The following is a 57671-nucleotide window of genomic DNA, read 5'->3' as shown; positions in this document are numbered from 1 at the left end:
AAAGCAATCCGAAAGGGTTGCTTTTTTTTTGGTGAATGGTGAGTAAGGTTATGGTAGAGAAAACTAAACAACAACGAGCAAATCGTAACGAAGTGAAAATTCATCGAACACCAAAACAAAATATAAACTAGGTGAGATAAAGAACAAAAAAAACCGTTCTCCAAGGTCATTAAACAATGTTTTTTTATCTTTACGACTATAACAACAGTAAAAATGAATAAAAAAACGATTCAATCATGGGTCTTGACGGCGGTTTTATCTGTTATATCGGCGTCAACGACATTCGCACAAGACAATCTTGTCAATGCATTAAAATTAAACGCAAGTGATAAAAGCAAGGAGCTGTATCAGTTTAAGCCAGTAGTAGATATTGAAAATACGTCGATTAAAAATCAGGGATCTTCAGGAACATGTTGGAGTTATTCTGCTAATTCGTTTATCGAATCAGAAATGATGCGTATGGGTAAACGTCCAGTTGAGATTTCGCAGATTTATTCGGCACGTAATGCCTATATCGAAAAAGGAAAAATGTATGTGCGTATGCAAGGTGCCGTGACGCTAGGTGATGGAGGTGCGTTTCACGATGTAATGAATATGTATCGTATGTATGGTGCTGTACCACAAGAGGTTTATACAGGATTAAACTACGGTACGAAGAAGAATCAATTTGCAGAAATGGCAGCGATCCAAGAAGGAGTGCTAAAAGCAGTAGTTTCAAATCCAAATGGAAAACTAACACCTAACTGGCAAAAAGCCTATACAGCAGTCATTGATGCTTATCTTGGTGAAGTGCCAGAAAAATTCAAATGGGAAGGAAAAGAATACACTCCTCAGACTTTTGCCAGCGAAGTAATCGGAATTAATCCAGATGACTATATCGAAATTGGTTCAGATATGAACTACCCTTACTATGATAAATTTGTTCTATTAGTGCCAGATAACTGGGCGTTTGATCAAGTGTACAACGTGAAAGTAAACGAGATGACCGATATCATAGACGAGGCAATCAACAATGGATTTACTGTTGCTTGGGGTGGAGATGTGAGCGAAAAATACTTTAGCTGGAAAAATGGAGTTGCCTATGTTCCTGAAAAAGATTGGGAAGATATGAGTGAAGACGAGCGCAAGGAAATTTTCAACGGACCAAAACCAGAGCGAAGCGTAACAGCTGAAATGCGTCAACAAGCATTTGACAATTATTCCACAACGGATGATCACGGTATGCATATTGTAGGAATTGCTAAGGACCAATCAGGACGTGAATTTTACATTGTAAAAAACTCTTGGGGAATTTCAAATGATCACCAAGGATATATGTATATGTCCAAAGAGTATGTCAAATACAAAACGACAGATTTTATGGTGCACAAAGATGCACTGTCGAAAGACATGAAAAAGAAATTGAAAATCTAAATTAAAAAAAGAAAGCTATGGAAATGTTATGGAATGGACTAGAACAGATGTTAGATTCAATGTGGCATGCAATACCTAAAATAATTTTAGGATTAGTCATCTTGGGAGTCGGCTCGTATCTAGTTAAACTTGTTTTAAAGGTGATTCGCAGACGTCTTGAGAAAAGAGACGTTGAGCTGTCATTACGCGGTTTTTTATTGAGTGTAGTCAAAGCGACGCTGTACATCATCTTGCTAATTGTGGTAGCTGCAACGATGGGATTCCAAGTAGCGGGAATTGCAACGATTTTTGCCTCGGCTGGTTTGGCGATTGGTTTGGCTCTACAAGGGAGCTTGTCGAATTTCGCTGGCGGAGTTCTCGTGTTGCTATTCAAACCCTTTAAGGTAGGAGATTATATCTCGAATCCAAGCGGTACAGAAGGAACCGTAGAACGCATTGATTTGCTGTATACCACATTAACCGGACCAACAGGATTGAAAATATTTAGCCCTAATGGACCTTTGGCAAATTCTGTAATTACCAATTACTCTGAAATTACCTCTAGACGACATGATTTTGTTGTAGGCATCGGCTATAATGAGAATATCAAAGAAGCCCAAAATGTTATTTTTGCCGCTTTAGCTAAACACAAAGCTGTATTGCAAAGTCCTGAACCTATTGTGTTTGTGAGTAATTTAGGAGATAGCTCTGTAGATTTAAACGTGCGTACTTGGATTGGAAAAGCAGATTACTGGAATACAGTATTCGAAATCCAACAGATTATCAAAGTAGCACTTGATGAAGCCAATATCGAAATTCCATTTCCACAACGCGATTTGCACATTGTCTCTGATAAAACGAAATAGTTTAGTGTAGAATGGAGATGTGAGAGGAGTAACTTGTTTTAAATAAGAACAAAGAACTAACAGCAACGAAATCTGCGCGGTTTTTACGGTTTGTTTTTTGCGCGGTTTTTACGGTTTGTTTTTTGCGCGGTTTATCTCACCTAGTTTATATTGGTTTTGGTGTTCGATGAATCTACGATTTGTTGTTTGCGCGGTTCGCGCGGTTTGTACGGTTTGTACGGTTTGTTTAGTTTCTTCGTTTGTAAGATAATTGCGGTTTACAACGAGCAACGAGCAACATAAGATTATTAAAAGAGCTGAGTTATTTCAGGCAATTTCTCTTCAATAAAAAAGGGATGAGTTTTAAATAAACTCATCCCTTTTTTTATTGCTCTTTGTTTGATTTTCTCTTCATAAGAATTCACCACTCACCACTCACCACTCACTACTCACCACTCACTATTCACCACTCACTATTCACCACTCACTATTCACCACTCACTATTCTCCAATCACATAATCTTTGTATTCTTCAGCAATTTGGTCAAATAAGTTCAGTAACTCCGTTACGTCATCTGTAGTAACTAATTTCAGGCGATGTGGTTTAAAACTGTGGATACCTTTGAAGTAATTGGTATAGTGGCGACGCATTTCTACAATACCCAAGCGCTCTCCTTTCCATTCCATCGACCAAATCAGATGGTTTTTAGCCGCTTCTAAGCGATCTTGAATCGTCGGTGGGGCTAGGAGTTCACCCGTTTGGAAATAGTGCTTTATTTCGTCAAAAATCCATGGGTATCCAATCGCAGCACGACCAATCATCATACCGTCTAAACCGAATTTTTCTTTGTATTCTAGGGCTTTTTGTGGGCTATCAATATCGCCATTGCCAAAAATTGGTATTTTGATGCGCGGATTGTTCTTAATGCGTTCAATATGGGTCCAATCGGAGTGTCCTTTGTACATTTGTGCGCGGGTTCTCGCGTGGATGGTCAAGGCTTGTACTCCCACATCTTGTAGTCGCTCAGCTACTTCGTCTATGTTAATCGACTCCTCATCCCACCCCAAACGCGTTTTGACCGTAACAGGCAAGGAGGTACTCGATACAACTGCTTTAGTTAGGCGGATCATCAAGTCAATGTCCTTCAATACACCTGCTCCAGCTCCTTTGGAAACGACCTTTTTTACCGGACACCCAAAATTAATATCCACTAAGTCAGGACGTACTGTTTCAACTATGCGCGCTGACATCGCCATCGCTTCTTCGTCTCCACCAAAAATCTGAATACCAACTGGTCGTTCGTAATCAAAAATATCTAATTTCATCTTGCTCTTTATCGCATCGCGAATTAATCCTTCAGAAGAGATAAATTCGGAATACATTAAATCCGCCCCGTGCTTTTTACACAAACGGCGAAAAGGAGGATCACTCACATCTTCCATGGGCGCCAAAAGAAGCGGATGATCAGGTAATTCTATATTGCCAATTTTAATCATAATCGTTTTCGATATTTCCTGCAAAAGTACAATATTTTATTTTTTCGTTTTTTAGAACTTTTGAAAGAAGATAAATCGGCGGAAACGGAATTAAAACTAAGGGATTCCGTATCTTTAAACCCTTATTGAAGTACATGACATGAGATTAAAAGCGTTTGAATTGACCCCGTTCCACATCGAATTCTCCTTTGACAAGCTAAAAGAAGAATTGAGGAAGTATATTGCGCTTGACTATGGAAATCCGTATAAGAAAGCGTATTACGAAGATCTTTTAGCTAGAGCTGATCAACAGCTGATCGTCGATGAAGAGGTGATTGATAACCCCCTGGCAGATACCTATGAAAGTTTGGTGAAAGAACTCTTTGATGTTATCTTTCCTTCGGCTTTGTCAGACAATGAGATTAAGGCGGTTTCTATGCCTTTTCAAAATATCATGTTCAACCACACCAGGCGTTTTAAGCAAATTATTATCGATGCAGGAGGACGCTATACAGGGGAAATACGCAACTTTAATCAAAACGAATACTATATTGCGTGTTGTTGTATAATTATGAATTTTTACTTCAACACGACCTTTGATCTCAGCCAACCACTATTTATTGATTTACCAGATAAGCGCGGCATTACGCGATATTATCGCGTGTTGTATAACGCGGATTTTGTCGAACTTTCCCCAAGGGAAAACGCCGTAATGCTCACCCAAGAAGACATCGAATTACTACAAGATAACTACGATAATTTCGAACTCTGGCAACGCTATTTTCCGCAGAAAAGCTGGAACCTCAAGGGATTCGGCTTGTTGAGTTTGGTCGATGTTACCTTTGAAAATGCCTTGTCACTGCTAAAAGAAAGCTTCTTGAAAACAGAACTACAACGCAAACCATTGGGTGATTTTATCAATCAATTGTTTAGTTCTATTTTTAAGTTGCCTAATCTCAAAGTCGGATTGACGGTGTTGCGCGGCGACTCTACTACACAAGCAGAGCTACAAAACGCCATGATTGTCAATAGCTATTTGCTCAATGAAGAACAAAGCAAAATCGTTATTTCTGCCCAAGCCTATCGCCAATTGATGGTTCAGAAGCAATACTTTAGTATTTCCAACGTTCAGGCAGAAACCCAAAATGAAGATCATCGTGAAATGTGTCAAAACCTCGAGAAAAAGGGGGTTCGAAGCTGTTTATTTAGCCCGATTATCACCTCGACAGGAATTGAGGGAATCTTGGAAATCGTGTCGAGCAATCCACGCGATTTGCACAGTGTGAGTGCACAAAAATTGAATGAACTCATGCCGATCATTTCCGAGACCATGGAGCGCGTGAGAACCGATGCTTTAAATCACATCGAAGCAATTATACAACGCGAATACACGACCATCCATCCAAGTGTGTATTGGAAATTTCTCGAAGAAGCACAGAAAAACTACCTAGATAGCGTGGCAGATAAAAACTATATGCTCAGACCTATTGTATTTCCTGACGTGTTTCCTCTATATGGTGAAATAGATATCAAAGGGTCTAGCCAATTGCGCAATAACGCCATTCAACAAGATTTGATGACGCAGTTAACTCAATTGTCAGATTTGCTAGAAGATTTTATGGATGCTAGCGATAATATCTTGTTGGAAAAGCATCGCTTGAAAATTCAAGCGTATTATAAGCAGGTAAAAAATCAATTTTATTCAGGATTAGAGCAACGCATTCAAAACTATATTCGAGAAGAAATACACCCTTTATTGCGAAAAGAGAGCTATCTGTTTCACGCAGAAAAGTTAAATGAATACTTTGCGTATGTCGATTATGAACTCGATGTGTACTACCGTTACCGCAAAGTATTTGACAAGCAGATTGGACGCATTAACAAGTGTTATTCCGATATTTTAGACAAGAGACAAAAACAGGCCCAAGAGGTCTATCCGCATTATTACGAGCGTTTTAAAACCGATGGAGTAGAACACAATATGTATATTGGCGATTCTATTTGCCCTGATCGTCCCTTTGATATTACGTATTTGCAAAACTTGCGCTTGTGGCAACTACAGGTGATGGCAGAGCTAATGTGTGTGCATTACCGCAACAACATACAGGATAAAATACCCATGGACGCTACCTCGTTGATTTTAGTGTATGACGCCTCGTTGAGTATTCAGTTTCGAATGGATGAAAAGCGTTTTGACATTGACGGTTCCTACAATACTCGATATGAAATTATCAAAAAACGCTTGGACAAAGCAATGATTCAAAACTCCGAAGAGCGCATCGTACAACCGAAGAGTATCGCCATTGTATTTGCCTCTTATGCCGATCGCGATGAATATATGGCATACGTCAAGTACTTACAGCATCTCGGGCTGTTAGAATCAACTATTCAAGCTTTTGAGGTTGAGGATTTGCAAGGCGTTTCTGGGTTAATTGGACTGCGGGTGCTGGTGAATGTAGACTTTAATCTAGAGCGACTGGATTATCCCCAACTCATGGTGAATTTCCTTAGAAACCAATACCTCTAAACGCGAGAACAAAGGCAACAACCGATGCGAGTATACCAACAGTAAAAATGGTATACGTCATGCGCAATAGGGTATACTTGCGGTGTAATACCTTACCTAAATAGTACAAATCGGTAGTCAGGGCTTCGTATATGTTTTCTTCTTTGCGAATTAAATTTCGCAGGGTTTTGTAGTATTCATCTAAAGGCATTTTGTGAAATGAACCAAAGAAAAGCAAGTTTACCGTGTGATTTTCAATTTCTTCTTGAGAAAAAGTGCCTGTGGTTACTTTAGGTCTAGTCGACATAATTGCAAATATAATGGTGGCTACACTGAAGAAGATTAACACAAAGGTTGGAACAATCAAATGGGCGTTTGACGGGCTATCCAGTTTGGGAATTAGCGTAGATAAGCAGATGGAAATGATGATTGCATTCACCGACAGTAGAATATTTGCTTTGCGATCTGCGATAGCACTCAGTTGAGTGTGATTGCGCAGCGTGGTGCGAAACAAAGTATCGATGGATCTAAAATGTTCTCTTTTCTCTGTTTTTTCTTTCTTTTTCTTGTCTTTTTCAATACGCGATTGAATGTCAAAAATATTCTGTTGTTTTTTGGGTTGCCAATTTTGTCGGGCGTAATCTGTGTAGTAACGGTGCTTATAAACGAGAAAATTTAGGTTCTGTTGGTTCCATTCCTCTTGTGTGAAAGCATAGTTACAAGTAGTGATTAATTCCTTTAATAGCAAATTGCTTACTTCGCTAAAGTCCTTGTCCGCCATATGTGCAAAATCGGCATCTTTGATAATACACTCTAACAGATTGGTTGGTACATGATCTAATTTTGTCGCTAAAATAAGCGCTTGTATACACTGAATGTCCGCTACATCAATGCCTTGGTTTTGCAGAAATTGTTCCGCAATAGCGGCACCGTGCTTCTCGTGTTCCTCACATGATATCGTGTAGCCAGTATCGTGAAACCACGCCGCAAGTCTTAAATTCATCGCCTCTTTTTCACTGACACTGATTTGTTCTAATAACTCGTCTAAACCATTTACTACGCGGATAGTATGGTTAAAATTATGATAGGTATATTGTTGTGATAATGTATCTTTGTATAGTTGAAAGATATACTCTTCAACTTTTTGTAAAATAGTCATAGCAACCCTCTTTATTAGGTTTAAAAATATGAAATTATTTAGTCAAAACCCCGAACTGTATATTAAAATTAAGCCAATAGCTTATTTTCTTCTTGTTGTGCTGTTGTATTCTTGTGCTACGCTACACCCACAAGGGCACATGGACAAGGAACAACTACTGCTACAACAACGCCCAACAGCAGATAAAATTGTACACACCTATTATTTTGTCGGAAATCTACTTGCAGCAAAAACGGAGCAGGAACAAGCCCATATTGCCGAGTTGAGTCGTGTTTTTCAACAAGCAGACAAACAGTCAACGCTAGTTTTACTTGGAGATAATATACAAAAAAAGCAACTAAAGCAACCCGATGACATCCGATTAAATACGGCGTTGACTTGGTCAAAGCACTTTAAAGGGGAAACGGTTTTTATCAACGGAGAGGCTGAATGGAAAAAAGGATATGAAGGAATTAAAGATATTTCTAAGTTTTTAGCGACAACCCTAGAAGATAAAAAAGCGCTTTTGCCGCGTAAAGTATGTGGTTTCGAACGACTGAAGATTAATGATGAAACGGTACTAATTACCGTAGACAGCCAATGGTATTTGGAAAATTGGGATAAACAACCCAATATGAATGAAGACTGTGATATTAAAACACGCGAAGATTTCTTCGATGAACTAAGAGGGGAAATCAACAAAAATCAAAATAAGATTGTTGTATTAGCACTGCACCACCCTGTGTACAGTACTGGAAATTACGGGGGGTACTTTTCCCTGCGCGACCATCTGTATCCGTTGGATGCGAAAATCCCAATGCCTGTTATAGGTTCTGTATGGAACTACACTAGAGCGGTTTCTGGTATACACGTACAAGATTTACAAGGAAAAAAATACAACACATTGAATAAACGCTTGCAAACGATGGCTCAGATGTACGACAACGTCGTTTTGGTATCAGGACACGAGCGCAACTTACAATATGTGGAAAAGAATGGAGTAAAACAAGTAATCAGTGGCGCATTGGGAGATTTATCTCCTGCTAGAGCGATTGAAGCCGGTAGTTTTTCTGCTGGTCAATTGGGGTATGCAACGCTGGAAATAGCAGCTGATAAAAGCAGTTATTTGACGTTTTATTCGTTTGCAGAAGGTAAACATCAGCCCTTGTGGAAAAGACAAATTTTTACGCCAGAACCAGAGCATACTACAGATTTTGGAGCACCTAAAAGTGATTCGATCTTAGCAAGTGTATATCCGACACCATGGACGAAAAAAGGCAGGCTGTATCGCTTCCTGTGGGGCGAACACTATCGTTCGACTTATGGACAACCTATTTTGGCCCCTGTGGCAAATTTAGATAGCTTAAAGGGAGGATTGACACCTTTGATCTCCGGTGGTGGAAATCAATCACTGTCGCTGCGATTGGCCGATAAAAATGGTACACAATACGTTATGCGTGGCGTGCGAAAAAGTGTATCCCGTTTCTTGCAAACGGCTGTCTTTACGGACCAATATGTCATGGAGTCATTTGACAATACTTGGGCGGAGGGTTTTATTTATGATTTCTATACAACTGCCCATCCCTATACACCTTTTATCATTGGCGAATTGTCGGATAAGGTTGGGATTTATCACACGAATCCTGAGCTGTACTACATCCCCAAACAACAAGCCTTGGGCGCATTCAATTCAAAGTATGGCGATGAGCTGTACATGATTGAAGAACGTCCCAGCGAAGGACATGAAGAAGCCACTAGTTTTGGAAATGCAGCCAAAATTATCAGTACTACAGATGTGATTGCCAATTTGAGAAAAAATGATAAATACGCCGTAGATGAACAGCTCTACTTGCGTTCGCGAATCTTTGATATGTTAATTGGCGACTGGGATAGACATGGTGATCAATGGAGGTGGTCTGAGTTTAAAGAAGAAGAACAAACAATCTACCGCCCAGTACCAAGAGATCGCGATCAGGCGTTTGCCAAGATAGATGGAGCTCTATTGTCACTAATTAAAAAATTGCCTATGCTGCGCCATATGCAAAATTACACCGCTGACTTTGCTGCCCCGCGCTGGATTAATCACACGGCATTTCCCCTTGATCAATACTTGCTCAAGTCGACGTCAGAAGCTGACTGGGTCAGAGAAGCTCAATCCGTTGTAGAGGCGCTAGACGATGAAAGTATTGATGCAATTTTTGCTCAGTTACCCAAAGAAGTACAAGGTGAAGACGTGGAACAAATCAAAGCCATACTCAAAGAACGCAAGAAAAAAATAGTAGCCTATATTCCTCTTTATTACAAGGAATTGCGCAAATACGTTGTGTTGTCAGGAACAGACAAAAAAGATACCTTCAAATTCAATCGTCAAGACGATGGTTCGATCCACTTGACCCAGTTCAGAGATAAGAAAGAAGGACAAGAATTTGTGTTTGAAAAAACATATGACCCTAAGGAAACTAAAGAAATTTGGGTATACGGATTGAATGACGAAGATACCTTTATCGTAGAGGGAAGTAAAAAGGCAACAATTAAGTTGCGTTTAATTGGAGGAAAAAACAAAGATACCTTCCAAGTGGAGCAGGGAAAAAATGTGGTTGTATACGATTACGCAGATAAGAATAACGAAATCGCTGAGACTGGTGTAGCAGCAAAACACCATTTTACAAATCGCTATGACTTGAACAACTTTAATTACAAAAAACTGCCTTTGACTGTCAACATGTTATTGCCTAATATTGGTTATAATCCTGAAGACGGAGTAAAATTGGGATTTTTGTATTCGTCAACACGCAAAACATTTGTGCAAGATCCCTATCGAGCAAAGCACGTGATTAAAGGGTTTTATTCCTTTAATACCAAGGGAGTAGAAGGGGAGTATACGGGGCATTTTCCCAATACAACTAACAACTGGGGTTTTACGCTAAACGCGAGAGCAACTAGTCCAAATTTTGCAATAAACTACTATGGAATTGGTAATGAGACGACGTATTTCGACAAGGAAATGGGCACTGAATACAAGCGCGTTCGAATGGAAAGTTACGCTATTGCGCCCGGCTATAAATATCAAGGGGAAAACGGAGGGGCTTTTGAAGTAAAAGCCGAATATAAAGCAATGAAAGTTCAAGATAAATCCAACCGTTTTGTGAGCAGTAGTTCAGCTGTAGTGGATCAAAAGGTGTTTGATTTTCAGCAATATGCAACATTGCAAGCAAGCTATGATTTTCAGCAGTATGACAAACAGGCGAATCCGACCAAGGGATTTGCCTTCCACACCACAGTGGGATGGAGAACTAACTTGGAGGACAGCAAGCAAAACTTTCCGTTCTTAGATGCAAAAGTAAGTTTTGCACATTATTTAGAGCGTAGTGAGCGACTGGTTTTAGCAACGAATTTTACATATCAAACCCGATTGAATTCCAATTACGATTTCTATCACGGGGCTACCATAGGAGGAAATACCAATTTAAGAGGATTTAGACCAGAGCGCTTTACCGGAAAAACCTCTTTTGTTCAAACAACAGACTTGCGTTTTAACGCTGGACAATTTACCGCAGGATTCATTCCAATGTCTTACGGTTTGTATACGGGGTTTGACTATGGACGCGTTTGGACACCAGGAGAAGACTCTTCCAAATGGCATAATGCCTATGGGGCAGGTTTATGGGTGAATGCCATAGAACAAGCCACCTTACACTGTTCGTATTTTTACAGTGAAGATGGCGGGCGATTTGTCTTTGGCTTAGGATTTGGGTTTTAATTGATTCAAGTTTACCTTGTAAATCTTACCTCCAGATTTCTTTTTTACTTCATCGGAAATATATAAAGTGCTGTCATCCCCAAAGGTGACAGCTTCTTTTTGTGTATCGTGGTAGAGCTTGTGTTCTTGGATTCGCCCATCTAAAATGGCATTGGGATTGAAGTTGTCTACAATCCATAGTTTCGTGTGAGAGAGCAAGACAAAGGTCTTTTGATCTGGGCTAATTGCGGCTCCAGTTATAGCGCAGTGTTTGTATACGTTACACCCTCTAAAGGTCTGTACGTATTCGGCTTGGTGATGTCCCGCTACATTGGGGATTTTATAGACCAAAGAAGTGCCATCAAAAGCTTTACTTCTATTTTTGGTGAACAGGTAAAAATGATCATCATAGTAGAAAAAAGCTTCTGCATCATAAAGCATTTCTGTCGCTTTAGGAGGAAATTCTTTCTGTTCTGGATAATCAAAAGTAATAACGTAGGCTGGTTCAGTTTCTGTAGCCGTTAAGTTGTTTTTGTCAATCTTGATGATCTGTAAATCGCGGCGACTGTTTTTGTTGTTTCCAAAGTCGCCAATGTATAGATTCCCATCTGTATCAGCCGTTAACTCTTCCCAATCTCGATTTTTTTGCTTGTCAATTTTGAGCGTATGTATCACCTGACCTAAGGAGTCAATTTGATATAATTCATTTTTGTTTCCGCTATCTTGTAGCATCCAAAACGTATGTGAATGGGCGTCGTATGACATGCCAGAGACCTCTTTTAAATAAGAGGGAAGTGTTGCGTAATCTTGGATAACATCACTCTTCTGACTACATCCAACTAAAGAGCTTAATGTGAAAGCAAATACAAGGATAATTTTTTTCATGACAGCGTAAATTTTGTACACTAAAATACGGAAAATCTTCGGAGAAAACGAATGAGCATGCGGGAATATTGTGAGGGGTGAAGGTTCTTTTTATTTGCAAAAGCAGAGGCACCTCCTCTCTTTGGCAGTGAAGTATAAATAAAAACGTTTTTTTTCTCGCGATTAAAAGTGAATATCTCCTCCAAAAATTCAAACTTTAAAGTATATTTGCAAAATATAGGCGTATTGTTTGTAATTAAAATAAAACGAAAGTCTTACAACTTAGATCACGGGGATAAGAAGTCCTATTTCTTCTGACTTTTTTACTTTACTGATCTTATAATAATGGATATAACCAAGATGAAGAACATTAGAAACTTTTGTATTATTGCTCACATTGACCATGGAAAGAGTACGTTAGCAGATCGTTTGTTAGATGCTACACAAACGGTAAGTGCACGTGAGCAACAAAATCAACTTTTGGATAGTATGGATTTGGAGCGTGAGCGCGGGATTACAATTAAATCTCATGCGATCCAAATGGAGTATGAATACAAAGGTGAAAAATATATATTAAACTTAATTGACACACCAGGACACGTAGATTTCTCTTACGAAGTTTCTAGATCTATTGCGGCTTGTGAAGGTGCGTTATTAATTGTAGATGCTGCTCAGAGTATTCAAGCGCAAACTATTTCAAACTTGTATTTAGCTTTAGAGAATGATTTGACCATTATTCCTGTTTTAAATAAGATTGATTTGCCAAGTGCTAATCCTGAAGAAGTAAGTGACGACATTGTCAACCTATTGGGTTGTGATTACGAAGAAATTATTCCTGCCTCTGGTAAAACAGGTTTAGGAGTAGAAGAAATATTATCAGCCATCATCGAGAGAGTTCCTGCTCCAAAAGGTGATGTTGAGGAGCCATTACAAGCGCTTATTTTTGACTCAGTGTACAATCCATTTCGTGGAATCGAAGTAATTTTCCGTGTTATCAATGGAAAAATTACAAAGGGTCAGAAGATCAAATTTATGGCGACAGGCAAAGAGTACTTTGCCGATGAGATTGGTACTTTAAAATTAAATCAAGTTCCCAAACAAGTGATCTCTAGTGGAGACGTAGGGTATTTGATTTCGGGTATTAAGGAAGCAAAAGAAGTAAAGGTTGGAGATACCATTACAGATGCGAAGATACCGACTCAAAATATGATTGAAGGATTCGAAAACGTAAAACCGATGGTATTCGCGGGTATTTATCCTGTAGATACTGAAGATTACGAAGAATTGCGTAACTCGATGGAGAAATTGCAATTGAATGATGCTTCTTTGGTTTTTGCGGCAGAGAGTTCAGCTGCTCTAGGATTTGGTTTCCGTTGTGGATTCTTGGGAATGCTACATATGGAGATTATTCAGGAGCGCCTTGAAAGAGAGTTCAACATGACGGTTATTACAACGGTTCCCAACGTGTCGTATTTGGCGTACACCAAGAAAAACCCAGAAACGCCAATCGTGGTAAACAACCCTTCTGACTTGCCTGAACCTTCAAAATTAGAACGCGTAGAAGAACCCTATATCAAAGCAACAATCATTACTAAAGCCGATTTCGTTGGACCTGTAATGAGCTTGTGTATCGAAAAGCGCGGAATCATCACCAACCAAACGTATTTGACAGAAGACCGTGTTGAGTTGATGTTTGATATGCCTTTAGCGGAGATTGTATTCGATTTTTACGATCGCTTAAAAACAGTTTCTAAAGGATATGCTTCTTTTGACTACTCACCTATCGGTATGCGTACGTCAAACTTAGTGAAAGTAGATGTCATGTTGAATGCCAACGTAGTCGATGCTCTATCTGCTTTAATGCACGCGGATAACGCCTATCACATTGGAAAGAAAATGTGTGAGAAATTGAAAGAATTGATCCCACGTCAACAATTCGACATTCCAATTCAGGCAGCAATTGGAGTAAAAGTAATTGCTCGTGAAACTGTAAAAGCATTGCGTAAAGACGTTACAGCAAAATGTTATGGGGGGGATATTTCTCGTAAGCGTAAATTACTAGAAAAACAAAAAGCAGGAAAGAAACGTATGCGCCAAGTAGGTAACGTTGAAATTCCACAAGAGGCTTTTATGGCTGTATTAAAATTAAATGATTAAAACGATTATTCGTTCGATATAAAGACTATCTCCTCTTGGGATAGTCTTTTTTTTTGTGAAAAATAAGTGAGCCATCGATAAAAACTGCGATAAAAGTAATCCTTATTTTAGCTCTATTCGCTTTATATGTATGTAAAGACACTGACCAAAAACCAGCTGTACAACCAATTGATGCATTAGAACGCGTCAATATTGCAGAAGGGGAAGTTCTTGTGTGGAAATCGATCAGTAATATTCTTATTCGCTTCCAGTACCACCCACTCCAATGATTTCTTGCTGCAACAAACGTTGATTGACGAATGGGTAACGTCTGAGGGTATAAGTAGATGGTTAAGGGTTAATAAGGGGTTAGTAAGGGGTTTGTAAGGGGTTTGTAAGGGGTTTGTAAGGGGTTTGTAAGGGAAAACATTGGTAAAAGGGCCTAAAACCCTTGTAAGTATTAACTTTCCCCTTACAAACCCTTTACAAGTACTTATCTCGTTCATTTCAAAATACTGAAATTTAGTTGGTTATTTTTTTTTCGGAAAATAATGGAAATGAACTCTTTTTTTTCCAAAAAGTGGAAGAGTATGGAAGGTGGTATTGTAGGTTTTTTTGAATTTGAAAAAATAGAATAGCACGAAATAGGGCCATAACAAGGGGTTGCCTGTTGAGCAAAACATCTGATTTCATCGTAACACAAACAGCGACAATCAAGGGAATATTCACAAAAAAACCTCACCTAAAAATTAGATGAGGTTCTATCTTGAAACGCTTATTAGACAGCTTCTTTTTTATGGATTTATTTCTTCGTAAAATCACCCACATAAATGGTTGTGAACTTTGAAGGTTGCAAGTATTTCTTAATTGCAGCATTCACTTGTTTTACGGTTAGCTTGTCAATATCGTCATTTAGCTTGTCAAACTCGCTGAAAGGAGTGTTGTACATCAAGTAAGTATTAGATAGAGACATTAAATAACCATCATTACCTAAATTCGTTTGTCTTGCGTTTTTCCAGCTCTTTTTGTTTGTTTGTAGCTCTTCTTCGGTAATTCCATTGGCAACTAATTTAGCGAACTCATCGTTGATGGCTGTTTCTACTTCTGTGCGTTTGGTCGGATTCAAGAAAGCGTAAATCATCCACGATGAATTGTTGTTATTCACATCAGTAGGAACGGATAGATAAGTACCAGCTCCGTAGCTAATGCCTTCTTTTTCGCGTAATCTTTGTGGAATACGAGCGGTCATAAAGCCACCTCCCATAACTTCATTAGCAAAAGTTAAGGCTGCAAAATCGGGGTTAGATTTGTTCATTTCAAAGTTTAACTTTCCAACAGCAGCGGCATTTTCTTTGTCTGCTGTCTGAATAATATCCTTACTTTGTTTGGTTGTAAAGAATTTAGGATAAGCTCTTTCAAATTTCACTTGGTTGTTCCAGTTTCCTAATACGCGCTCTAGCATCTCTTTGGTTTGTGCTTGATCAGACATACCCAGTACCGTAGCAACACCGTTGTTTGCGCCAAAGAATTTTGTGTAGAACTCTTTAATTTCTTCGATGGTAACCGCCTTGAATCCATCAATATCTTCTTGTATACTACCTGAATAGAAAATACTTCCCTTCTCTTCATTTGAGGTAGCTTGTGCTATTTTTTTGAAGGCAACCGCCTGAGGGTCATTTAAGTTTCCTTCCAAATATGTGGTGTATTCTAATTTTAACTTGGTCAATTCACTTGCTGGGAATACCGGGTTTTTCAGTACATCTTCTAGAATATCCATCGTTTCTTTGATGGTATTGCGGTAGGAAGAAACAGAAATCATAATGTTTTGACCACTGAAATTGATAGCTATACTCGATTTCAATTGGTCTAACTGATCTTTAATTTCCTGTTTAGACAAGGTCTTAGTTCCCGAAGTTAACATGGATGCTGTAAATGATCCGATGTATTGCTTGTTGTGAAGGTCCTTTTGATTTCCTACGGGAATTTGAATCGATATACTAACTTTTTCCCCTTTTAAATCCTTGTCAATACTACCAAATTTCATTCCATTACTCAATTGACCTGAGGTGTAGTTTTGTTGTAAATTGGCAATAGTAGGAGCAAAGTCTCGAATGTCATGCGCTGTTTCCTTTCCTTTGTAGTCTTTGACTAAAGCGTCGATATCCGTATTCAAGAATTCGGTTGGTTTTACGCGTACTTCATCTTTTGTTGGGATGAATAAACCTACAGTTCTGTTGTTGTCTGTAAAGTATTTTTTGGCCACGCGTTTGATATCTTCTACTGTTAGGTTTTCAATATTGTCGCGGTACAAATATCCCAAGCGATAATCGCCAGAACCGATGATTTCCGTTAAGTTGATAGCGGTGTAGATGGTATTGTTGTGCAAGGCTTCGATACCTTTTAAAAGATTGGTCTTTGCGCGATCAATATCTTCCTGTGTATAGGTAATATCGCCAATTTTTGCCATTTCAGCCTTAATTTCGGCTAATGTGTTCATTTGATCTTTATCATTGGGAACGTCGAAGTTGAATAGCATAAAACTCGCGTCTCTTACTGTAGGACTATATGCCCATAACGATGAAACTTTTTGTGTTTCCACTAAGGCTTGGTGTAAATATCCCGATGGATCATTGTTTAGAATGAGCTCTAATGCTGCCAATGCCGCGTAGTCCTTATCTGCATAAGAAGCTGTGTGGTACAACATTTGGATGTGTTTACTATCGCCATTGCGTTTTACTTCAATGTATTTTTCACCATCTTGTGCAGGTTCAACAGTTAGGATCTCGTCCAATACGCGTGTAGGCTTAGGAATAACAGAGAAGTATTGCTCAATATATCCGATGGCTTTCGCTTCGTCAAATTTACCTGCGATTACTAGAACCGCATTATCGGGTTGGTAGTATTTTTCGTAAAACCTTCTCAATTGAGGTGTTTTAACGCGTTCAATATCTTCTTTCGATCCGATAGTGCTTAATCCGTAGTTGTGCCATAGGTAGGCCGTATTGGCTGTGCGCTCCATTAATACGCCTGTTGGGCTGTTTTCTCCAATTTCAAACTCATTGCGCACCACAGAAAATTCTTTGTCTAAATCTTCTTGTAGTAGGGTTGCATTGATCATGCGATCCGCTTCCATTTCTATGGCCCAAGATAAGTTTTCATCTGTAGAAGGAAATATCTCATAGTAGTTCGTACGGTCGTAATAGGTCGTACCGTTGGCTGATCCTCCTTTATCCGAAAGCATCTTCTTGATGTCTCCCAAGTTTTTTGTGCTCTTAAAAAGCATGTGCTCTAATAAGTGAGCCATTCCTTTTTCGCCATAACCCTCGTGTTTTGACCCTACTTTATAAACAATGTTAACAACTAAATTGTTTTGTGAAGCGTCGGGAATGAGTAAAACTTGAAGGCCATTGCTTAGCTTGTATTCCTTAATATCTTCAACTTGAGTAACATAACTCGCTTTACTTGCTTGTTGTGCAGCTACAAAATTGGAAAAACCAATAGCACTTACAAAGACAAGAGTGTAAAATAATCTTTTCATTTTTGATGGTTTTAAATAGATTGGTTAGAATTCATTCAGCTTGTGCTTTTTGAGAATGAACCCTAGAAGAATAAGACGCAAGTTTAGGGAATATGTTACTCATTAACAAATAATTAAGTTTAACGGCAAGACAAAAGCAAAAAAAAGCACTTAGATCTAGACCTAAGTGCTTGAGTTGATTTATTCAGAAAAACAAGGGAATAAGGCTTCTAATACTTGTTTTTAAATTGGTTAAACTGATGTAATAGCGTTTGTTTATCCGTATATCCGGATTGTTTCCACAAGAGTTTACCTGCTCGAAACAGCATGAGGGTAGGAACACCTCTCATGTTGTATTGGGTGCTGTATTGAGCGGTAAGCGCCTGATTTTTATCCACGTCAATTTTGATGATGGTAATCTCATCTTTCAACAAGGCCTTTACTTCTTCGAGTACGGGAGCTTGCATCTGACATGGACCACACCAGGTTGCAAAAAAATCGACTAGTACAAATTGATCGGATTGGATTAACGCTTCAAATTTTGTCATAGTTATTACTTTACGTTAGACGAACAAGTAGACGTACAGCTATTGTCTGCCAAGGCAATTCCCGTATTTTTGATTGCGCCAAATCCGCCGATTACATCAATCATGTTGTGGTATCCTCGAGCTTTTAGTATAGAAGCAGCGATCAACGAGCGGTATCCACCAGCACAGTGAATATAGAAACTTCCTGTAGTTGGAAATTCAGCCAAATGATCGTTTAAGAAATCCAAAGGGGTGTGATTGAGGTTTTTGTAGTCGATATGTGCAGCGTTAAATTCACCTGGTTTGCGAACATCAAAAATAGAGATATCTCCTGTGTTGATTGCTGTTTCCAGTTCTGTAGCTGTGATCTGTTGTACGGTATCGTATTCTTTACCCGCGTTTTTCCAAGCGTCAAAACCACCAGCTAAATAGCCCAATGAATTGTCGTAACCCACGCGTGATAAACGAATGATACACTCTTGTTCACGTCCTTCCGGCGCAATAATCAATATCGGTTGTTTGATATCTGTGATTAAAGCACCCACCCACGGAGCGAATTGTCCGTCGAGTCCAATGAAAATGGCCCCAGGAATATGTCCTTGAGCAAAATCTGCAGCTGCTCTTACGTCGAGGAGCAATGCGCCAGACTCTTCAGCAACTGTTTCAAATTCACTAGGTGATAATGCGCGATTGTTGTCAATAATAGTCTCCACATTGGCATATCCTTCTTTGTTTAACTTTACGTTGAGGGGAAAATATGCAGGCGGAGGTAATAGTCCGTCAGTTACTTCTTGTACAAATTCTGCTTCGGTCATATCGACGCGCAAGGCATAGTTTGTTTGTTTTTGGTCGCCTAAAGTCCCTACAGTTTCCTTACTTAGGTTCTTTCCGCAGGCTGAGCCTGCGCCATGCGCTGGATAAACAATAACGTCATCAGCTAATGGCATGATTTTATCGCGTAAGCTGTGGTATAAAGTCGCTGCGAGTTGTTCTTGCGTTAGGTTAGCCGCTTTTTGCGCGAGATCCGGACGCCCTACATCCCCTAAAAACAAGGTGTCTCCTGTGAAAATTGCATGGTCTTTGCCCTGTTCATCTTTTAATAAATAGGTTGTACTTTCCATGGTGTGACCAGGCGTGTGTAGTGCTGTAATGGTGATATCTCCTAAGTGAAATACTTCTCCATCTGTAGCAATATGCGCTTTAAACGTTGGATTAGCATTGGGACCATATACAATTGGTGCACCTGTTTTTTCTGCTAAAGTAACGTGCCCACTCACGAAATCAGCATGGAAATGCGTTTCGAAAATGTATTTGATAGACGCACCAGCTTTGTTTGCTTTGTCTACATATTGCTGTACTTCTCTCAACGGGTCGATAATCGCAACTTCACCCTTGCTTTCTATATAGTAAGCACCTTGTGCTAAACATCCAGTATAAATTTGTTCTATCTTCATAAGTCTTGTTTATTTTTTTATTGATATAGTAAAAGTAAGAAGATGTTTTGAATTGTGCTGTAACCTAAGTTACAAACTAGAAAAACACTTCTTTGATAAAAATGTAGAGGGCCATGAGTAATACAAAATAGCCAAATCCTGTTTTGAGGTTTCGATCGGGAATAAAACGCGTGAGGAAAATGCCGATAAATATGCCGATGATCGATATCGCACTAAAATAAAGATGTAAGTGCCAATCAATTAGGGGGTTACCAGCATCACCTAAAAAGCCAATGAGCGATTGAATAGCTACGATAAACAAGGAGGTGCCCACAGCTTCTTTCATACTGATATTGGCAAATAAAATTAAGGCCGGAATAATCAGAAATCCTCCACCAGCTCCTACAGTCCCTGCGACTACTCCAACAAGAACGCCTTGCAGCATCAATTGAGTTTGTTGAGGTTGAGATTGCGTTTGTTGTATGGTTTTGGGGCGAATCATTTTCATAGCGGATGCGAACATCACGAGGGCAAAAAACACCATGAGCACTACATTCTTGGATAGATTCAGCGATCCAAAGGCGATCGTATCAGGCACTAAAATCAATACATAGGCACGCATCACATAAACGGCAAGTAGAGAGGGGAGACCAAAGAGCAAGACCAACTTGTAGTTTACCTTGCGATTAATAGCATTCTGTACACCCCCAACCAAAGCAGTTGATCCAACGATAAAAAGCGAATATGCCGTTGCTAAAAAAGGCTCTATTTTTAGTATATACACCAAAATAGGCACGGTTAAAATTGATCCTCCGCTGCCAATTAAGCCCAGTGAAATACCTACTAACAGTGCTAAAGCATATCCGACAATTTCTACATTCATGGGTTAGGTATTTTTAAGTAATTCAATGTATTTCCTATTTAGGCGAATAATTCCTTGATTCTCTAATGTTTTTAAAATTCTCGAAATAACTACACGAGAGGTGTTAAGTTCTTCGGCTAGCTCTTGATGGGTGTTGTTGATGAAGGTGCTGTTGTAAATCTTGGCCTTGTCTTGTAAGAGTTTGCACAAACGCTCCTCCATATTCATAAAGGCCAAGCTATCTACAGCAGTTAGCAACTCATTCATGCGGTTGTTGTAGCTGGCTAAAACAAAGTTGCGCCAACTCTTATAGCGAACCAACCAATCGTCCATTTTGCTGACAGGAACTAAGATAACAGCCCCGTCAGTTTCCGCAATAGCGCGCACCTGACTCTTGGTTTCTCCCAAACAGCAGGTTAGCGTCATAGCACAAGTGTCACCTTCTTCGATGTAATAAAGCACAATTTCGCCTTCTCGTTGATCTTCGCGAATGATCTTAATGGCCCCTGATAACAACAAGGGGATTTTTTTGATGTACTCTCCAATTTCCATTAGGCGTTCACCTTCTGTAAAATCTTTTATCGTGGATACTTCGATGATTTCATCCAGCAGTTTTTCTTCAAAATGGCTGCTGTATTTTTCTCTAATAATGTGTCCCATAATAACTCCTCCAATAGTTTGGATTTAAAGATAGGCTAAATGATTTTATGTATCAAAAAATAGAGAACATCCACCCCTAAATTTTAGTGGGGTAACCATCTTTTTACCAGACCATAGCACCAAGTACCAGCTAAAGCACCAACAATAGCAATGATAATAGGATAAAATCCAGCTCCAACCAAGGCGAACATCGGTCCAGGACAAGCACCGCCTAAGGCCCAACCTAATCCAAAAAAGATACCGCCAATCAAATAGCGTGCGATGCTCTTTTCTTTGGGTTGAAAGACAATAGGGTTTCCTGAGAAATCGTTTATTTTTTTCTTTTTGATGAGTAGCGTTGCTAGCACAGCAAGTGTCAATGCTGTCCCCATAATGCCATACATGTGAAAGCTGTCAAATTGAAACATTTCATAGATTCTAAACCAAGAAGCAGCCCCTGATTTAAACATTCCAATACCAAACAACAGACCTACTGCTAAATAAGCTATTTTTTTCATTTTTTGTCGAGGTTAAAATAAGAAAGGAAAGATGAGGTGAACCATGATGAGTCCGCCGATAAAGAAGCCAATTACGGCGATTAACGAAGGTAACTGAAAGTTGCTTAAGCCAGTAATGGCATGTCCAGAGGTACAACCACCAGCATAGCGCGATCCAAAACCTACAAAAAAGCCAGCGACTAAGAGCAAACCGATTGTTTTTGCGGATGAAAAGGCACCTTGACCAAAGAGCTCAGTGGGTACATACGCTTGGCCTGCACTTTCAATTCCCAAGGCATGTAGTTTTGTAACTGTCGTTTCTCCTAATGGAATGGCAGCAGCATCAACACTTAAAAAGTGATATGCGATAAAACCACCGAGAATGGTTCCTACTAAGAAAAGTAAATTCCACGTTTGTGCTTTCCAATTAAAGCAGAAAAAGTCACAAGTTTTTCCAGCGCCAGCCATTGCGCAAATCGTTCTCAAATTGGAGGAAAATCCAAATGTCTTCCCCATAAGCAAGAGGAGAATTAAGGTTGTAGCAATAAAAATTCCGCCAATATACCAAGGCCAAGGTTCATAAATCCAATGCATCATAACAAGTGTATTAAATAATGTATGGAGCAAATTTCTGTATTATTTTGTAGGTGGACAGTAACTTTTGATACATTCAGTTATGATTTTCAGTAATAGTGGGCTAAAAGCTATAAAAAACAAAAGAAAATATCGGATAATGAAAAAGGATTTAGTAGCTTTATATTTAATCAACAAAAAAACAAAAATAAACGAGTACAATTATGAATACAGCAAAAAAACATAGCGTTGTTTTTCAAATGAATACGGAAAATATTAATGAACAAAACGCTTTAATGACCTATGTAACGAATATTAGAAACCATTGGGGAGATGATGTAAATATTCACGTTGTTGTGCATGGCCCAGCGATTGGAATGGTGCGAAAATCAAAGACGATGGTTGGTGATGCCTTAAAGCAAGCCTTTCAAAGAGGAGTTCAGTTTTTTGCTTGTGAAAATACCATTCGCGTGCGTCAGATAGACAAAACAGATATTTTCGAAGAAGTGAACTACGTGCCTTCGGGTTTAATCGCTATTATTGAAAAACAAGAAGAGGGTTGGGCGTATATAAAATGTAATTTATAGCGCTAAAAAACAGGCGAACCCCTTACCTTTGTGCCTACAAATGATTAAAGACTAATTCATGTATATCGTTGCCGCAAATTTCTGTACAGTGCTACAGGCCGAAGTCCTTGGTGAGCAAGCAGAGGAACGCTTTGAAATTAATCGTGTATCCGTAGACAGTCGAACGTTGCTCAACGATGACACGACTTTGTTTTTTGCTCTCGTTGGACAAAATCACAATGGACATGCCTATATTCAAGAACTGATTCAATTAGGGGTTCGATATTTTGTTATCTCTCAACGAGATAAGGTAAAAGTGCAAGCAGGAGTTACGTACTTTGTGGTTCGCGACACCCTCAAGGCTTTGCAACAAGCTGCTGCTTGGCATCGCCAAAAATTCGATATTCCCGTTGTGGGAATCACCGGGAGTAGGGGAAAAACCGTAGTAAAAGAATGGTTGAATTTCCTGCTCAATATGGAATATACAATCATTAAAAGTCCCAAGAGTTACAATTCACAAACCGGCGTTCCACTTTCTGTATTTGGCATGGCAGAACAACACACCTTAGGGGTATTTGAAGTGGGTATTTCAACGGTCAACGAGATGCAAAATCTCGAGCCAATTGTAAAGCCAACTTTGGGTATTTTGACTTCGATTACCGATGAACACAAAGAAGGTTTTGTGAGCGAATTCCAAAAAATTAAAGAGAAAATGGCGCTTTTTGCCCATACATCTGTCATTTTAGGCGAGAAAAGGAAAGATATTCTTGACGCGATTCCTCCTTCCGCTACCTATATTAGCTGGAGTTTAACCGATACAGAGGCAAATCTGTATGGGGTAGTAACGGAGCATGTTGTCCAACTCTATTATAATAAGGTAGAAACTTTTTCAGTGGAATTGCCGTTTACAGATGCGACTGCAATAAAAAATAGCATGACTTGTATTTTAGCTATGCTTGTGTTGGCCTATGATATTTCTGTCATTCAGGAGCGCATTAAAAAATTGTATGCCGTAGAATTGCGCTTGCAAGTAAAAAAAGGAATTAACAACTGCTCGATAATTGACGATGCATATAGTTCCGATTTTCAATCGTTAAGCATAGCGTTAGACTTTTTAGAGAAGCACCGAAGCCATGCTAATAAAACGGTTATTTTGTCCGATGTTTTTCACAGCGGCATAGAACCGAAAGCACTCTATAAACAAATAAATATCTTGTTGAAAAATTACGGCATTGGCAAGGTAATTTGCATAGGCGAAGAAATAGCACAATTTGCTATGGAGTTGCCAGGTATGCGTTTTTTTTCGTCTACGGCTGAATTTTTACAAAAGATAGCGCTTGATGATTTTGTAGACGAAACTATTTTAGTGAAAGGAGCTCGTGGTTTTCGCTTCGATAAAATTGTCAGTTTGTTGGAAGAAAAAACCCATGAGACTATTTTAGAGGTTAACCTAACCGCTATTCGTCATAATTTGAATTATTATCGCGCCAAATTAAAGCCAGAAACAAAAACGATGGTTATGGTCAAGGCGTTTGGCTATGGACATGGCAGTGTGGAAATTGCAAAATTGTTGGCGCATGAAAAAGTAAATTACCTCGGTGTGGCGTTTGCCGATGAGGGAATTGCGCTGCGCAAAGCGGGAATTAAAACCAATATCATTGTGATGAATCCCGAAATTAGTGCCTTTTCTGCTATGATTGCCTACGACCTAGAACCTGAAATTTATTCGATCCGTGAGCTTCGCGCTTTCCTTCAAATTGCACGCGAAAAAAACGCGGATCAATACCCTATACATATTAAGGTAGAAACAGGTATGCATCGCCACGGTTTTTTGACAGCAGAACTCGATGAGTTAATCGCGCTTCTTAAACAAACCAATGTAGTAGCTGTGCAATCTATTTTTTCTCATCTTTCTTCTAGTGATATGGAAATGTATCGCGATTTTACTTTAAACCAAATGAAGTTGTTTGAACAAAGCAGTACCTATATTAAGGAGCAATTAAATATTCAACCAATTTTACACATTTTAAATACGTCGGGCATATACAATTTTACAGCATATCAAATGGATATGGTTCGCTTGGGGATTGGGTTGTATGGTATTGGCAATGATAAAGAGGAAATGAAGGCGTTGCGCAATGTAAGTACCTTGAAAACGCAGATTATGCAAATCAAAGAAATTGATGCGGGCGAGAGCGTGGGCTATGGTCGCCGTTTTCGAGCCACTCAACCGACTAAAATTGCAACGGTGCCCATTGGATATGCCGATGGTATTCATCGCGTTTGGGGAAGCAACGGAGGCTATGTTTTGATACAGCAGCAAAAAGCACCGATTACGGGTTCGATTTGTATGGATATGTTAATGGTCGATGTGAGTGCAATTCATTGTAAAGAAGGGGACGAGGTTATTATTTTTGGGGAAGATCTTCCAACAACCGTTATTGCGGAAGCGATACACAGCATTCCATATGAGATTCTAACAAGTGTGTCTCAAAGAGTTAAAAGAATTTTCTTTGAAGAGTAAAAAAAAGTTTTTTTTTCGAATAAAATAAGTATTTTTGTTAAAACCAATCAATAAAATTTTAACTATGGGATTTTTAAAAGAATTTAAAGAATTTGCTGTAAAAGGCAATGTAATGGACCTAGCAGTAGGGGTAATCATTGGAGGAGCATTTGGTAAAATCGTTACAAGTATAGTAAATGATGTTATTATGCCTTTAGTTTCTGCTATTATTGGTACACCTGATTTCTCAAATATGTACTTAGTACTAAAAGGAGAGGCGGCAGACGGAGCTCCATTAGCTGCGGCAAGAGGCATTGACGGAAACGTTATTTTCGCTTACGGTAGTTTTATTACAGAAGTAATCAACTTTACGTTATTAGCTCTGTGTGTATTTCTTATGGTTAAAGGAATTAATCAATTGAGAAAGAAAGAAGCAGCAGCTGTAGAACCAGAGCCTGCAGGACCACCAGCACCAACACAAGAAGATTTGTTGGCAGAAATCAGAGACTTATTAAAGAATCAAGGAAAATAAGGAATATAATTTCCGCAATAAAAAGAAAGAAGATCGGCTCATGCCGATCTTTTTTTTTGACTACGGTTGATTGATAGTTCAATGTTGTATTTTTTATTTGATTTTAGTTAAATGTTTTTTTAAGAAAATTTTCTAACTCTATTTCTTTTTGCACTAATTGTTAATGTATCTTCTGTAATTGTTTGATTGTTCTATTTCTTTTGGTTTTGTTAACTTGTTTTTTTTGTGTAATACACATTCTTTTAAGACTTTGTTATTCGAGCTGATAAGATGTATATTGCGGGTATTGATTGGGTTTGAAGACGTATTTGTGTAATTGGTTGCAAAACAATACAGTACAATTTTTAACTTTTTCAAATTGTAAAAAAATAACATAAAATTAGCATATGTCGATTTTTTGTTATTTGTTTGTTAAACAATTTAAAATTAATAAAACATGAGGAAAATTGTACTTCATTTCTTCTTTGTTATAGCCGCCTTACTAATGGTAAATGAGGGGTTTGCACAAAGTAGAAAGGTTACAGGACAAGTTACTGGTGAAGACGGGTTAGGTCTGCCAGGAGCTAGTGTGTTGATTAAAGGAACCCAAGAGGGTGTTGGTACCGACTTTGATGGTAACTACTCTATTAATGTAAAAGACGAGAATGCTGTTTTAGTATTCCAGTTTGTAGGGACAGTTACCACAGAAAAGAAAGTTGGGAAAGCTAGCGTTGTAAACGTTGTTTTAAAAGACGACAGCGCAATGATGCAAGAAGTAGTAATTAATACGGGGTACCAAACTTTATCTAAGCGTAAAGAAGCGGGAGCTATTAGCCGTATTGATGCTAAAGAATTGAAAGTTGATGGGGTAACGGATGTTAGTAGAATGATTGAAGGAAAAGCTGCTGGGGTTACTGTACAAAACGTTACAGGTACTTTCGGTGCTGCTCCTAAAATTACTGTTCGTGGTGCTTCGTCAATTATGGGGGATACAAAACCATTATGGGTAATTGATGGTGTTGTACAAGAGGATATCGTTAACGTATCATTCGAAGATTTGGCTTCTGGTAACTCAGAAACTTTATTGAGTTCAGCTATTGCTGGTCTAAACGCGGATGACGTTTTGAGTATTGATATCTTAAAAGATGCTTCAGCTACTGCAATCTACGGATCTCGTGCGATGAACGGAGTTGTAGTTATTACGACAAAATCAGGTAGAAGAGAGTCTCCACTGTCTATTAGCTATTCAATGGAGAATACAGTGCGTACTGTTCCTAATTATGGAAGATATGACATCATGAACTCTCAACAAACAATGGATGTTTACCAAGAGTTAGAAGCAAAAGGACATATTACTTATCCAAATTCATTGAATGGTAGATATGGTGGTGTATACAATATGTACTATAGAGGAGTTAACAACTATATTACAGAAGAAGATCGCTTTCAGTATATCAATGACCGTGTAGGTAAGAATACATTCTTGCGCAAACACGAAATGGCGAATACGAATTGGTTCAAAACCTTGTTCAGACCAGCTATTTCACAAAGCCACTCGTTAAGTTTTTCTGGAGGTGGTGAAAATAATGCATACTTCGCGTCAGTTGGATATTTTGCAGATCCAGGATGGACTGTAGCGGATAAAGTACACCGTTTAACAATGAACTTGAAAAATACGTTCTTTGTTAATGATAAATTTACTCTTGCTCTATCATTAAATGGATCGGTGCGTGATCAAAAAGCGCCAGGTACATACGATGGAGAAGTTGACGTTGTTAATGGAGCAGTATCGCGTGATTTCGATATTAACCCGTTTAGCTATGCGTTAAATACAAGTAGAACTTTACGCCCTTATACAGATAATGGTGGATATGAGTACCACAGAAGTAACTGGGCTGACTTTAATATCTTAAATGAGTTAGAGTCTAACTATATGGATATTGATGTAAAAGATATTCGTTTCCAAATTGATGCAGATTATAAAATCTCTCCTAAAGTTACTTATAACTTGAATGGAGCTGCTCGTTATGCGGCTACTAAACGCGTACACAGCTTAACTGAAAATTCAAACGTTATTGCTGCGTATAATGCTTCGTCGAATACAGTAGAAAGAGATCAGAATATTTATTTATATAAAGATCCAAACGATCCAAACAAACCAGGTGTTCCTGTAATGCCAAATGGAGGGATGCGCAGAAACTTCACAAATGATTTAACGTCATTCTACTTAAGAAACAGTATTTCATATAGTGATGTTTTTAATGATAAACATGAATTAGATGTTTTTGGTGGTACTGAGATGAGAGTTGTGAATCGTAGCAACGATTATTTCTTATCACACGGTGTACAGTATGATAAAGGGTTAACTTCATATCCTAATATGATCGCTTTACAAAAGCTGATTGACCAAGGGGGTGAATACTACACATTCGCAGAAGAAAGAGAGCGTACATTAGCCTTCTTTACTCGTATTGGATATACGTATGACAATAGATATACAGTAGCGTTTACAGGTCGTTATGACGGATCAAATAGACAAGGAGATTCTTCGTCTTCAAGATGGTTGCCTACTTGGACTGCTTCTGGAAAATGGAATATGAAACAAGAGAGTTTCTTGATTGATAATGAAACAATTAGTAATTTATCTTTAAGAGCTTCTTACGGATTAACTGCAACTTCTGGACCTGCTACAAACTCGTTAGCAATCTATAGAAGTAGAATTCCTTTCCGTAACTTCCAAAACGAGCGTGAAAATGCTTTAGAAATCGAAGCTTTACAAAACGCAGATTTAACTTGGGAGAAACAGTATGAGCTAAACCTTGGATTTGATTTAGGGTTGTTTAACAACAGAGTTCAAGTTGCTTTTGATGCATACCAAAGAAATGCATTTGACTTAATTGATATTGTACGTACTACAGGTGTTGGTGGAGAAAGTTTAAAATACGGTAACAATGCCGATATGAAATTAAAAGGATTAGAGTTTGGTATTACTACAACAAACATTAAAACTGAAGATTTTTCTTGGACTTCTACAATTAACGCATCTGTTTTCAAACAAGAAATTACAAGTTTACAAAATAGAGCGAGAGTTATTGACTTGATTCAAGGTGTTGGAGGTAACGTTGTTGGAAAACCACGTAACTCGTTATACTCTTATGACTTTACAGGATTAAATGCTGAAGGATTACCTACATTCATTATGGCTAGCGGTGAAACGGATAACGTAACTGGAGCTAACTTCCAAGATTCTCAGAATATTACAGATTACTTAAAATATGAAGGATCTACTGAACCAAATAAAACATTAGGTTTCTCTAATACCTTCACGTATAAAAACTGGAGCGTGAACTTATTCTTCGTTGCTTCAGGTGGAAATAAAGTAAGACTAAACCCAATGTTCTCTTCTTCATACTCTGATTTAGATGTTTTCTCTAGAGATATGAACGATCGTTGGATGGTACCTGGTGATGAATTTAGAACTAATGTTCCTGTGATTGCTGATATTACGCAAATGGGTAATTACGGTTCTTCTAATTTAGCTCTAGCTTATAATGCATATAACTATTCTACTGCTAGAATTGCTGATGGTGATTTCGTTAGATTAAAGAATATTTCTGTAGCGTATGAGTTCCCTGATCACTTCAAGAAGAAAGTAGGTTTCTCTAATTTCTCTTTAAGAGCGATGGCAACGAACCCATGGTTAATTTATTCTGATAAAAAGCTAAACGGACAAGATCCTGAGTTTTTCCAAAGCGGAGGGGTAGCTATGCCAGTTACTAGCCAATATACATTAACGTTAAATGTTGGATTTTAAATTAGGATAGAATATGAAAAAAATAAATATTGGAGTTGGATTATTAATCGGTTTGTTCTTTGTTAACTGTAGTGGATTTCTAGATGAAACACCAGACAACCGTACTAAAATCGACTCAGTTGAAAAAATTGGAGAAACAGTAACGCTAGCATATCCAAAAGGGACGCATGTTATTTTCGCTGATATCATGAGTGATAATACAGTTGACAGTGAGAATATTAACTTAGAAAACGTGTCGAATACAGAAGCGTTTTTCTGGCAAGATATGCGTGCTGAAAGTCAAGATTCTCCAAGTTATTATTGGTTCTCTGCTTATACTGCTATTGCACAAGCTAATACTGCTTATGAAGCAGCTTTAAAAATAGAGGCTGATTTAGAGCAAAAGGGTAATACTGCTGAACTTAAAAAGTTAAAAGGTTTCAAAGGTGAGGCTTTGATCGCTAGAGCGTACGCTCACTTTATGTTGGTTAATTTATGGGCTCAAACTTATAATCCAACAACAGCTGGTACTGATCTAGGTATTCCTTATATGACAGAAGTAGAAACAGAGTTATTGCCTAAGTATGTTAGACATTCTGTTCAAGAAGTATACGATTTTATCGAAAATGACCTTATTGAAGGTATGGCTTTGATCGGTAATTTAGATCGCCCAAATAAAACGACGGTAAAGTATCACTTTAACATGACTTCTGCTAAAGCATTCGCAACTCGTTTCTTCTTGTACAAAGGAGATTTCAACAAAGCAATCGAGTACAGTGATGACGTTCGTGTTGATGGATCTAATTTACGTGACTATAATCGCTATAATGATCTTGGACCAGACTTAACACAAGTGGAATATGCTAAGATTAGTGAGGAAACAAATTTATTAGTTTCAAGCGTAATGTCTGGTTTGGGATATGAAACTGGAAAACGTTATTCGATGACTACCAAACAGGCAACTGATTATTTAATCAGTGGTAAATCAAATCCTTTTGGAAGAGAGTGGAACTATGGTGGATATGGTTATACAGGAAGTAAAATGTTTATCGGTCTAGGTAAATATGCTAGAACTTTTGAAGTAACAGATCCAACAAATCAAACGGGGTATCGCTATACAAATGTGGTGCTGTTTTCTAGAGATATGTTGTATCTAGATCGTATCGAGGCATTAATCTCTGCAAATAGATTGTCTGATGCCTTAACTATGATGAATGTTTGGGTGAAGAGACATACAGAAAATGTACCTGCTTCAGCTACTTTAAAAGAGTCTGACATTCTTAAGTATCAACCTACTGCTAAGGTAGATCCTTTCTATATTAATGACCTATCTAGTACTCAAGTTGCTTACTTGGAGTATTTAGCAGATTTAAGAAGAAGAGATACACATACGGAAGGGCAAAGATGGTTTGACGTAAAACGTTATAATATCGAATATACTCACCGTAATATTACAGGGGCTGAAAGAAGCGAAACACTGGTTAAAGGTGATCTTAGACGTGCGATTCAATTACCTCAAATGGCTATTTCAAACGGATTAGAAGCAAATCCAAGATAGTTAATTAAATAAATGTTAAGTATGAACATATATAAAAATATAAAGAAAGTTGGTCTTTTATCAATGCTAGGTTTAGCGTTTGTCTCTTGTGACAATGATAATGACTTGCGCCCTAGTGGATTCGACGTATCTGAACAACCTAAAGGGGTGTTAGATCAGTGGATTTATGATAACTATACTAAGCCTTATAATATTGAAGCTACCTATAAATGGAATCAAGCTTTTGGATATTATGACAAAGTGCTTACACCACCAAAAGAAGAAAATGTGAAACCAGCTCTTCAAATGGTTAAGAAAATTTGGTTGGATAGTTATGCTGATGCAGCTAAAGAAAAAGAAAAATTTGTAAAAGGTATTGCGCCTAGACAGTTTCACTTGATCGGAAGTTATAACGTGAATAACGATGGTACGATTACCTTGGGTGAAGCCGGAGGTGGAGCGCGTATTACGTTGTTCAATACCAATTACGTAAAAAATAACGATTTAGAAAGTGTACGTCAATTTGTTCATACGGTGCAACACGAGTACGTTCACATTTTAAATCAAACTAGAGATTTTGATCGTGTAGCTTGGGCTGAGATTTCAAAAGGTGGATTGTATACTTCTTCATGGTATTTATATGAAGATCCGGAATCTAATGCTTTAGGGTTTGTTACCTCTTATGCTAGATCGAATTACGACGAGGATTTTGCTGAAACTGCATCTTTTATTTTGATGAAAACTAAAGCAGAATGGGAACAATTCCTTGCTGAATTAACCTCAGAGAGTGGAAAGAAAGATATCTTAGCTAAAGTAGATCTAGTTGTAGCTTACTATAAAGATGAGTTCGATATTGATTTTTGGGAGTTAAGAGATCATGCTGAACGCAATACAAATGATGTTGTTTCAGGCAATTTTGAAGAAACTAATGAAAACTAGAAGTTATGACGAAGAGAATATTTAGTATAGGAGCATTGGCTCTGATGATATCTGCCACAACGGTTTCATGTAATAATGACGATAGTGGCGTGTTTTCAAAAAATCCAATGGAACGTGAGAGTGAGCAACAAAAAGAGTTAAAAGATCTTTTAGTAAATGCAGAGCAAGGATGGAAATTTAATTATTTTCCTGAAGAATCTGGCTTAGGAGGTTTTACTTTCTTAATGAAGTTCAATGCAGAAGGAAAAGTAACGATGGTATCCGATTTCTCTGAAGAAGGATATACTGAAAATACAACAGATTACGAATTGCAGTTGAGAGGAACTACTAGTTTAGTTTTTGTTGACGAAACGTGGATTCACAAATTGTCTGATCCTATCAATTCTGCATTGCGTACAGCTAAAGGTTTTGAAGGTGAGTTTCAGTACAGATATTACGGCTTTGACGATAACTCTATTTTCTTTAGAGGAACTAGAGTGTTTGACAAAGAATTTAGTTTTGTCCGTGCTACTAAAGAAGATTGGGCTAACTTCGAAGAAAGAAAAACTGCAATGGAATTGATTAGCGATGAAGATGTCCCTCTTTTTAGAAGTATCGAAGTAGAAAAAAATGGTCAAATTGCAAAATATGACGCTACGTATTCAGGTATATTACGTTATTTAGAATTCTCTCAAGGAGCGTCACAAGAACTAATGCCTGGTAAAAATGGTATTGGTGTTGGATTTTCTAACGATGGATTACTTGTAGAGCCTGCTATTATTGTTGACGGGGAGAAATATCAAGATTTCCAATGGAATGAGTCTACGAAAGAGTTTATTTCATCGAATGGATCGGGAACTAGCGTGAAGATCAAAAATGTTGCTTATCCAGATGTTTGGTCGGATGTGTATAAAAGTTACATGTTCACAAATAGGACGGTAGAAACAACCTTTTTTAAAGAGGATCTTTTAAACACACCAAGTATTTCTCAAAAGGCAAGAAATATATTAACAGATGCTAATATTCAAGAAATTCACTTTACCTTTAGAAATGGTACTGTAAAGATTGAATATGATCGAAGATATTCTTACAATGCAAACCTTAGAGATACTGGAAAAAGTGGTTTAATAACTAGTGGTTCTTGGAGCAATGCTTCAACCGTTCCACAAGCAATTAAAGATTTACACGAATCTTTATTCGGATACGGTGATCTTCTTCTAAAAGAACAAAGATACAATATCAAGTATACTAACCAAATTGTTACGCTGTACTGCGGAGGAGTTGTGTTTGATACGTATAAACGATAATATTTATTATGTTTTAAGTAAAAGAGGGTTTTTCCCTCTTTTATTTTTTAAATTATGATGTATGAGATATATAGGGATATTGCTGTGCACGCTATTTCTTTTTAGTTGTTCTAAAAGCGATGACAACGGAAGTAAAACATACGATGAGCAGCTAGTAGGAAAGTGGAACTTGATTAAAGAAGAGCGATTCAATGCTTCTTCTCAGTTGATTGCTACGATTAGCCTTAAAGCAGCTGAGCATTGTGATTATGATCAATTAGATTTCTTGCCTTCAAATACGATAGATTATAATGCGTATTATTTAGAAGAAGGATCTGATGAATGTAAAAGTAGGTTTACAAAAAACGCCTATCGATGGACGATGTTGGATCATCGTAGACTCGCATTAGATAGTGGAGACGGCCGTGTAGACTTCGTTGTAACAACTGTTTCCGATGCTGAGTTGATCTTGACTCGACCGTTAACAGCAATGGAAAAGAATACGAATGAATCACTGAAAGACGTTTCTTTTATCAAAGTGTTTTATCAGAAAGCAAAATAAGTTAGAGTCGCATTGCGACTCTTTTTTTTATACCTTACATATTGTATTTTTGTAACCTAAAGCTGTCAGTTAAGCTGAACAGCCTTTTTTATTTATGGGAATAGTTAGAGAAATTGAGTTACCGGCTGGGGTATTGTACATTTGGCATATTACCGAATCACTAGAGGAGTTGTCGCATGATCTTCTGCTCAGTGATGCTAGCCAACAACGCCTTAGTGCAAAAAAATACGAGCAACATCAAAAGGCTTTTTTAGCCGTGCGCCAAATATTGAGGCAAAATGGAATATCAGATTGCGAACTGTCCTATGATGATAAGGGCAAACCTCGTTTGCGCTCAGGACTTCATATTTCGATTTCACATTCGTTTGATTACGCTTTAGTCGCTATTAGCCAAGAAAATATAGGGATTGATATTGAACTCAAACGCGAAAAAATTATTCGTCTAAAAGATAAATTTTGCAATCCAAGAGAATTAGCACAAGCCCCTGCAGATTTCCAACTACAAGTCGATTACTTTACGGAAGTTTGGTCTGTCAAAGAAGCGCTCTATAAAATGTGTAATTCTCGTAGTTTGAGCTTTGCTCAAGATATGTCTGTCTGCGTGTTTGAGAAACAAGCTGAAATCATTCAAGCTGATTTTTCTGTTGAATTTACCTATAAGACCTTTCGTATAGATGATTATGTCCTTGTTGTAAGTCAAGTAAAAAGAGTAAAATAATTGAGCGGTTTTTCGTAAATTGCGCTAAAAATATTTAATATGGAAGACAATCAACCTATTTATGTTGTTGCTCACGAATCGGATGCCGTTAAAGCACAGTTTTACCGCAGAACATATGGAAATTTAGCTTTAGGAGTACTAGCGTTTATCGTATTTGAAACCATTTTGTTGAATACGCCTTTTGTTGTTGAAGGAATGATCAAACTGTTGATGACAGGTAAATTCTCTTGGTTAATCATTTTAGGGGCATTTATGGGGGTTACGTGGTTCGCCCAAGGTCTAACCTATAAGTCAGCAAATAAGCCACAACAATACGCTGGTTTTATGTTGTACGTATTGGCAGAAGCCTTCTTGTTTGTTCCGATCCTTTATATAGCACTCAATATGACGGGAGATTCCTCTTTAATCGTACAAGCAGGAGTGTTAACTTTAGCCTTATTCCTCGGTCTTACTGGTGTTGTTTTTGGTTCAAACGCAAATTTCTCTTTCTTGCGCTCTATCCTTACCTTAGGGTTCTTTTTAGCCTTAGGTACCATCGTCGCTGGAATGCTCTTTGGTTTTGACCTCGGACTTTGGTTCTCTTTAGCTATGGTAGCTTTGGCTTCAGGATCCATTCTGTACTCAACATGGCAAATTAAAAATGAATATGCAGCTGATCAATATGTGCCTGCTGCCTTGAGCTTGTTTGCTTCATTAATGTTGTTGTTCTGGTATATCCTTAGAATTTTAATGAATAGAAATAGTTAATACTAACAACGTATATCTTAAAGCCATACCAATCGTATGGCTTTTTTTATAGCATAGAATATGATAGAATTTTTCTTTGGCGCCTATCGCGATACTAGTTGGCTAAATATCGTATTAGAAAGTATTGTTTTTATTTTTGGTATCTTAAGCGTTTGGTACGCAGGGAGAGAAAATATTTTAGTTTATCCAACAGGATTAGTTGCAACAATAATTACCGTCTATTTACTCTATTTAGCGGGTTACTTGGGTGATATGATCCTCAATGCTTATTACTCCTGTATGAGTATTTACGGATGGTATAATTGGTCTAAAATAAAGGGAGGTGAACAAGTTGTTAAAATTAGTCGAACCACAACCAAAGAAAAAGCCTTCGGCCTGGTTGTCTTCCTCTTTACTATTGTACTAGTATATGGCGTTTATACCCTTACTAATACCAATATAGGACCAGAAAATTACATCGATATTCTGACCTCTGGGATCTTCTTTTTAGGGATGTATTACATGGCATTAAAAAAGATTGAGAATTGGACCCTTTGGCTTATTGGAAATCTTATTTCCATTCCCCTATACGCATACCGCGGTTTAGGAATTTTAGCTATTCAGTTTATAGTCTTTACTGTATTAGTCGTGCAAGCCTATATCGCCTGGTATAAAATTTTAAAAAACGAAGAAAAAGAATGAATGTACAAGAATTAATCAAAGAGTTAAATTTTAAAGCCGTGCGCAGTGGTGGTGCAGGTGGACAACACGTAAATAAAGTGTCCTCTAAAGTCGTCTTGTTTTGGAACCTAGCGGAATCAAAAGTGTTCTCCGCAGACGAACAAAGTAGATTAGAGAAAAAATTGAGCAATTACCAATCTAAAGAGGGAGTGATTATCTTGAGTTGTGAAGAAACGCGTAGTCAAATCAAGAATAAGGAAATAGTCATTCAAAAGTTAGTAGCCCTAATAAAAGTGGCTTTAGTCCAACAAAAAATTCGCAAAGAAACAAAAGTTCCTAAAAGCGTTATCCGCAAAAATAAAGAGAATAAAATCAAACTAAGCCTAAAGAAAAATCTTAGAAAACGCATAATTTGAGTTTACTTAGTTTTAACATAACAATTTATTGATATAAATAATGTACTTTTGAAACAAAAGGTTTTATGTTATGAAAATTCCGAAAAAAGTGCATTTATGTTGGTTTGGCAATGGAAACTATCCTGAGGAAATGGTGAAGTGTTTAGCTTCCATACAAGAATTTGTTCCAGACTACGAGGTGTGTATTTGGACAGAAGACAATTTTGATGTTAATGCATATCGCTTTGCTAAGGAAGCGTATCAAGAAAAGAAATACGCCTTCGTTTCTGATGTGTGTCGCCTACATGTACTCTATGAACACGGAGGGATCTACCTAGACACAGATGTGGAAGTAGTGCAGAATTTTGACGCTTTCTTACACCATAAATTCTTTTGCGGATTCGAATCCGATCGCCTTTTGAGTACTGCAGTTTTGGGGAGTGTAAAAGGAAATCCCATTTTGCAAAATTTCTTGACGATGTATAAAACCAAGTCTTTTTACCGCAAACACCTCTACAAAAAATACCATACAACACCCAATACGATTACTATTACAGATGACTTTTTAGGTCGTGGACTCAAGTTAACTAATCAAAAACAACAGTTAGAAGGATGTGAAACAGTTGTTTATCCTCAAGCTTTTTTTAGTCCTAAAAATTGGATTACAGGAGAATATCACATTACAGCGGATACCGTAGCTATTCATCATTTCCTAGGCTCATGGAAACAAGGGAAAAATAGAAAAGATTGGATGAAGCGTTTATTTTTATTCTAAATAATACTGTCTATATTTGCAGTTCAAGTCTCAAAGGGGTGCCAATACTGGCTGAGATCATACCCGTAGAACCTGGGCAGGTAATGCTGCCAAGGGAAATAGTGCATATCAACTACATTGCACGGGAAAAGTGTAATTATTAATCAAACAATAATTGCCCCTTTTATTTGTGAAAATATTTTTTACGAATGAAAAAAATAACTGTAAACAGCTTGTTTGTTTTGGGATTGTGTTTAGGTGTAACTTACTCAAGTAAAGGACAAAATGCAATCACTCCAGATTCCATTCAGAAAACAGCATTAAACGAAATCGTTTTATCCGCTGTTCGCGTGGATGGAAAATCACCAATTGCCTATGAAAATATTTCGAAGAAGCAAATCGCTCAGCGAAATTTAGGACAAGATATTCCTGTCTTAATGGGTAATATGACCTCAGTAGTAACCACTACAGATGCGGGAAATGGTATTGGATATACCAGTTTTCGCGTACGCGGTTCTGACGGAACACGCGTCAATGTAACGCTAAATGGTATTCCATACAACGACGGTGAATCCCAAGGGTCTTTCTGGGTGAATATGCCCGACTTTGGCTCGTCTGTTCAAAATCTACAATTGCAACGCGGTGTTGGTACCTCTACAAATGGGGCTGGCGCTTTTGGCGCAAGCTTAAACCTAAAAACAGACGATTATTCTCAAGAAGCAACTGGTGAAATTGCCAATTCTTTTGGTAGTTATAATACCCGAAAATCAACGGTCAAATTCAGTACCGGATTAATCAACGACAAATTTGAAATCGCAGGACGACTTTCTGATATGCACTCTGATGGATACATTGATCGCGCTTCTTCGGATATGAATTCTTATTTCTTACAAGGGGTTTATGTCGGGAATACTTCATTAATCAAAGCCTTAGTATTTGGTGGAAAACAAAAAACCTATCAAGCATGGAACGGCGTTACTCAAGAGGAAATGGATCTGTATGGTAGACGCTATAACCCTGCTGGAAGATACAAGGACGACCAAGGAAATACTCATTTCTACAACAATGAAACAGATAATTACAAGCAAGATCATTATCAGTTGCATTGGAGTGAAAGATGGTCAGATCTGTGGAGTTCGAACGTTTCTCTACACTATACCAAAGGATATGGGTATTACGAAAATTACAAAAGAAAACAAGAGTTTGAAGAATATGGATTGGATCCAATTCTCGTCAATGGAGAAACGGTTAATAAAACTGATTTAATTCGACGAAAAGGATTGGACAACCACTTTTATGGGATGGTCTGGAATGCCAATTATACAACGGAAAACTTGAATGTAGTTTTGGGTGGAGGAGCAAATAAATACGAAGGAGATCACTTCGGTTCTATTTTGTGGGTCAAACAACCCGTTGCCTATGACTTTAAACAAGAATATTATCGCGATCACGCAGTGAAAACCGACGTAAATTTCTTCGCTAAAGCTACGTGGAAGCTCGACGAACAATGGAGTTTCTTCGGTGATATGCAATACAGACGCGTGACTTATGAAGCTAATGGACAAGAAACAGGATTAGTCAATGAGAAATTCAATTTCTTGAACCCAAAAGCAGGTATTACGTTTCAAGTAAATGAGGAGAATCAATTGTATTTCTCTTATGCAAGAGCCAATAAAGAGCCTAACCGAACGGATTACAAAGAACGCAAGTTGAATCAAATGCCTAAATCTGAAAAAATGGATGACTTTGAACTGGGATGGCGTTTTGCTAATTCTTATGCCTCTATTAACGTGAACGCATTTTATATGAAGTACAAAGATCAATTGGTGTTGACAGGACAATTGAACGATGTGGGGGCCGCTGTTCGCGAAAATATTGACAATAGTTATCGATTCGGAATTGAGGTTGATGCCAATGTAAAACTGTTGGAGAAATTCCATTGGAGCCCTAGTATTGCGCTAAGTTCAAATAAAAACAAAGACCTATACTACTTATGGGAAGGCGAAATGAAGTACTTTGGAACCCGAGATATCGCTTTTTCTCCTACTGTTGTCGCTTCAAATGCACTTACCTATTTGCCTGTCGACGGAATGAGTGTATCCCTACTCACTAAATTCGTAGGAGAGCAATATATGTCTAATATTGAAGCAAAAAACTCAAAATTAGATTCTTACTTTGTCAATGATTTGAGTGTGAACTATGAATTCCCTGTAAAAAAATGGTTTAGAAGTATTGGGGTATCCCTACTTGCAAATAATATTTTTGATGTGAAATACGTGTCAAATGGATATTATTGGTCAGACTATGATGGCGAACAAGCCATTGATGGAGCGGGGTATTATCCCCAAGCAACTTTTAATATCCTTGCTGGATTAACCTTGAAATTTTAAGGAAAGACAAATGCCCGAACCGCTTGAGATTCGGGCATTTGTCTTTGTTGTGTGAGCGGATTAATAGCGTACAATCACAACACCACCTTCTCTTGTTGTAGGATAAGATTTCATTGTGTATTCTAAGTTTTGGTCTACCGCTTTACCCCAAAATCCCAAAGCTATATTGTAATATACTTTTTCACCATGGTGTAAATGCGTCGCATTGCAGTAGAAATAAGTCGGACGCTTGGGATCTTGGATCAAAACAGAAGAACCATCGTGTTGAACTTCGTGATTTGGACAAGTCAATTCATAGCTATAGTACTCAGTTAACCCATCTCTAGAATATATCGCCACACCTGAAATTCCCGCTTGTGCAGAACGATCCACGTGAACACCCCCTGGGTGATTTAAGTTGTCTGCCAATACAAGGGGAATTCTCAAATTTACATTTTGATTCGGTAAATACGGATTCGAAGATCGATAGCTATCAGTAGAACAACCTAGAGCAAATAATAGCACAAAGGTTAGGAATAAAATTTTTTTCATCGCATAAAATATTTGTAAAACAAATTTAATTAATTAACTTTGACATGTAAACCTTACAAGATTAGATAATTTATTCAAATAAATAATAAAAATATTTTACGCACCAGAAAATCCCGTTTCATGGGATTTTTTCTATTTATATAAACCAGTTAATTATGAGTAAAATTTCGTATTACACTGCTGAGGGGCTGAAGAAGCTAAAGGATGAATTAGAGCAGTTAAAAAGTGTAGAGCGTCCAAAAGCATCGCAAGCAATTGCGGATGCAAGAGACAAAGGGGATTTATCGGAGAATGCGGAGTATGATGCTGCAAAAGAAGCACAGGGGTTACTGGAACTTAAAATTGCTAAAATGGAAGAGGTAGTTGCTAGTGCTAGAATTATTGACGAATCTCAATTGGATGAGTCTAAAGCATTAGTACTTTCTACAGTTAAAATTAAAAACCAATCTAATGGTATGATTTTAACTTATACATTAGTAGCGGAAAGTGAAGCTGATTTGAAAGCAGGAAAAATATCTGTAACGTCTCCTATTGGAAAAGGATTATTAGGGAAATCTGTTGGTGAAATAGCAGAGATCAAAGTACCTAATGGACAAATGAATTTCGAAATTCTTGAAATTACAAGAGATTAATTTTAAAACGATGCGATTATGAGTTCAATTTTTACTAAAATAATAAATGGCGAGCTTCCAGCTTATAAAATCGCTGAAAATGATCAGTTTTTAGCTTTTTTGGATATTAATCCCAATGCAAAAGGACATACGTTGTGTATTCCAAAACAAGAGATTAATAAAATTTTTGACATGGAAGAAGAACACTATCTAGCTTTGATGAAATTCTCAAGAAAGATAGCAAAAGCATTAGAACAAGCAGTTCCATGCCAAAGAATTGGAATGTCTGTTGTAGGATTAGAAGTGCCTCATGTTCACGTGCACCTAATTCCTTTACAAACAATGGATGATATTCGCTTTAGTAAAAAAGAAACGCTAAGTCCAGCGGAGTTTGAAGAAGTAGTGAAAAAAGTACAACAATACCTGTAAACACCAGTTTAAAGGAGAAATAAAAAAGCAACAGTAAACCCGTTTACTGTTGCTTTTTTTATACGTCCTACATTGTCGTTAATCATTCCTTGTTACAGCTGAACTTTTTTATAGGTTATACTAAACGTTGTTCCCTTTCCAAGTTCAGATTGATGAACTTTGATCTTCCCATTTTGATATTCTTCTACAATTCTACGCGAGAGTGAGAGACCCAAGCCCCAACCGCGTTTTTTAGAGGTATACCCGGGTTCGAATATCTTTTCAAATTTGTTCTTGGGAATTCCACTTCCCGTATCTGAAATGTACAACTGAAGAAATTGCCCCGTTTCTGTGATTAGAACGGATATTTTTCCTTTACCCTTTGTCGCATCTATGGCATTTTTGATTAAGTTTTCAATGGTCCAGCTGTGTAATTCTGGGTTGAGAGAAACTAATATACCGCAATCGGGTGCCGTAAACTCAAATGTAATTTGTTTAGATGAGCGCTGTTGAAAATACGCATAGGTCTTATGCGTCTCTGCAATGATATCAACAGGTGTTAATTGAGGTTTGGAACCGATCTTTGAAAAGCGGTCTGCAATTGTTTGTAATCGCTTGACATCCTTGTCAATTTCCTCAATGATTGACGGATTAATTTCCTCTAATTTCATGATCTCAATCCAACCCAATAAAGAGGACAATGGCGTGCCAATTTGATGAGCCGTTTCCTTAGCCATCCCTGTCCAAAGTCGATTTTGCGCCGCAATCTTATTGCTGCGATAAAAAATAATGATCAATACCGTAAAGAAAATGAAAATCAATATTAACGCCAATGGATAGTATTTTAATTTGAGTAACAAAGAGGAATTGCCGTAATACAAATACTGCTTTTTCTTTCCTACCTCTACCTCAATGGGGGTATTTTCATTTTTGAGTTTGCGCAAGAACAGCAAAGCCTCCTGTTCATCCTGTTGCACTTTTAGTGGTACATTGACCATCGCCAAGATACTATCGCGCTCATTCGTTTGAATGATGGGGATCGTCGTATTATTGGTAAGAATCAATAATGGAAGCTCTAAATTGGTGTCAGAAGGATTTGCCTCGTTCAGCGTATTGGATGCCGTTGCCCAAATTTCCATTTTGATGCGTTCTTCTTCTTTATACGTCTGAAAAAAAGAATACGTATTCCACAAAATAAGCAAGAGAACCACAAAAGCTGTAGCGATTAATACCCAACGAATAATTTCCCTTTTGATTGTCAAGATAATTGTTGATTTTGAAGGTTAAAGATAGAGAAATAAACGCGAATCTAGGTGGACATTAGGTGTTTTCCTCCATTTGTTTCCCCTTATTTCCCCTCTATTAAACGGGAAAACGGATCAATTGATATAGGGAATCGTTATTTTTTGCTGTGATATTAGTGAGGATTGCAGTCTTACCTACATAGCGGACACTTGAAGTATCGGAATCGCTTGCAAAGTTAAAAGAGCGCAATTAAAAGTGTGTTTGTCCACCGTGTTTTTTTGTGGTTCGATCTGCTTTTACTACCTTTACTCATCTACCAAAAAGAAGAAACAAAATGAAAACAATAAACCCAAAAGACATTTCAACTGTTGAATTACAAGGATACTTACAAGGATCCGTGGGACCACGACCTATCGCCTTAGCCAGTACAGTTGATGCTGATGGAAAACCAAACTTATCGCCTTTTAGCTTTTTCAATCTATTTAGTGCAAACCCACCAATTTTAGTTTTCTCCCCTTCGAGAAGAGTGCGTGACAATACGTGTAAACACACTTTGTTTAATGTACAAGCAACCATGCAAGTGGTTATTAATGTGGTAAACTACGATATGGTACAGCAAACATCACTGTCGAGTACAGAGTACAAAGATGGGATCAATGAGTTTGTAAAAGCTGGATTTACAATGATTGAGTCAGAGGAAGTTCGCCCATTCCGCGTCAAAGAAAGCCCTGTTCAATTTGAGTGTATCGTAAATGAAGTAATTGGGTTAGGAACAGAAGGAGGTGCAGGAAATTTGGTGATATGTGAAGTGGTTAAGATGCATATTGACGAAGCTGTGTTGAATGAAAAAGGAGGTATTGACCAACATAAAATCGACCTAGTTTCTCGCATGGGTGGAAATTGGTATAGCCGTGCAAATGCAGGTATGTTTGAAGTAGAAAAACCATTGACTACGTTGGGATTAGGTGTTGATGTGATCCCTCAAGAGGTTATTGACAGTGGTATTTTTTCAGGTAACGACTTGGGGATGTTAGGCAATGTTGAGCATCTTCCTACAGCGGAAGAAGTACAAGCCTTTTTAGATCAGAATCCGCAAGCACAACAAATCGTAGCATCGGGTGATTTGGAAAAGAAATTTAATCAAGCTAAAAAGTATTTAGAGGAAAATAATGTACCTTTGGCTTGGAAAATGATAGTAGCAAAGTAAACAATCAGGAAAAAAAAGATATAATGGAAATAATAGGAAGAATTAAAGTGATTGGGCAACCACAAGATATTAGCGCAAGCTTTAGAAAAAGAGAACTTGTAGTTACTACAGAAGAACAATATCCACAAGATATCCTAGTTGAGTTTATTCAAGATAAAGTAAACTTATTGGATAGTTTTCAAGTGGGAGAGCCAGTACGAGTGTCTATTAATTTAAGAGGTAGAGAATGGACTTCCCCTCAAGGAGAAGTGCGTTATTTCAACACTATTCAAGGGTGGAGAATTGACAGAAATCAGCCTGCACAAGCAATGGGACAACCAGCGCAAAACCAATACATGCAGCAACCGAATATGGGACAACCAGCTCAACAAGCTGGTGGTTTTAATCAAAACTACCAAGCAAATCAAGCAGCGCCAAATCAGTTTGCTCAACAAACACCTCAGGCGCCACAAACGCAACAATTTCCTCCTGCTCCGTCGTTCACGGAAGAGGATCACGATGATTTACCATTTTAATTAATATAGTCCCTAGTCGTTGAGATTAGGGATTTTTTTTTATGATAACAATTCTTGACCCAACTATTTTGCGTTTTCCGTCAGTGGAAAAAACGCATCCATCGGGTATTTTAGCTATTGGCGGAGCATTGACCTCCGATTGGCTTATCCATGCCTATCAACGGGGTGTATTTCCGTGGTTTGAAGATGGGGAACCCATTACCTGGTGGGCACCTGATCCGCGGATGGTCGTGATACCTTCTGCATTTAAACCCTCTAAAAGTATGCGAAATATCCTGAATAGAGGAATGTTTCAGGTCACTTTTAATACCAATTTTAGAGCTGTAATCCAGCATTGTCAAAGGGTAAAGAGACAGGGACAAAACGGTACGTGGATTACCGATGATATGCTCGAAGCCTATTGTGAACTACACCAAAAAGGGTGGGCAAAATCGGTAGAAGTTTGGCAAAATGGAAGCTTAGTCGGTGGACTATACGGCATTGATTTAGGTCGTGTTTTCTGTGGAGAAAGCATGTTTTCCTTAGTCTCCAACGCTAGTAAAGTGGCCTTTCATCACCTGATTCAAAAGTTAAAGGAAGAAAGCTATTACTTGTTGGATTGTCAAGTGTACAACCCTCATCTCGCCCTATTAGGAGCAAAGGAAATGCCTAGAACTGAATATATGGACTATCTCAATAAGAAGTAAAAGATCTTCGAGTGTTAAAAGGTCAACACTCGAAGATTCCAATTCAACGTGTCAATCAACAGCAATTGATTGTGTAGAGGTTGTGCATCTACAATCACTTTCAGGGTTTCTTGTGCCATCATGGTGCCGATGATTCCTGGAAATGTGCCCAGTACGCCGTTTAAACTGCAATTTGGTACATCTTTCGGATCTGGCATCTCAGGGAAAATGGCTCGTAAGTCTTTAGATTGCTTGTGATTAAAAACCGCTAGCTGCCCTTGGAAACCCAATATCGTACCGTAAATTAAGGGCTTGCCTAATTGTACACAAGCATCGTTAACCAAGTATCTAGTGGCAAAATTATCCGTCCCATCCACCACGTAATCATAGTGTTCTACTAGCTGTAGCACATTGGCCTCTGTAAGTTTTTGGCTATGTGAACGTATACAAATATGTGGGTTTAGCTGTGACAAGCGCTGGGCTGCAATTGTCGCCTTACATTGGCCAATATCCCCTTCTGTGAATACTATTTGACGGTGTAAATTGTGAATCTCTACGCGATCAAAATCAACAACCCCCAACTGTCCAACTCCAGATGCAGCTAAATAGGTGAGGATAGGCGAACCCAATCCTCCAGCTCCAATGACCAATACTCGAGCCTCTTTAATCTTTAGTTGCCCTTCAACGCCGACCGCTGTGATATTCATGGGTCGACTGTAACGCATAAAATCGTGTACTTCTAACATAATTATTGCAATAAATAGTTAGCAAAACTCGCGTGCCAATCAGTCCAAACGGGTTCGTATCCCTTGGATTGAATGAGACGATGAATTACTTCTGTTGAGCGATTGTCACAAATTTCAAATTGAGCTAGTGACTCTTGATCTACACTGTACCCCCCAGGATTAGTTTTGGAACCTGCACTCATCGAAGTGACTCCTAAACCAATGACGTGATTGCGGAAATGTTCACTCTCACGTGTTGAAATAGATAACTCAACATCTTCATTCCAAATGCGGTAGGCAAACATGAGTTGAAGTAAGTCAATGTCTTCCATAATGAAATTAGGCTCTACATTCCCCTCTGCTGGACGTAAACGCGGAAAGGAAATAGCGTATTTTGTCTTCCAATATTTCTTTTGTAAATAATCCAGGTGTAAAGCCGTAAAAAAACTATCTACCCTCCAATCTTCTAATCCCAACAATACGCCCAAACCTATTTTGTGTATTCCTGCTTGGCCAATGCGATCTGCAGTCTCTAAACGATAGCGGAAATTAGATTTTTTCCCCTTGGGATGATAGCGTTTGTACACTGCTTCATGATACGTCTCTTGATAAACCAAAACAGCATAGACGCCCAGTTGGGCTAATGCGATATAATCCTTTTCTTCCAATGGTTGTACCTCAATTGAGATGGTGGAGAAATGGGGGCGTATTTGTTTAATCGCATCTTCAAAATACGGCATATGCACCGTGTGGTTCGCTTCTCCTGTTACTAATAGAATATGGTCATAGCCTTGGCTCTTGAGTAACTGTATTTCTTGTTTAATTTCTGGAGGTGCAAGGGTTTTGCGTCTAATTTTATTGTCCATGCTAAACCCGCAATAGGTACAGATATTGTGGCATTCATTGCTCAAATACATAGGGGTATAAAGTTGAATGGTTTTGCCAAAACGCTTATGAGTCAACTGTTGACTCAATTGCGCCATTTCTTCCAAAAAAGGTCGAGCAGCAGGAGATATAAGGTGGATAAAATCGCGAATGTCTCGTTTGGACTTGGCTAAACTACGGGCAACATCACTCGGGGTAGTGGCTTCAATTTGCTGACGCACCTCTTCCCATACATAGTCTTTGTATATTTCGTAAAAGCTCATGATTATTCGTACAAAAATGAGGTTAATGGACTAGATGCATGCGCGTGATGCTGTACGATACCTAATCTAGCTTCATACGCCATACGACCTGCAATAACTGCTTGTTGAAAGGCTTTTGCCATCTGTACAGGGTCTCCTGCAACGGCAATGGCAGTGTTAACTAATACTGCATCAGCACCAAGTTCCATCGCTTTTGCTGCATCAGAAGGCGCACCAATACCAGCATCTACAATCACGGGCACTCGACTGCTTTCAATGATAATTTCTAAAAAATCTTGTGTTCGCAATCCCTTGTTGGTTCCAATGGGGGCACCTAGTGGCATAACAGCAGTTGTGCCTGCCTCTTCTAATCGCTTACACAATACAGGATCCGCATGAATGTATGGCAAAACAAAAAAACCTTGTTTAGCTAAGGCTTCCGTTGCAAGTAAGGTTTCAATAGGATCGGGAAGTAAATACTTCGGATCGGGGTGTATTTCTACTTTTACCCAATTTGTCCCTAGCGCTTCACGAGCTAATTGGGCGGCGAGAACAGCCTCTTTCGCAGTTCTCGCTCCCGATGTATTAGGAAGTAAACGCAAATGAGGATGGTTAAGGTGAGCAAGGAGTTGATCGTTCTCTTGGGCTAAGTCCAATCGCTTTAAGGCAAGTGTAACGAATTCTGTGCCACTGGCTAAAGTAGCCGCTTCCATTATTGCTGGTGAACCGTATTTGCCCGTTCCTAAAAATAAGCGGGAGTGAAAGCTGTAGTCGCCTAGTTGTAAGTCTGTCATAAAAAGTAAGCTTTTAGTTGTTGTGTAATTTGTTGAGGTTGTTTATTTTGATGGAATAAACTCGAAACAGCAATTCCCGATAACCCTAGGTTTTGCAAAGGAGAAATATCTTGCAGGGTGATACCACCTATGGCTACAATTGGTGTCTTCTTCTCCTGCTCTGTCAATGCAGAAAGGATGACGCGATATCCCTCATACCCCAACAAAGGACTTAAATTTTGCTTGGCTGAAGTATAGCGCAATGGACCTAAGCCTATGTAAGAGCATCCAGCCAATATATGCTGTTGGACATCCTGCAAGGTATTGGCCGTACCGCCAATAATCTTATTAGGCATGATCATTCGCGCTTCTGCTATGGATTGATCTTCTAAGCCCAAGTGAACGCCATCAGCATCAATAGCACGCGCTAAATCGGAATGGTCGTTGATAATTAAAGTAGCTTGGTATTTTTCGCATAGGTATTTGACCTGTTCCGCAGTGCTCCAACGAATAGAAGAAAGCGTATTCTTAAAGCGAAATTGAATCCATTTTTGACCAGCGTCTAAAACAGATTCGATGTGATACAATTGTTCTTGTGGGGTATCACCTTGACTGATATATTGAATGGGATTAAACATGATATGCAAGTAAAGTTGAAGTGGATCCTATTGTTTTTTCGATGTATTGTTTGGCTTTTGCAATAGCCGAAAATAAAGGGTAGTCCAGGGCGACGTAGCTGGCAATTGCCGACGATAATATGCACCCTGTCCCGTGTTTGGTCGTGTTATAGATCTTTTGAGGATAAAAGACGTGGTGGGCTGTGGCGGTAAACAATTGATCCTGCCCCTTTAAATGGGGGTGATGTCCACCTTTTAAAAGAACAGCACAAGCAGTACTCAAGTATTTGGCCTTTGCTATTGGGGGAGCTGTGCCCGTTACTAATAGGTCTATTTCCGGGTAATTGGGGGTGATTAAATCGATTTGTTCTAAAATCGCCCACAGCATGTTCTCTTCTATGGGTGATGTCAAGTCAAAGTGGGTACTCGAGCGCAATACGGGGTCCCATACAACAAATGCAGTTGGAGCATAGCGCTGAATCAACTCGAGATAAGTCAAGAGCTCTTCCCCAGATTGGACAATTCCAATTTTGATCACCCTTGGGGAATAACGCTGCAGGAGAACCTCCAATTGTTGGCGTACAGTGTCGCCTTCTTCCCAATGAAGAGCCGTGAAGCTATCTTCCGTTTGAATCGTATTGGCCGTGAGAATGCCAATGCCGTATACTTGATTTGCTTCAAATGTTTTGCAATCGGCTAGTAAACCCGCACCTGCACAGGGATCAAATCCCGCTATCGAAAAAGCAATTGGTCTTGTCGGTAACATAAATCAAATTGTTTAAGGGGATCATCGGCTTGCCAAATCGAACCGAGTATCGCAAAGTCATTAAAACCCATCGCGCGGACGGCAGAAAGTCGGGTAGGGGTTACACCACCCAAAGCAACAGTATGAATCCACGGAAAGGACCATTGTTGTATTTCTTGCTGCCAATTCACTGTGGGGTGATAGCTCTTTTTTGATATACTCGAAAACACCGGACTCAAAAACACGCGTCTATGCTGTGTTGATAACTTTTGGTATTCGCTAGAGTTATGAACACTTGTTGATAAATAGGGCAGTTGATTACCTAACTTATTAACAAATGAACAATTTATTGTTGATAAGTGGGTATAATCAGCCTTTATTGTGTTGATAAGTTGAGTGTATTGTTTAAAAACTTCCACTTTATTGTTCATAACAAGGGTAGGAATGTGAATAACTAGTCGTTGTCTATGTTGATAACTTATCTTTTCCACCCATTTTTGCACGTTTTCAAACGTCCATTTTGGCTTGCGTAGGTGCAAAAGAGGTAAGCCCCTCGCCAGCATTTCATTGGCGAGGCTTATCTCTTTGGGATGTATATCGGGGGGAGTAATGACAACCATCTTACAAATAAATCTCTTTACCTGATTTGATAAATTCCTCTGCCATTTCCTTCATTCCTTGATTTGCAGTATCTCGAATTTCCTGTGAAATTTTCATCGAACAGAACTTCGGTCCACACATGGAACAAAAGTGTGCCACTTTAGCGGCGTCTGCTGGGAGGGTTTCATCGTGAAATTCTCTTGCAGTATCGGGATCTAACGACAAATTGAATTGATCTTCCCAACGGAATTCAAAACGCGCTTTACTCAAGGCGTTGTCTCGATATTGTGCGCCGGGATGCCCTTTGGCTAGATCGGCGGCATGTGCTGCTAGTTTGTATGTGATCACGCCGTCTTTCACGTCTTTTTTGTTGGGTAATCCCAAGTGTTCTTTCGGGGTTACATAGCACAGCATAGCCGTGCCATACCATCCAATCATCGCTGCGCCAATCGCGGATGTAATATGATCGTATCCCGGTGCTATATCTGTGGTCAAAGGGCCTAAAGTATAGAAAGGGGCCTCGCCACAATCGCGCAATTGTTTTTCCATATTTTCTTTGATCAGGTGCATGGGTACGTGTCCTGGTCCTTCGATCATGACCTGAACATCGTGTTTCCACGCAATTTTGGTCAATTCACCTAATGTTTCTAGCTCTGCAAATTGAGCTGCGTCATTCGCATCGGCAATAGATCCTGGTCGTAAACCATCCCCTAGTGAAAAGGCAATGTCGTACTGCTTCATAATCTCGCAGACTTCTTCAAAGTGAGTGTATAGGAAGTTTTCTTGGTGGTGATACAAGCACCATTTGGCCATAATAGACCCTCCGCGAGATACAATACCCGTAACGCGTTGGGCCGTAAGGTGGATGTAGCGCAAAAGTACCCCTGCGTGTATGGTAAAATAGGAAACACCTTGCTCAGCTTGTTCGATTAGCGTATCTCTAAATATCTCCCAAGTGAGGTCTTCGGCAACACCCTTGACTTTTTCTAAGGCTTGATAAATGGGAACCGTACCAATTGGTACAGGCGAATTGCGAATAATCCATTCGCGTGTTTCGTGTATGTTTTTTCCTGTTGATAGATCCATAATCGTATCTGCACCCCAGCGACACGCCCAAACCGCTTTCTCTACTTCTTCCTCAATGGTTGAGGTAACCGCACTATTGCCTATGTTCGCATTGATTTTTACCAAAAAATTTCGCCCAATAATCATCGGCTCACTCTCCGGATGATTGATATTGTTGGGAATAATCGCTCTCCCTGCTGCAATTTCTGCTCGTACAAACTCTGGTGTTATAACGTTTTTAGGTGTATTAGCTCCAAAACTTTGCCCTTGGTGTTGCTGTTTTAAGGATGGCGATACGTTCTCCAACTGCTCTAAACGCTGATTTTCGCGTATCGCTACATATTCCATTTCAGGAGTTATTATTCCCTGTTTAGCATAGTGCAATTGTGTGACATTTTTGCCAGGTTGCGCTACTTTGGGCTTGTGGGTAAATTCAAAACGCAAGTGTGCTAATGAGGGATCCTCTGCTCTTTTTTGCCCATATGCTGAGGTTAGTTGATCTAAAACAACAACATCGCCTCTATTGATAATCCATGATTCACGCAAACGCGGTAATCCCTTTTTGATATTGATGTTTTGGTTTTCGTCCGTATACGCACCAGAAGTGTCATATACTGTTACCGCTGGGTTTTCCTCTGTGGCTCCCGTGCTGAGTTTCGTTGGATGCAAAGTGATTTCGCGCATCGCCACGCGAATGGGAAATAAGCTTCCCTCCACATATATTTTTTTTGAATTGGGAAAAGGCGTTTGTGAGATTTTTTCGTGTTGTTCCATACGTTGATTTAATTTTAGTTTAAAATTGAAGAGTACTAATGGAATCAACCGCCTTGCGTCGCCGTAATGATCAGAATATCATCCGTTTCGCTTAGTAGATGTGTGAACCAATCCGATTTCGGAATAACGCAGTCGTTTACTGCAACAGCAATGCCTTTCTGTTGTGTGGGCCAATGCAGATCCAACAACAGCTGAATACTGATCGACTTTTGCTCAAAGTGAATTTTTTGATTGTTGATTTGTAGTTCCATTCCTCTTTTGTGTTTATGATACAACTTTAGGAGTGGCTACAAAAGGGTACGACAAGTACCAATTGAAGTCATCTTACTTTTCCCTACGCTAGTATGAACTAGATCAGGTTCAAAGGGTAAAATCTCAGCCTACTGATGTAGACACCCCTAAAGTTGAAGGCAAATATAAGCATTATTTGATAGGAAGCAAATGTTGGTTTATTTTTAAAAAAATATTAAATTCGACTAAAAATGAACAACTTATGAAAAGATCAGAGCTTAAATTTATGACCGATTGGGAAAACAGAAGGAAAAGTGGATGCCTCAAATACTGTCTCTTAGATGGAAGTGCTTTTGGTTTGATCATGCTCTTGTTTGTTGAGGTATTGACTTATTTTTTTGTGGCAAATTACACCTTTACATGGGCTCGATTAGGTTTTGCTTTTGGGGTTTGGGTCTTGGGAGGAATCACAATTTACGGTCCTTTGATGTGGCTAATCCATGGTTATTACTACAAAAAATTTTCCAAAAAATATGCGCTATATGCGCAAGAAAAGAAGTAAAGTAAACAAAAGGTATTTTGTGTTTTTGGGGTGTTTTATGTTTGATTAGCTGATGATAATAAACACTAAAATGATTTAAGTAGAAGCTGTCAATAGATAGATACAAAAAAAGTCAGAAGATTTCTTCTGACTTTTTTTGTATCTATAGGTTTTATTTTTTGAGCATTAGGCTTCTACAGCTACCTCATTGGTTTTCATACCTATTTTGTCTACGATAAGTGCGATTGCACCGTCTCCCATCACATTACACGCGGTTCCAAAGCTATCCATGGCAACATAGAGTGCGATCATCAAGGTCTGCTGCTCTTGGTTGAATCCCAAGATAGATTGTAATACACCTAAAGCAGCCATAATGGCTCCGCCAGGAACCCCGGGAGCGGCAATCATTGTTACGCCTAGCATAAAGATAAAACCAATCATAGCCAAGGGATCGATCGGTGTATTTTGAATGAGAAGCAAGGCAATTGCACAAGCAACAATTTTTAGCGTACTTCCCGCCAAGTGTATAGTAGCACAGAGGGGTACAACAAAACCTGCAATTTTAGGATTGACACCATTGTTTAAGGTCGACTCCAAAGTGACTGGAATTGTAGCCGCAGAGGATTGAGTACCCAAAGCGGTGAAATAGGCAGGTAACATGCGTTTCATAAGGAGGAAAGGATTCTTTTTTACCACCGCTCCGGCCACGCAATATTGAAAAACTAAAAAGACAATATGCAAGGCAAAAATGACCCCAATAATTTTCAAGAAGGTTTCCAGTACAGCAAATACTTGCCCACTGTAGGTCATGTTTAAGAACACACCGAAAATAAAGAGAGGTAAGCAAGGGATAATAATCCTTTCGATTACTGTAGTGATAATGGACTGAAACTCGTTAAAAACGCCCTTTAAATGCGTGAAAGGCCCCTTAGAAATACAAATCCCAATAATGAATGCTAAGATTAAGGCGCTCATTACATCAAATAGAGGTGGAATTTCGATTGAAAAGTAAGGGAGGAGTACCTTTTCTGTATTCACGACCAATGCTGTGGATTGCGTATTGAGTAACTGAGGAAAGATACTTATAGAAACCCCGTAAGAGCTAAAACCAGCTAATAGGGTGGAGCCATAAGCCAAAGCTGTAGTTAGCACTAAGAGTTTACCAGCTTCTTTGCCAATATTGCCAATCGCAGGAATAATTAATCCGACGATGATTAAGGGAATAAAAAAGCTTAGAAAATTCCCAAAGATAGCATTGAAAGTGCTAAAAATGCGGCTGATTCCCAAGGGGAGAATATCGCCTAAATAAGTCCCTAGCGCAATAGCTATAACAATTTGTAATAATAAACTGTTCTTGAGTAGTTTCATATCTTTTTGTTTTAAAAATACGAAAATAAATAAAAAAACCTCAAACATTTCGTTTGAGGTTTGATATTTTAATGTCTTTAGGAAAAATATTATCCTAGTGAAGCTCTTTTGAATCCTGTGATTTCAACACCAAAAGCTTTTACATAATCAGAAACCTTTTTAGATTCATCTTTGATGAAGTTTTGGTCTAATAATGCTTTCTCTTGGTCTAAAGTTGTATTGTCACTGATGAAACGAGCAACTTTTCCAGGTAAAATTCTATCCCAGATGTTTTCAGGTTTACCTTCAGCTTTTAATTCAGCTTTAGCATCTTCTTCCGCTTGTTTCAATACTTCTTCAGTAAGTTGAGCGTAAGAAATATATTGAGGTACATTTTTAAGTGTTTTACCTAAACGTACTAATTCTTCGTTTTCTTTAACAATAACTGCAATACGAGCTTCTGTTTCTTTCGCGATGAATTCTGCGTCAAAATCTTTGTAAGATAAAGTTTCAGCTCCCATTGAAGCAACTTGCATAGAAACGTCTTTAGCAATTTCCTCTGCTTTAGCAACTGCTGAAGATAAAGCAGTGATTGCAGCGATTTTGTTTCCGTGAACGTAAGAACCGATGAAAGCACCTTCTAATATTTCGAAAGAACCGATTTCGATTTTCTCACCGATAACTCCTGTTTGCTCGATACATTTGTCAGCAATAGTCATTGTGTCATTGTATGGAGAAGCTAAGAATTCTTCTTTTGTATTGAAGTTGATTGCTTTTTCAGCTAATTCTTTTGCCAATGCTTGGAACCCGTCATTTTTACCTACGAAGTCAGTTTCACAGTTTAATGTAATAACAACACCTCTAGTTTTGTCAGCGTTCACAAAAGCTACAGCAGCTCCTTCTGATGACTCACGGTCAGAACGGTTAGCAGCAACTTTTTGTCCTTTTTTACGTAAAACTTCGATTGCTTTATCGAAATCTCCTTCAGCTTCAACTAAAGCTTTTTTACAGTCCATCATTCCGGCACCTGTTTGTTGTCTCAGCTTGTTTACGTCTGCAGCAGTAATATTTGCCATTTTAGTAATCTTTTAAAGAGTTAATAAATTAAAAAAGTCGTTATTGACAGTTGAATACAAAGGTAAACATCTATCAGCATAACGACTTTATGATATTGTTAAAAAATTATGCTTTAGCTTCAGCGTCAGCTTTTACAGCTGGTGCTTCTTCTTTTTCAGATTTTCTTTCTGCATTACCTTCGATAATAGCAGCAGTCACTAAAGATAAAATTTTATCGATTGATTTAGAAGCATCATCGTTTGCTGGAATTACGTAGTCAACTTGACGTGGGTCAGAGTTCGTATCCACCATAGCGAAGATCGGAATGTTTAATTTTTGTGCTTCTTTAATCGCAATGTGTTCAGCTTTGATATCTACAACAAAAAGAGCAGCTGGTAGACGAGTCATATCAGCAATAGAACCTAAGTTCTTCTCTAATTTTGCACGAAGACGCTCAACTTGTAAACGCTCTTTCTTAGAAAGCGTCATAAATGTACCGTCTTTTTTCATTCTATCGATTGAAGCCATTTTTTTCACAGCTTTACGAATAGTAACGAAGTTTGTTAACATACCACCTGGCCATCTTTCAGTGATGTATGGCATGTTAGCCGCAGCTGCTTTTTCAGCTACGATGTCTTTCGCTTGCTTTTTTGTAGCAACGAAAAGGATTTTTCTTCCTGATGCAGCGATTTTTTTCAAAGCTTCATTTGCTTCTTCAATTTTAGCTGCAGTTTTATATAGATTGATAATGTGAATACCATTACGCTCCATATAGATATAAGGAGCCATGTTTGGATCCCACTTTCTAGTCATGTGTCCAAAATGAACACCTGCTTCTAGTAATTCTTTTACTTCTACTTTGTTTGCCATTTTCTAATAGTTTACGTTCTGTTACTTTAGCAATGATTCAGTAGCGATTTCTCGGTCTCAACCATTTAGATGCTAAACTACTTCTTACAAAAAATGCAAGTGCGCAACAAAAACCTAGATTTTTTAATAATAAATAAATATTAACGTTTAGAGAATTGGAATCTCTTACGAGCTTTCTTCTGACCAAATTTCTTACGCTCAACCATACGTGGGTCACGCGTTAATAAACCTTCTGGTTTTAAGATTGCTCTGTTCTCAACATCAATTTCGCACATCGCTCTAGCAATTGCCATACGCACTGCCTCAGCTTGTCCTGTAGTTCCTCCTCCGTATACATTTACTTTTACGTCAAAGTTCTCAGCGTTCTCAGTAAGTGTAAGAGGCTGTAATACTTTGTACTGTAATGTACCAGTAGGGAAATAAGTTGTAAAATCTTTTTTGTTTACTGTGATCTTTCCTGTTCCTTCTGAAACATAAACACGAGCAACAGCGGTTTTTCTTCTACCGATTTTGTGAATAACTCCCATTACTTAATTTCGTTTAAATTAACGGCTTTAGGTTGTTGAGCCTCATGTTTGTGCTCAGCGCCTACATTAACATTTAAATTACGGAATAATTGTGCTCCTAATTTGTTTTTAGGCAACATCCCTTTGATTGCTTTCTCTACTAATAATGCAGGGTTTTTTTGTTGCATTACTTTAGCAGTTAAAGATCTTTGTCCTCCTGGGTAACCTGTATGACGGATGTAAGTCTTGTCATCTAATTTGTTCCCTGTAAGGTTGATTTTTTCTGCGTTGATTACGATTACGTTGTCTCCACAGTCTACGTGCGGCGTGTAATTTGTCTTGTGTTTACCTCTTAAAAGTGTTGCCACTTTAGAAGCAAGACGTCCCAAATTTTGGCCTTCAGCATCTACAACTAACCATTCTTTTTGAACAGTTGCTTTGTTAGCTGATACAGTCTTGTAGCTTAAACTTTCCACAATAATTTTGTATTTAATTAAACATTCCATTCCCAATTAAGGGAGTGCAAAATTACATAATTTCTTTTATTATACAAATTCAATAGACTGTTTTTTGCTTTTATTTGCTATTAAATGACTGAGTTGTAATTTGTTTGAATAAAAAACCAAAGTTTTTTTGCGTACTATTTTCCCCGAAAAAAGGGTGGAGGTATTCGTACACAAATTGTTCATAATTACTGATTTTGTGTCAGGATAAATCAGTATCTATCCAAAATTACTCATAATGAGAGTGTTTCGATTCCAAGTTCTTTGTTTAATACAACTTTGGATTGTAATTTTCAGGATATTTTGCCATTTCTGGACTGTAGTAGGGCGCAATCTCGTCAAGTAGCTCTTCAAAGGATTTATCGCCTACTTTTATCAATTTCATGATGCCACATTGCTTCTTCTTGTAATCCGCATAGCACAAGGCAATCGGTATGTTTGTTTGTCTAGCCATGTGATAAAACCCCTGTTTCCATTTAGGGGAAAAAGAACGCGTTCCTTCGGGAGTATTAATCAAGGCAATTTCATCTGCTTCCTCGATGATTTGAACGGCATAGTCTACCAAGTTCTGACTTTTTGTACGGTCTACACCTATACACCCTATTGCCTTGAAGAAAAAACCAAACCACGATTTAGTGTAATAGTCTTTGATGAAGATTTTAAAAGGCATACCCAACACCCAAAAACAAGCCAAACTGTAGTAAAAATCCCAATTGGTGGTGTGGGGTACACAAATAAGTATACTCTTCTTCTCCTGCTTAAAGGATTCATCGTGAACCACTAGTTTCCATCCCGTGATGGCTAACATCAATTTTCCTATTGCTTTTTTCATGTAGTCAATGTATTGGAGTACAAAAGTACGAGTTTTTTTGAGAGGGGAGTGGTAGATAATTATTGGTGTTTGATTTTGAGGTATAGGCCAACTCCCTCCTTGTTTGGGTTAGTTTCGCTGAGGTTGATGGGTAGGTTTATCTCTGAACAACAAAGGGCTAAAAAAACTATTCACTTGTTTTTAATCACTCATTTCTCTAAAAAGGAAGAGGTTGTCTAAGCAGACAACCTCTTCCTTTTTAGTATCATAATGGCTTTATCTCCCAGTGGTTCCATGGTTTAAAACTAGTGTGCTTGAAGCCAGTTCTCTCCTGTTCCTAAATCAACAACAAGGGGAACAGCTAAGGTAAAGGCGTTTTCCATTTCTTGTTTGACCATGGTTTTTAACGCTTCTAGTTCTGCTTTGTGTGCATCAAACACCAACTCATCGTGTACTTGCAACAACATTTTTGATTGCCATTGTTCTTCAACCAATCGCTTGTGGATGCGGATCATCGCAATCTTAATGATATCTGCGGCACTTCCCTGTATTGGTGCATTTACGGCATTTCGCTCGGCCGCACTACGAACGACTGCGTTTTGGGAATGAATGTCTTTCAAATAGCGTCTTCGACCTAAAATGGTTTGTACATAGCCGTATTCTCTCGCAAATTCGATTTGCTGTGCGATATAATCTTTTAATTTCGGATAGGTT

At 38.4% G+C, this 57671-nt stretch carries 52 protein-coding genes and 2 riboswitches (1 of these 54 only partly in view); of the genes, 25 read left to right on the top strand and 27 right to left on the bottom strand.

All coding sequences use genetic code 11. The annotated features are described in order from the left end of the window. The first annotated feature begins 213 nt into the window (after window positions 1-213). Both H4K35_RS11050 and H4K35_RS11045 read left to right on the top strand, forming a co-directional pair. Complete coding sequence (locus H4K35_RS11050; RefSeq protein WP_182627936.1) at window positions 214-1413, top strand: aminopeptidase C; 1200 nt, start codon at window positions 214-216, stop codon at window positions 1411-1413. 17 nt (window positions 1414-1430) lie between these two features. Next, complete coding sequence (locus H4K35_RS11045) at window positions 1431-2258, top strand: mechanosensitive ion channel family protein (protein WP_182627934.1); 828 nt, start codon at window positions 1431-1433, stop codon at window positions 2256-2258. A gap of 480 nt (window positions 2259-2738) precedes the next feature. On the opposite strand, the gene dusB is transcribed toward H4K35_RS11045, so the two are convergent. After that, window positions 2739-3734 carry a tRNA dihydrouridine synthase DusB gene (dusB, locus tag H4K35_RS11040; RefSeq protein WP_182628007.1) on the bottom strand — a complete coding sequence of 332 codons (996 nt, stop codon included), beginning with the start codon at window positions 3732-3734 and terminating at the stop codon, window positions 2739-2741. Window positions 3735-3873: 139 nt separating this feature from the next. On the opposite strand from dusB, the gene H4K35_RS11035 reads away from it, so the two are divergent. Then, window positions 3874-6240, top strand: a complete 2367-nt coding sequence (locus H4K35_RS11035; RefSeq protein ID WP_182627932.1) for a hypothetical protein — start codon at window positions 3874-3876, stop codon at window positions 6238-6240. On the opposite strand, the gene H4K35_RS11030 is transcribed toward H4K35_RS11035, so the two are convergent. Beyond that, the gene (locus tag H4K35_RS11030; protein WP_182627930.1) at window positions 6221-7378 is read right to left on the bottom strand and encodes a Pycsar system effector family protein; all 1158 of its coding nucleotides are present in this window, start codon (window positions 7376-7378) and stop codon (window positions 6221-6223) included. The genes H4K35_RS11035 and H4K35_RS11030 overlap by 20 nt on opposite strands. A 28-nt stretch (window positions 7379-7406) precedes the next feature. On the opposite strand from H4K35_RS11030, the gene H4K35_RS11025 reads away from it, so the two are divergent. Then, the gene (locus H4K35_RS11025; protein ID WP_182627928.1) at window positions 7407-11117 is read left to right on the top strand and encodes a metallophosphoesterase; all 3711 of its coding nucleotides are present in this window, start codon (window positions 7407-7409) and stop codon (window positions 11115-11117) included. Here H4K35_RS11025 and H4K35_RS11020 read toward each other — a convergent pair. Further along, window positions 11100-11981 carry an SdiA-regulated domain-containing protein gene (locus tag H4K35_RS11020; protein WP_182627926.1) on the bottom strand — a complete coding sequence of 294 codons (882 nt, stop codon included), beginning with the start codon at window positions 11979-11981 and terminating at the stop codon, window positions 11100-11102. The two genes, H4K35_RS11025 and H4K35_RS11020, sit on opposite strands and share 18 nt — an antisense overlap. Window positions 11982-12320: 339 nt before the next feature. Here H4K35_RS11020 and lepA point away from each other — a divergent pair, with 339 nt between their 5' ends. Further along, on the top strand, window positions 12321-14117 hold the full coding sequence (gene lepA, locus H4K35_RS11015) for a translation elongation factor 4 (protein ID WP_182627924.1): 1797 nt from the start codon (window positions 12321-12323) through the stop codon (window positions 14115-14117). Window positions 14118-14898: 781 nt separating this feature from the next. Here the strand turns inward: lepA and H4K35_RS11010 are convergent. From H4K35_RS11010 to H4K35_RS10980, 7 genes are all read right to left on the bottom strand, one after another. Continuing rightward, window positions 14899-17634 carry a pitrilysin family protein gene (locus tag H4K35_RS11010; RefSeq protein WP_182627921.1) on the bottom strand — a complete coding sequence of 912 codons (2736 nt, stop codon included), beginning with the start codon at window positions 17632-17634 and terminating at the stop codon, window positions 14899-14901. A gap of 209 nt (window positions 17635-17843) precedes the next feature. Further along, the gene (gene trxA / locus H4K35_RS11005; RefSeq protein ID WP_182627919.1) at window positions 17844-18161 is read right to left on the bottom strand and encodes a thioredoxin; all 318 of its coding nucleotides are present in this window, start codon (window positions 18159-18161) and stop codon (window positions 17844-17846) included. A 5-nt stretch (window positions 18162-18166) separates the two neighbouring features. Continuing rightward, window positions 18167-19594 carry a rhodanese-like domain-containing protein gene (locus H4K35_RS11000; protein ID WP_182627917.1) on the bottom strand — a complete coding sequence of 476 codons (1428 nt, stop codon included), beginning with the start codon at window positions 19592-19594 and terminating at the stop codon, window positions 18167-18169. 76 nt (window positions 19595-19670) lie between these two features. Then, window positions 19671-20456, bottom strand: a complete 786-nt coding sequence (locus tag H4K35_RS10995) for a sulfite exporter TauE/SafE family protein (RefSeq protein ID WP_182627915.1) — start codon at window positions 20454-20456, stop codon at window positions 19671-19673. Window positions 20457-20459: 3 nt separating this feature from the next. After that, complete coding sequence (locus tag H4K35_RS10990; RefSeq protein WP_182627913.1) at window positions 20460-21095, bottom strand: Crp/Fnr family transcriptional regulator; 636 nt, start codon at window positions 21093-21095, stop codon at window positions 20460-20462. 83 nt (window positions 21096-21178) lie between these two features. Continuing rightward, window positions 21179-21592 carry a DUF6691 family protein gene (locus H4K35_RS10985; RefSeq protein ID WP_182627911.1) on the bottom strand — a complete coding sequence of 138 codons (414 nt, stop codon included), beginning with the start codon at window positions 21590-21592 and terminating at the stop codon, window positions 21179-21181. A 12-nt stretch (window positions 21593-21604) separates the two neighbouring features. Then, entirely contained in the window at window positions 21605-22165 is a 561-nt protein-coding gene (locus H4K35_RS10980; protein ID WP_182628005.1) for a YeeE/YedE family protein, read from the bottom strand. A 203-nt stretch (window positions 22166-22368) separates the two neighbouring features. Here H4K35_RS10980 and H4K35_RS10975 point away from each other — a divergent pair, with 203 nt between their 5' ends. The 14 genes from H4K35_RS10975 to H4K35_RS10910 all read left to right on the top strand — a co-directional run bounded on the left by H4K35_RS10975 (window position 22369) and on the right by H4K35_RS10910 (window position 39484). Then, complete coding sequence (locus tag H4K35_RS10975; RefSeq protein ID WP_182627908.1) at window positions 22369-22731, top strand: DsrE family protein; 363 nt, start codon at window positions 22369-22371, stop codon at window positions 22729-22731. Between the two features lie 58 nt (window positions 22732-22789). After that, window positions 22790-25234, top strand: a complete 2445-nt coding sequence (locus tag H4K35_RS10970; RefSeq protein ID WP_182627906.1) for a bifunctional UDP-N-acetylmuramoyl-tripeptide:D-alanyl-D-alanine ligase/alanine racemase — start codon at window positions 22790-22792, stop codon at window positions 25232-25234. A gap of 64 nt (window positions 25235-25298) precedes the next feature. Then, a complete protein-coding gene (gene mscL / locus H4K35_RS10965) occupies window positions 25299-25745 on the top strand; it encodes a large conductance mechanosensitive channel protein MscL (protein WP_182627904.1) in 447 nt (148 codons plus the stop codon). A gap of 436 nt (window positions 25746-26181) precedes the next feature. Further along, window positions 26182-29538 (top strand): SusC/RagA family TonB-linked outer membrane protein, encoded by a 3357-nt coding sequence (locus H4K35_RS10960; protein WP_182627902.1) that lies wholly within the window; start codon window positions 26182-26184, stop codon window positions 29536-29538. 13 nt (window positions 29539-29551) lie between these two features. After that, on the top strand, window positions 29552-31075 hold the full coding sequence (locus tag H4K35_RS10955; protein WP_182627900.1) for a RagB/SusD family nutrient uptake outer membrane protein: 1524 nt from the start codon (window positions 29552-29554) through the stop codon (window positions 31073-31075). A 21-nt stretch (window positions 31076-31096) separates the two neighbouring features. Continuing rightward, entirely contained in the window at window positions 31097-31993 is an 897-nt protein-coding gene (locus tag H4K35_RS10950) for a substrate import-associated zinc metallohydrolase lipoprotein (protein WP_182627898.1), read from the top strand. 5 nt (window positions 31994-31998) lie between these two features. Next, window positions 31999-33279, top strand: coding sequence for a DUF4302 domain-containing protein (locus H4K35_RS10945; protein ID WP_182627896.1), 1281 nt, complete (start codon window positions 31999-32001; stop codon window positions 33277-33279). 61 nt (window positions 33280-33340) lie between these two features. Continuing rightward, window positions 33341-33820, top strand: coding sequence for a hypothetical protein (locus H4K35_RS10940; protein ID WP_182627893.1), 480 nt, complete (start codon window positions 33341-33343; stop codon window positions 33818-33820). 94 nt (window positions 33821-33914) lie between these two features. After that, window positions 33915-34538 (top strand): 4'-phosphopantetheinyl transferase superfamily protein, encoded by a 624-nt coding sequence (locus H4K35_RS10935; RefSeq protein ID WP_182627891.1) that lies wholly within the window; start codon window positions 33915-33917, stop codon window positions 34536-34538. A 39-nt stretch (window positions 34539-34577) separates the two neighbouring features. Beyond that, a complete protein-coding gene (locus H4K35_RS10930) occupies window positions 34578-35285 on the top strand; it encodes a Bax inhibitor-1 family protein (RefSeq protein WP_182627889.1) in 708 nt (235 codons plus the stop codon). Window positions 35286-35345: 60 nt separating this feature from the next. Beyond that, a complete protein-coding gene (gene pnuC, locus H4K35_RS10925; protein ID WP_182627887.1) occupies window positions 35346-35966 on the top strand; it encodes a nicotinamide riboside transporter PnuC in 621 nt (206 codons plus the stop codon). Beyond that, complete coding sequence (locus H4K35_RS10920; protein ID WP_182627885.1) at window positions 35963-36361, top strand: aminoacyl-tRNA hydrolase; 399 nt, start codon at window positions 35963-35965, stop codon at window positions 36359-36361. The genes pnuC and H4K35_RS10920 overlap by 4 nt, the downstream gene beginning before the upstream one ends. A 70-nt stretch (window positions 36362-36431) precedes the next feature. Next, the gene (locus H4K35_RS10915) at window positions 36432-37115 is read left to right on the top strand and encodes a glycosyltransferase family 32 protein (protein ID WP_182627883.1); all 684 of its coding nucleotides are present in this window, start codon (window positions 36432-36434) and stop codon (window positions 37113-37115) included. 24 nt (window positions 37116-37139) lie between these two features. Next, a riboswitch (TPP riboswitch) is annotated at window positions 37140-37229 on the top strand. 74 nt (window positions 37230-37303) lie between these two features. After that, window positions 37304-39484, top strand: coding sequence for a TonB-dependent receptor (locus H4K35_RS10910; RefSeq protein ID WP_182627881.1), 2181 nt, complete (start codon window positions 37304-37306; stop codon window positions 39482-39484). Window positions 39485-39544: 60 nt separating this feature from the next. On the opposite strand, the gene H4K35_RS10905 is transcribed toward H4K35_RS10910, so the two are convergent. After that, window positions 39545-40015, bottom strand: coding sequence for a hypothetical protein (locus H4K35_RS10905; RefSeq protein WP_182627879.1), 471 nt, complete (start codon window positions 40013-40015; stop codon window positions 39545-39547). A 155-nt stretch (window positions 40016-40170) separates the two neighbouring features. On the opposite strand from H4K35_RS10905, the gene greA reads away from it, so the two are divergent. Together greA and H4K35_RS10895 are read left to right on the top strand one after the other, a co-directional pair. Continuing rightward, window positions 40171-40647 (top strand): transcription elongation factor GreA, encoded by a 477-nt coding sequence (gene greA / locus H4K35_RS10900; RefSeq protein ID WP_182627877.1) that lies wholly within the window; start codon window positions 40171-40173, stop codon window positions 40645-40647. A gap of 18 nt (window positions 40648-40665) precedes the next feature. Continuing rightward, window positions 40666-41055: an HIT family protein gene (locus H4K35_RS10895; RefSeq protein WP_182627875.1), complete on the top strand. Its 390-nt coding sequence runs from the start codon at window positions 40666-40668 to the stop codon at window positions 41053-41055. Window positions 41056-41147: 92 nt separating this feature from the next. Here the strand turns inward: H4K35_RS10895 and H4K35_RS10890 are convergent, their stop codons facing one another. After that, entirely contained in the window at window positions 41148-42296 is a 1149-nt protein-coding gene (locus H4K35_RS10890) for a HAMP domain-containing sensor histidine kinase (protein ID WP_182627873.1), read from the bottom strand. A 317-nt stretch (window positions 42297-42613) separates the two neighbouring features. Here H4K35_RS10890 and H4K35_RS10885 point away from each other — a divergent pair, with 317 nt between their 5' ends. From H4K35_RS10885 to aat, 3 genes are read left to right on the top strand one after another with little or no spacing between them, the layout of a single operon-like run. Then, the gene (locus H4K35_RS10885) at window positions 42614-43486 is read left to right on the top strand and encodes a flavin reductase family protein (RefSeq protein ID WP_182627871.1); all 873 of its coding nucleotides are present in this window, start codon (window positions 42614-42616) and stop codon (window positions 43484-43486) included. 23 nt (window positions 43487-43509) lie between these two features. Beyond that, a complete protein-coding gene (locus H4K35_RS10880; protein ID WP_182627870.1) occupies window positions 43510-44001 on the top strand; it encodes a DUF3127 domain-containing protein in 492 nt (163 codons plus the stop codon). 41 nt (window positions 44002-44042) lie between these two features. Continuing rightward, window positions 44043-44687: a leucyl/phenylalanyl-tRNA--protein transferase gene (gene aat / locus H4K35_RS10875; RefSeq protein WP_182627868.1), complete on the top strand. Its 645-nt coding sequence runs from the start codon at window positions 44043-44045 to the stop codon at window positions 44685-44687. A gap of 14 nt (window positions 44688-44701) precedes the next feature. On the opposite strand, the gene H4K35_RS10870 is transcribed toward aat, so the two are convergent. From H4K35_RS10870 to thiS, 8 genes are read right to left on the bottom strand one after another with little or no spacing between them, the layout of a single operon-like run. Then, window positions 44702-45412, bottom strand: coding sequence for a HesA/MoeB/ThiF family protein (locus H4K35_RS10870; protein ID WP_182627866.1), 711 nt, complete (start codon window positions 45410-45412; stop codon window positions 44702-44704). Window positions 45413-45414: 2 nt separating this feature from the next. Next, complete coding sequence (gene thiH, locus H4K35_RS10865) at window positions 45415-46539, bottom strand: 2-iminoacetate synthase ThiH (protein WP_182627864.1); 1125 nt, start codon at window positions 46537-46539, stop codon at window positions 45415-45417. 2 nt (window positions 46540-46541) lie between these two features. Then, window positions 46542-47312 (bottom strand): thiazole synthase, encoded by a 771-nt coding sequence (locus H4K35_RS10860; protein ID WP_182627862.1) that lies wholly within the window; start codon window positions 47310-47312, stop codon window positions 46542-46544. Next, window positions 47309-47929 carry a thiamine phosphate synthase gene (gene thiE / locus H4K35_RS10855; protein WP_182627860.1) on the bottom strand — a complete coding sequence of 207 codons (621 nt, stop codon included), beginning with the start codon at window positions 47927-47929 and terminating at the stop codon, window positions 47309-47311. Before thiE ends, H4K35_RS10860 begins: the two co-directional genes overlap by 4 nt. Then, window positions 47922-48674 (bottom strand): hydroxymethylpyrimidine/phosphomethylpyrimidine kinase, encoded by a 753-nt coding sequence (locus H4K35_RS10850; protein ID WP_182627859.1) that lies wholly within the window; start codon window positions 48672-48674, stop codon window positions 47922-47924. The genes thiE and H4K35_RS10850 overlap by 8 nt, the downstream gene beginning before the upstream one ends. Next, window positions 48641-49273, bottom strand: a complete 633-nt coding sequence (locus H4K35_RS10845; protein ID WP_182627857.1) for a thiamine phosphate synthase — start codon at window positions 49271-49273, stop codon at window positions 48641-48643. The genes H4K35_RS10850 and H4K35_RS10845 overlap by 34 nt, the downstream gene beginning before the upstream one ends. Window position 49274: 1 nt before the next feature. Next, window positions 49275-51092 (bottom strand): phosphomethylpyrimidine synthase ThiC, encoded by a 1818-nt coding sequence (gene thiC / locus H4K35_RS10840; protein ID WP_182627854.1) that lies wholly within the window; start codon window positions 51090-51092, stop codon window positions 49275-49277. Window positions 51093-51136: 44 nt separating this feature from the next. Next, entirely contained in the window at window positions 51137-51343 is a 207-nt protein-coding gene (gene thiS, locus H4K35_RS10835; protein WP_182627852.1) for a sulfur carrier protein ThiS, read from the bottom strand. A gap of 63 nt (window positions 51344-51406) precedes the next feature. Then, window positions 51407-51502: riboswitch (TPP riboswitch) on the bottom strand. Between the two features lie 83 nt (window positions 51503-51585). Between thiS and H4K35_RS10830 the strand changes: the two genes are divergently transcribed. Continuing rightward, window positions 51586-51885: a hypothetical protein gene (locus tag H4K35_RS10830; protein ID WP_182627850.1), complete on the top strand. Its 300-nt coding sequence runs from the start codon at window positions 51586-51588 to the stop codon at window positions 51883-51885. 165 nt (window positions 51886-52050) lie between these two features. Here H4K35_RS10830 and H4K35_RS10825 read toward each other — a convergent pair whose 3' ends face one another. From H4K35_RS10825 to polA, 7 genes are all read right to left on the bottom strand, one after another. Further along, the gene (locus tag H4K35_RS10825) at window positions 52051-53232 is read right to left on the bottom strand and encodes a dicarboxylate/amino acid:cation symporter (RefSeq protein ID WP_182627848.1); all 1182 of its coding nucleotides are present in this window, start codon (window positions 53230-53232) and stop codon (window positions 52051-52053) included. Between the two features lie 89 nt (window positions 53233-53321). Beyond that, window positions 53322-54287, bottom strand: a complete 966-nt coding sequence (gene tsf / locus H4K35_RS10820; RefSeq protein WP_182627846.1) for a translation elongation factor Ts — start codon at window positions 54285-54287, stop codon at window positions 53322-53324. A gap of 106 nt (window positions 54288-54393) precedes the next feature. Further along, window positions 54394-55137, bottom strand: a complete 744-nt coding sequence (gene rpsB, locus H4K35_RS10815; protein WP_002987799.1) for a 30S ribosomal protein S2 — start codon at window positions 55135-55137, stop codon at window positions 54394-54396. Between the two features lie 140 nt (window positions 55138-55277). Continuing rightward, window positions 55278-55664, bottom strand: a complete 387-nt coding sequence (gene rpsI / locus H4K35_RS10810; RefSeq protein WP_182627844.1) for a 30S ribosomal protein S9 — start codon at window positions 55662-55664, stop codon at window positions 55278-55280. Then, entirely contained in the window at window positions 55664-56119 is a 456-nt protein-coding gene (gene rplM / locus H4K35_RS10805; RefSeq protein ID WP_182627842.1) for a 50S ribosomal protein L13, read from the bottom strand. The genes rpsI and rplM overlap by 1 nt, the downstream gene beginning before the upstream one ends. Window positions 56120-56414: 295 nt before the next feature. Then, window positions 56415-56978: a 1-acyl-sn-glycerol-3-phosphate acyltransferase gene (locus H4K35_RS10800; protein WP_182627840.1), complete on the bottom strand. Its 564-nt coding sequence runs from the start codon at window positions 56976-56978 to the stop codon at window positions 56415-56417. A 284-nt stretch (window positions 56979-57262) separates the two neighbouring features. Then, a protein-coding gene (gene polA, locus H4K35_RS10795) for a DNA polymerase I (RefSeq protein WP_182627838.1) crosses the window boundary here: on the bottom strand, window positions 57263-57671 show its end. Its footprint extends 2393 nt past the window's final position; 409 of the gene's 2802 nt are visible here — the last part of the coding sequence; its start codon lies beyond the right edge, outside the window — the gene reads right to left on this strand; the stop codon is at window positions 57263-57265.

Origin of the sequence: Myroides sp. NP-2 (assembly GCF_014145665.1) — a bacterium.
Taxonomy (GTDB): domain Bacteria; phylum Bacteroidota; class Bacteroidia; order Flavobacteriales; family Flavobacteriaceae; genus Flavobacterium.
The sequence above is the reverse complement of the archived record's forward strand: the minus strand, read 5'-3'. Positions and strand labels throughout refer to the sequence as shown.

Bases quoted from the DNA above. Each gene is read 5' to 3' on its own strand.
- thiC (WP_182627854.1), bottom strand. From the start codon at position 51,092: ATGGAACAACACGAAAAAATCTCACAAACGCCTTTTCCCAATTCAAAA.
- lepA (WP_182627924.1), top strand. From the start codon at position 12,321: ATGAAGAACATTAGAAACTTTTGTATTATTGCTCACATTGACCATGGA.
- H4K35_RS11020 (WP_182627926.1), bottom strand. From the start codon at position 11,981: ATGAAAAAAATTATCCTTGTATTTGCTTTCACATTAAGCTCTTTAGTT.
- dusB (WP_182628007.1), bottom strand. From the start codon at position 3,734: ATGATTAAAATTGGCAATATAGAATTACCTGATCATCCGCTTCTTTTG.
- H4K35_RS10950 (WP_182627898.1), top strand. From the start codon at position 31,097: ATGAACATATATAAAAATATAAAGAAAGTTGGTCTTTTATCAATGCTA.
- H4K35_RS11000 (WP_182627917.1), bottom strand. From the start codon at position 19,594: ATGAAGATAGAACAAATTTATACTGGATGTTTAGCACAAGGTGCTTAC.
- trxA (WP_182627919.1), bottom strand. From the start codon at position 18,161: ATGACAAAATTTGAAGCGTTAATCCAATCCGATCAATTTGTACTAGTC.
- H4K35_RS10800 (WP_182627840.1), bottom strand. From the start codon at position 56,978: ATGAAAAAAGCAATAGGAAAATTGATGTTAGCCATCACGGGATGGAAA.
- aat (WP_182627868.1), top strand. From the start codon at position 44,043: ATGATAACAATTCTTGACCCAACTATTTTGCGTTTTCCGTCAGTGGAA.
- thiE (WP_182627860.1), bottom strand. From the start codon at position 47,929: ATGTTTAATCCCATTCAATATATCAGTCAAGGTGATACCCCACAAGAA.
- thiH (WP_182627864.1), bottom strand. From the start codon at position 46,539: ATGAGCTTTTACGAAATATACAAAGACTATGTATGGGAAGAGGTGCGT.
- H4K35_RS10930 (WP_182627889.1), top strand. From the start codon at position 34,578: ATGGAAGACAATCAACCTATTTATGTTGTTGCTCACGAATCGGATGCC.
- H4K35_RS10880 (WP_182627870.1), top strand. From the start codon at position 43,510: ATGGAAATAATAGGAAGAATTAAAGTGATTGGGCAACCACAAGATATT.
- H4K35_RS10905 (WP_182627879.1), bottom strand. From the start codon at position 40,015: ATGAAAAAAATTTTATTCCTAACCTTTGTGCTATTATTTGCTCTAGGT.
- H4K35_RS11045 (WP_182627934.1), top strand. From the start codon at position 1,431: ATGGAAATGTTATGGAATGGACTAGAACAGATGTTAGATTCAATGTGG.
- H4K35_RS11030 (WP_182627930.1), bottom strand. From the start codon at position 7,378: ATGACTATTTTACAAAAAGTTGAAGAGTATATCTTTCAACTATACAAA.
- mscL (WP_182627904.1), top strand. From the start codon at position 25,299: ATGGGATTTTTAAAAGAATTTAAAGAATTTGCTGTAAAAGGCAATGTA.
- H4K35_RS10860 (WP_182627862.1), bottom strand. From the start codon at position 47,312: ATGACAGACTTACAACTAGGCGACTACAGCTTTCACTCCCGCTTATTT.
- H4K35_RS10990 (WP_182627913.1), bottom strand. From the start codon at position 21,095: ATGGGACACATTATTAGAGAAAAATACAGCAGCCATTTTGAAGAAAAA.
- H4K35_RS10955 (WP_182627900.1), top strand. From the start codon at position 29,552: ATGAAAAAAATAAATATTGGAGTTGGATTATTAATCGGTTTGTTCTTT.
- H4K35_RS10830 (WP_182627850.1), top strand. From the start codon at position 51,586: ATGAAAAGATCAGAGCTTAAATTTATGACCGATTGGGAAAACAGAAGG.
- H4K35_RS10970 (WP_182627906.1), top strand. From the start codon at position 22,790: ATGTATATCGTTGCCGCAAATTTCTGTACAGTGCTACAGGCCGAAGTC.
- H4K35_RS10940 (WP_182627893.1), top strand. From the start codon at position 33,341: ATGAGATATATAGGGATATTGCTGTGCACGCTATTTCTTTTTAGTTGT.
- greA (WP_182627877.1), top strand. From the start codon at position 40,171: ATGAGTAAAATTTCGTATTACACTGCTGAGGGGCTGAAGAAGCTAAAG.
- H4K35_RS10870 (WP_182627866.1), bottom strand. From the start codon at position 45,412: ATGTTAGAAGTACACGATTTTATGCGTTACAGTCGACCCATGAATATC.
- H4K35_RS10920 (WP_182627885.1), top strand. From the start codon at position 35,963: ATGAATGTACAAGAATTAATCAAAGAGTTAAATTTTAAAGCCGTGCGC.
- H4K35_RS10945 (WP_182627896.1), top strand. From the start codon at position 31,999: ATGACGAAGAGAATATTTAGTATAGGAGCATTGGCTCTGATGATATCT.
- H4K35_RS10845 (WP_182627857.1), bottom strand. From the start codon at position 49,273: ATGGTTGTCATTACTCCCCCCGATATACATCCCAAAGAGATAAGCCTC.
- H4K35_RS10850 (WP_182627859.1), bottom strand. From the start codon at position 48,674: ATGTTACCGACAAGACCAATTGCTTTTTCGATAGCGGGATTTGATCCC.
- H4K35_RS10980 (WP_182628005.1), bottom strand. From the start codon at position 22,165: ATGCATTGGATTTATGAACCTTGGCCTTGGTATATTGGCGGAATTTTT.
- H4K35_RS10985 (WP_182627911.1), bottom strand. From the start codon at position 21,592: ATGAAAAAAATAGCTTATTTAGCAGTAGGTCTGTTGTTTGGTATTGGA.
- H4K35_RS10910 (WP_182627881.1), top strand. From the start codon at position 37,304: ATGAAAAAAATAACTGTAAACAGCTTGTTTGTTTTGGGATTGTGTTTA.
- H4K35_RS10960 (WP_182627902.1), top strand. From the start codon at position 26,182: ATGAGGAAAATTGTACTTCATTTCTTCTTTGTTATAGCCGCCTTACTA.
- H4K35_RS10915 (WP_182627883.1), top strand. From the start codon at position 36,432: ATGAAAATTCCGAAAAAAGTGCATTTATGTTGGTTTGGCAATGGAAAC.
- H4K35_RS11035 (WP_182627932.1), top strand. From the start codon at position 3,874: ATGAGATTAAAAGCGTTTGAATTGACCCCGTTCCACATCGAATTCTCC.
- H4K35_RS10825 (WP_182627848.1), bottom strand. From the start codon at position 53,232: ATGAAACTACTCAAGAACAGTTTATTATTACAAATTGTTATAGCTATT.
- rpsI (WP_182627844.1), bottom strand. From the start codon at position 55,664: ATGGGAGTTATTCACAAAATCGGTAGAAGAAAAACCGCTGTTGCTCGT.
- tsf (WP_182627846.1), bottom strand. From the start codon at position 54,287: ATGGCAAATATTACTGCTGCAGACGTAAACAAGCTGAGACAACAAACA.
- H4K35_RS10885 (WP_182627871.1), top strand. From the start codon at position 42,614: ATGAAAACAATAAACCCAAAAGACATTTCAACTGTTGAATTACAAGGA.
- thiS (WP_182627852.1), bottom strand. From the start codon at position 51,343: ATGGAACTACAAATCAACAATCAAAAAATTCACTTTGAGCAAAAGTCG.
- pnuC (WP_182627887.1), top strand. From the start codon at position 35,346: ATGATAGAATTTTTCTTTGGCGCCTATCGCGATACTAGTTGGCTAAAT.
- H4K35_RS10935 (WP_182627891.1), top strand. From the start codon at position 33,915: ATGGGAATAGTTAGAGAAATTGAGTTACCGGCTGGGGTATTGTACATT.
- H4K35_RS10995 (WP_182627915.1), bottom strand. From the start codon at position 20,456: ATGAATGTAGAAATTGTCGGATATGCTTTAGCACTGTTAGTAGGTATT.
- rpsB (WP_002987799.1), bottom strand. From the start codon at position 55,137: ATGGCAAACAAAGTAGAAGTAAAAGAATTACTAGAAGCAGGTGTTCAT.
- H4K35_RS10975 (WP_182627908.1), top strand. From the start codon at position 22,369: ATGAATACAGCAAAAAAACATAGCGTTGTTTTTCAAATGAATACGGAA.
- H4K35_RS10895 (WP_182627875.1), top strand. From the start codon at position 40,666: ATGAGTTCAATTTTTACTAAAATAATAAATGGCGAGCTTCCAGCTTAT.
- H4K35_RS11050 (WP_182627936.1), top strand. From the start codon at position 214: ATGAATAAAAAAACGATTCAATCATGGGTCTTGACGGCGGTTTTATCT.
- H4K35_RS11025 (WP_182627928.1), top strand. From the start codon at position 7,407: ATGAAATTATTTAGTCAAAACCCCGAACTGTATATTAAAATTAAGCCA.
- H4K35_RS11010 (WP_182627921.1), bottom strand. From the start codon at position 17,634: ATGAAAAGATTATTTTACACTCTTGTCTTTGTAAGTGCTATTGGTTTT.